At 41.3% G+C, this 40,614-nt stretch carries 42 protein-coding genes and 7 pseudogenes; 36 read left to right on the forward strand and 13 right to left on the reverse strand.

Features of this window, described 5'->3' with window-relative positions; all coding sequences use genetic code 11:
• Nucleotides 1–940 precede the first annotated feature (940 nt).
• From pdhA to lpdA, 4 genes and pseudogenes are all read left to right on the forward strand, one after another.
• Nucleotides 941–2,056, forward strand: coding sequence for a pyruvate dehydrogenase (acetyl-transferring) E1 component subunit alpha (gene pdhA, locus JCM21738_RS10435; protein WP_023615076.1), 1,116 nt, complete (start codon nt 941–943; stop codon nt 2,054–2,056).
• Nucleotides 2,057–2,059: 3 nt separating this feature from the next.
• Nucleotides 2,060–3,037: an alpha-ketoacid dehydrogenase subunit beta gene (locus JCM21738_RS10440; RefSeq protein ID WP_035209342.1), complete on the forward strand. Its 978-nt coding sequence runs from the start codon at nt 2,060–2,062 to the stop codon at nt 3,035–3,037.
• A 50-nt stretch (nt 3,038–3,087) separates the two neighbouring features.
• A pseudogene (locus JCM21738_RS10445) lies at nt 3,088–4,456 on the forward strand (dihydrolipoamide acetyltransferase family protein).
• A gap of 3 nt (nt 4,457–4,459) precedes the next feature.
• The gene (lpdA, locus tag JCM21738_RS10450; protein WP_023615073.1) at nt 4,460–5,869 is read left to right on the forward strand and encodes a dihydrolipoyl dehydrogenase; all 1,410 of its coding nucleotides are present in this window, start codon (nt 4,460–4,462) and stop codon (nt 5,867–5,869) included.
• A 156-nt stretch (nt 5,870–6,025) separates the two neighbouring features.
• On the opposite strand, the gene JCM21738_RS10455 is transcribed toward lpdA, so the two are convergent.
• Nucleotides 6,026–6,403, reverse strand: coding sequence for a hypothetical protein (locus JCM21738_RS10455; protein ID WP_023615072.1), 378 nt, complete (start codon nt 6,401–6,403; stop codon nt 6,026–6,028).
• Nucleotides 6,404–6,927: 524 nt separating this feature from the next.
• On the opposite strand from JCM21738_RS10455, the gene JCM21738_RS10460 reads away from it, so the two are divergent.
• The gene (locus JCM21738_RS10460; RefSeq protein WP_023615070.1) at nt 6,928–7,800 is read left to right on the forward strand and encodes a polysaccharide deacetylase family protein; all 873 of its coding nucleotides are present in this window, start codon (nt 6,928–6,930) and stop codon (nt 7,798–7,800) included.
• Between the two features lie 86 nt (nt 7,801–7,886).
• On the opposite strand, the gene JCM21738_RS10465 is transcribed toward JCM21738_RS10460, so the two are convergent.
• Nucleotides 7,887–8,321 carry a DUF1885 family protein gene (locus tag JCM21738_RS10465; RefSeq protein WP_023615069.1) on the reverse strand — a complete coding sequence of 145 codons (435 nt, stop codon included), beginning with the start codon at nt 8,319–8,321 and terminating at the stop codon, nt 7,887–7,889.
• A 159-nt stretch (nt 8,322–8,480) separates the two neighbouring features.
• On the opposite strand from JCM21738_RS10465, the gene JCM21738_RS10470 reads away from it, so the two are divergent.
• Together JCM21738_RS10470 and JCM21738_RS10475 are read left to right on the forward strand one after the other, a co-directional pair.
• A complete protein-coding gene (locus JCM21738_RS10470; protein ID WP_023615068.1) occupies nt 8,481–8,780 on the forward strand; it encodes a DUF3055 domain-containing protein in 300 nt (99 codons plus the stop codon).
• Between the two features lie 269 nt (nt 8,781–9,049).
• Entirely contained in the window at nt 9,050–9,172 is a 123-nt protein-coding gene (locus tag JCM21738_RS10475) for a GapA-binding peptide SR1P (protein ID WP_023615067.1), read from the forward strand.
• Nucleotides 9,173–9,212: 40 nt separating this feature from the next.
• Here the strand turns inward: JCM21738_RS10475 and JCM21738_RS10480 are convergent, their stop codons facing one another.
• Nucleotides 9,213–10,682: an aminotransferase class I/II-fold pyridoxal phosphate-dependent enzyme gene (locus tag JCM21738_RS10480; RefSeq protein WP_023615066.1), complete on the reverse strand. Its 1,470-nt coding sequence runs from the start codon at nt 10,680–10,682 to the stop codon at nt 9,213–9,215.
• Between the two features lie 217 nt (nt 10,683–10,899).
• Here JCM21738_RS10480 and JCM21738_RS10485 point away from each other — a divergent pair.
• Together JCM21738_RS10485 and JCM21738_RS10490 are read left to right on the forward strand one after the other, a co-directional pair.
• Nucleotides 10,900–11,858: pseudogene (locus JCM21738_RS10485) on the forward strand (NAD(P)H-dependent flavin oxidoreductase).
• A gap of 109 nt (nt 11,859–11,967) precedes the next feature.
• On the forward strand, nt 11,968–12,240 hold the full coding sequence (locus JCM21738_RS10490) for a UPF0223 family protein (RefSeq protein ID WP_023615064.1): 273 nt from the start codon (nt 11,968–11,970) through the stop codon (nt 12,238–12,240).
• Nucleotides 12,241–12,458: 218 nt separating this feature from the next.
• On the opposite strand, the gene JCM21738_RS10495 is transcribed toward JCM21738_RS10490, so the two are convergent.
• A complete protein-coding gene (locus tag JCM21738_RS10495) occupies nt 12,459–13,079 on the reverse strand; it encodes a YktB family protein (RefSeq protein WP_023615063.1) in 621 nt (206 codons plus the stop codon).
• 168 nt (nt 13,080–13,247) lie between these two features.
• Between JCM21738_RS10495 and JCM21738_RS10500 the strand changes: the two genes are divergently transcribed.
• From JCM21738_RS10500 to JCM21738_RS10510, 3 genes are all read left to right on the forward strand, one after another.
• On the forward strand, nt 13,248–13,442 hold the full coding sequence (locus tag JCM21738_RS10500; protein ID WP_023615062.1) for a YkzI domain-containing protein: 195 nt from the start codon (nt 13,248–13,250) through the stop codon (nt 13,440–13,442).
• 296 nt (nt 13,443–13,738) lie between these two features.
• Nucleotides 13,739–14,542 (forward strand): inositol monophosphatase family protein, encoded by an 804-nt coding sequence (locus JCM21738_RS10505; protein WP_023615061.1) that lies wholly within the window; start codon nt 13,739–13,741, stop codon nt 14,540–14,542.
• Nucleotides 14,536–14,997, forward strand: a complete 462-nt coding sequence (locus JCM21738_RS10510) for a GNAT family N-acetyltransferase (RefSeq protein WP_232215868.1) — start codon at nt 14,536–14,538, stop codon at nt 14,995–14,997. Before JCM21738_RS10505 ends, JCM21738_RS10510 begins: the two co-directional genes overlap by 7 nt.
• A gap of 40 nt (nt 14,998–15,037) precedes the next feature.
• Here JCM21738_RS10510 and JCM21738_RS10515 read toward each other — a convergent pair whose 3' ends face one another.
• On the reverse strand, nt 15,038–15,223 hold the full coding sequence (locus JCM21738_RS10515; RefSeq protein WP_023615059.1) for a YlaF family protein: 186 nt from the start codon (nt 15,221–15,223) through the stop codon (nt 15,038–15,040).
• A gap of 152 nt (nt 15,224–15,375) precedes the next feature.
• Here JCM21738_RS10515 and typA point away from each other — a divergent pair.
• The 3 genes and pseudogenes from typA to JCM21738_RS10530 all read left to right on the forward strand — a co-directional run bounded on the left by typA (nt 15,376) and on the right by JCM21738_RS10530 (nt 17,847).
• Nucleotides 15,376–17,209 (forward strand): annotated as a pseudogene (gene typA, locus JCM21738_RS10520) (translational GTPase TypA).
• Nucleotides 17,210–17,228: 19 nt separating this feature from the next.
• Complete coding sequence (locus tag JCM21738_RS10525) at nt 17,229–17,543, forward strand: YlaH-like family protein (protein WP_023615057.1); 315 nt, start codon at nt 17,229–17,231, stop codon at nt 17,541–17,543.
• Nucleotides 17,544–17,553: 10 nt separating this feature from the next.
• Nucleotides 17,554–17,847 carry a hypothetical protein gene (locus JCM21738_RS10530; protein ID WP_023615056.1) on the forward strand — a complete coding sequence of 98 codons (294 nt, stop codon included), beginning with the start codon at nt 17,554–17,556 and terminating at the stop codon, nt 17,845–17,847.
• A 472-nt stretch (nt 17,848–18,319) separates the two neighbouring features.
• On the opposite strand, the gene JCM21738_RS23270 is transcribed toward JCM21738_RS10530, so the two are convergent.
• Entirely contained in the window at nt 18,320–18,520 is a 201-nt protein-coding gene (locus JCM21738_RS23270; RefSeq protein ID WP_023615055.1) for a YlaI family protein, read from the reverse strand.
• 156 nt (nt 18,521–18,676) lie between these two features.
• On the opposite strand from JCM21738_RS23270, the gene JCM21738_RS10535 reads away from it, so the two are divergent.
• A complete protein-coding gene (locus JCM21738_RS10535; protein WP_023615054.1) occupies nt 18,677–19,132 on the forward strand; it encodes a pyridoxamine 5'-phosphate oxidase family protein in 456 nt (151 codons plus the stop codon).
• 66 nt (nt 19,133–19,198) lie between these two features.
• Here JCM21738_RS10535 and JCM21738_RS10540 read toward each other — a convergent pair whose 3' ends face one another.
• Nucleotides 19,199–19,783 carry a YhcN/YlaJ family sporulation lipoprotein gene (locus JCM21738_RS10540; protein WP_321172026.1) on the reverse strand — a complete coding sequence of 195 codons (585 nt, stop codon included), beginning with the start codon at nt 19,781–19,783 and terminating at the stop codon, nt 19,199–19,201.
• Nucleotides 19,784–19,974: 191 nt separating this feature from the next.
• Here JCM21738_RS10540 and JCM21738_RS10545 point away from each other — a divergent pair.
• Nucleotides 19,975–21,314 (forward strand): annotated as a pseudogene (locus JCM21738_RS10545) (PhoH family protein).
• Between the two features lie 111 nt (nt 21,315–21,425).
• On the opposite strand, the gene JCM21738_RS10550 reads toward JCM21738_RS10545, so the two are convergent.
• The gene (locus JCM21738_RS10550) at nt 21,426–21,926 is read right to left on the reverse strand and encodes a hypothetical protein (protein ID WP_023615051.1); all 501 of its coding nucleotides are present in this window, start codon (nt 21,924–21,926) and stop codon (nt 21,426–21,428) included.
• Between the two features lie 185 nt (nt 21,927–22,111).
• Between JCM21738_RS10550 and JCM21738_RS10555 the strand changes: the two genes are divergently transcribed.
• Together JCM21738_RS10555 and JCM21738_RS10560 are read left to right on the forward strand one after the other, a co-directional pair.
• Nucleotides 22,112–22,393 (forward strand): Fpa/YlaN family protein, encoded by a 282-nt coding sequence (locus JCM21738_RS10555; RefSeq protein WP_023615050.1) that lies wholly within the window; start codon nt 22,112–22,114, stop codon nt 22,391–22,393.
• Nucleotides 22,394–22,612: 219 nt separating this feature from the next.
• On the forward strand, nt 22,613–23,812 hold the full coding sequence (locus JCM21738_RS10560; protein ID WP_023615049.1) for an FtsW/RodA/SpoVE family cell cycle protein: 1,200 nt from the start codon (nt 22,613–22,615) through the stop codon (nt 23,810–23,812).
• A 40-nt stretch (nt 23,813–23,852) separates the two neighbouring features.
• Here the strand turns inward: JCM21738_RS10560 and JCM21738_RS10565 are convergent, their stop codons facing one another.
• A complete protein-coding gene (locus JCM21738_RS10565; protein WP_023615048.1) occupies nt 23,853–24,809 on the reverse strand; it encodes a COX15/CtaA family protein in 957 nt (318 codons plus the stop codon).
• A 615-nt stretch (nt 24,810–25,424) separates the two neighbouring features.
• Here JCM21738_RS10565 and cyoE point away from each other — a divergent pair.
• The 9 genes and pseudogenes from cyoE (at nt 25,425) to JCM21738_RS25740 (ending at nt 33,365) form a co-directional block, all read left to right on the forward strand.
• Entirely contained in the window at nt 25,425–26,351 is a 927-nt protein-coding gene (cyoE, locus tag JCM21738_RS10575; RefSeq protein ID WP_023615046.1) for a heme o synthase, read from the forward strand.
• Between the two features lie 102 nt (nt 26,352–26,453).
• Entirely contained in the window at nt 26,454–27,527 is a 1,074-nt protein-coding gene (gene coxB / locus JCM21738_RS10580) for a cytochrome c oxidase subunit II (RefSeq protein WP_023615045.1), read from the forward strand.
• A gap of 31 nt (nt 27,528–27,558) precedes the next feature.
• A pseudogene (gene ctaD / locus JCM21738_RS10585) lies at nt 27,559–29,428 on the forward strand (cytochrome c oxidase subunit I).
• On the forward strand, nt 29,428–30,057 hold the full coding sequence (locus JCM21738_RS10590; protein WP_023615043.1) for a cytochrome (ubi)quinol oxidase subunit III: 630 nt from the start codon (nt 29,428–29,430) through the stop codon (nt 30,055–30,057). The pseudogene ctaD and the gene JCM21738_RS10590 overlap by 1 nt, the downstream one beginning before the upstream one ends.
• Nucleotides 30,058–30,061: 4 nt before the next feature.
• Nucleotides 30,062–30,397, forward strand: coding sequence for a cytochrome c oxidase subunit IVB (gene ctaF, locus JCM21738_RS10595; protein WP_023615042.1), 336 nt, complete (start codon nt 30,062–30,064; stop codon nt 30,395–30,397).
• 147 nt (nt 30,398–30,544) lie between these two features.
• The gene (gene ctaG, locus JCM21738_RS10600; protein ID WP_031307903.1) at nt 30,545–31,456 is read left to right on the forward strand and encodes a cytochrome c oxidase assembly factor CtaG; all 912 of its coding nucleotides are present in this window, start codon (nt 30,545–30,547) and stop codon (nt 31,454–31,456) included.
• 164 nt (nt 31,457–31,620) lie between these two features.
• A complete protein-coding gene (locus tag JCM21738_RS10605; RefSeq protein WP_023615040.1) occupies nt 31,621–32,085 on the forward strand; it encodes a DUF420 domain-containing protein in 465 nt (154 codons plus the stop codon).
• A 33-nt stretch (nt 32,086–32,118) separates the two neighbouring features.
• Nucleotides 32,119–32,838: a GNAT family N-acetyltransferase gene (locus JCM21738_RS25735; protein ID WP_243462979.1), complete on the forward strand. Its 720-nt coding sequence runs from the start codon at nt 32,119–32,121 to the stop codon at nt 32,836–32,838.
• Nucleotides 32,808–33,365, forward strand: coding sequence for a GNAT family N-acetyltransferase (locus JCM21738_RS25740; RefSeq protein ID WP_243462980.1), 558 nt, complete (start codon nt 32,808–32,810; stop codon nt 33,363–33,365). Before JCM21738_RS25735 ends, JCM21738_RS25740 begins: the two co-directional genes overlap by 31 nt.
• Before the next feature lie 55 nt (nt 33,366–33,420).
• Here the strand turns inward: JCM21738_RS25740 and ytvI are convergent.
• Nucleotides 33,421–34,478 (reverse strand): annotated as a pseudogene (ytvI, locus tag JCM21738_RS10615) (sporulation integral membrane protein YtvI).
• 287 nt (nt 34,479–34,765) lie between these two features.
• Here ytvI and JCM21738_RS10620 point away from each other — a divergent pair.
• Nucleotides 34,766–35,122: an Asp23/Gls24 family envelope stress response protein gene (locus tag JCM21738_RS10620; RefSeq protein ID WP_023615037.1), complete on the forward strand. Its 357-nt coding sequence runs from the start codon at nt 34,766–34,768 to the stop codon at nt 35,120–35,122.
• Nucleotides 35,123–35,146: 24 nt separating this feature from the next.
• Here JCM21738_RS10620 and JCM21738_RS10625 read toward each other — a convergent pair.
• A pseudogene (locus tag JCM21738_RS10625) lies at nt 35,147–35,505 on the reverse strand (YugN family protein).
• A 248-nt stretch (nt 35,506–35,753) separates the two neighbouring features.
• On the opposite strand from JCM21738_RS10625, the gene JCM21738_RS10630 reads away from it, so the two are divergent.
• The 3 genes from JCM21738_RS10630 to JCM21738_RS27335 all read left to right on the forward strand — a co-directional run bounded on the left by JCM21738_RS10630 (nt 35,754) and on the right by JCM21738_RS27335 (nt 37,567).
• On the forward strand, nt 35,754–36,182 hold the full coding sequence (locus JCM21738_RS10630; RefSeq protein WP_023615035.1) for a CBS domain-containing protein: 429 nt from the start codon (nt 35,754–35,756) through the stop codon (nt 36,180–36,182).
• 369 nt (nt 36,183–36,551) lie between these two features.
• Nucleotides 36,552–36,917 (forward strand): CAP-associated domain-containing protein, encoded by a 366-nt coding sequence (locus tag JCM21738_RS27330; protein ID WP_369385712.1) that lies wholly within the window; start codon nt 36,552–36,554, stop codon nt 36,915–36,917.
• On the forward strand, nt 36,914–37,567 hold the full coding sequence (locus tag JCM21738_RS27335) for a CAP domain-containing protein (RefSeq protein WP_369385713.1): 654 nt from the start codon (nt 36,914–36,916) through the stop codon (nt 37,565–37,567). Before JCM21738_RS27330 ends, JCM21738_RS27335 begins: the two co-directional genes overlap by 4 nt.
• A gap of 53 nt (nt 37,568–37,620) precedes the next feature.
• On the opposite strand, the gene JCM21738_RS10645 is transcribed toward JCM21738_RS27335, so the two are convergent.
• Nucleotides 37,621–37,986 carry a hypothetical protein gene (locus tag JCM21738_RS10645; protein ID WP_023615033.1) on the reverse strand — a complete coding sequence of 122 codons (366 nt, stop codon included), beginning with the start codon at nt 37,984–37,986 and terminating at the stop codon, nt 37,621–37,623.
• Nucleotides 37,987–37,997: 11 nt separating this feature from the next.
• Nucleotides 37,998–38,489 carry a PaaI family thioesterase gene (locus tag JCM21738_RS10650; protein ID WP_023615032.1) on the reverse strand — a complete coding sequence of 164 codons (492 nt, stop codon included), beginning with the start codon at nt 38,487–38,489 and terminating at the stop codon, nt 37,998–38,000.
• A 204-nt stretch (nt 38,490–38,693) separates the two neighbouring features.
• On the opposite strand from JCM21738_RS10650, the gene JCM21738_RS10655 reads away from it, so the two are divergent.
• The 4 genes from JCM21738_RS10655 (at nt 38,694) to JCM21738_RS10670 (ending at nt 40,375) form a co-directional block, all read left to right on the forward strand.
• Nucleotides 38,694–39,089 carry a YlbD family protein gene (locus tag JCM21738_RS10655; protein WP_023615031.1) on the forward strand — a complete coding sequence of 132 codons (396 nt, stop codon included), beginning with the start codon at nt 38,694–38,696 and terminating at the stop codon, nt 39,087–39,089.
• A gap of 13 nt (nt 39,090–39,102) precedes the next feature.
• Complete coding sequence (locus tag JCM21738_RS10660) at nt 39,103–39,342, forward strand: YlbE-like family protein (protein ID WP_023615030.1); 240 nt, start codon at nt 39,103–39,105, stop codon at nt 39,340–39,342.
• 122 nt (nt 39,343–39,464) lie between these two features.
• Nucleotides 39,465–39,932 carry a YlbF/YmcA family competence regulator gene (locus JCM21738_RS10665; protein ID WP_023615029.1) on the forward strand — a complete coding sequence of 156 codons (468 nt, stop codon included), beginning with the start codon at nt 39,465–39,467 and terminating at the stop codon, nt 39,930–39,932.
• 167 nt (nt 39,933–40,099) lie between these two features.
• Nucleotides 40,100–40,375 (forward strand): YlbG family protein, encoded by a 276-nt coding sequence (locus JCM21738_RS10670; RefSeq protein ID WP_023615028.1) that lies wholly within the window; start codon nt 40,100–40,102, stop codon nt 40,373–40,375.
• Nucleotides 40,376–40,614: the final 239 nt, after the last annotated feature.

Consider the following 40,614-nt stretch of genomic DNA (forward strand, 5'->3'; position numbering starts at 1 on the left):
GATTCGCCCGATGAAGTCAAAGAGCGACTTCACCGGTCGGCCCTCCAACGCTTGTCGGGGCTGACCAAGCGCTTGCGCTTTTTGTTCATTTTTATAAGATAGGCTCTGTTAAAGCCCAAGGTGTTATAAAGCAACGTTGATTGTAGTTGAAAGCGCGAAGACTCCTCCGAAAATGCTAACGCATTTTCATCGTGCGTGGGCAGTTTCGGGGAAGCTCATTCAATGTCCTGCGGAATGAGCAAGTCATGGGGAGACCCCGCAGGCGCATTAAGCGCCGAGGAGGCTCCCCGACTGCAAGGAAGAATTTGATCTTTGAAAAAGCCGGCAGTTGGGCTTTTTCATAATTCTTCCCCGGAAAGTGAAGCGCCTGGAACGAAAATCAACAGCCGACTTTAAAAGAGCCATAAGATAAAAAAACACAAGTAAAGAACCTGGGGAATATTCATGCCTGCAATTGGCCTTTGAACCCAATATACAGCACTAATACAGTTTGCATTAAAAGTGAATTATTATAGTACAGTAAATAATAAACGGTAATACAGTTACTTTATTGTGATAATAACATACCGATAGTGAATAAAATTTAAAAAGATGAAACATAGTATTTGACGGACTTATTTTCGTATTGTAAACTAAAAAACGAATGAGCGGATTGTATTAATCAATTTTTATTTTTCACTAATACAGTATTTGTGGAATAAGAATGGACAAATAAAAGTTTTTTTATAGTGAATCTGTGGAAAACTATAGAATGGTGTGTTCAATCGGTGTTCCAGGGGAGTTTTTTTAAAAAACTTCTTGTTTCATTATTAATCGGCCAAAAAACAATTCAGCTCTGACATGTATTTAGAAACCCGGGGAAGTTTATCCTGATATTGGGTAACCTATTTTTGTATATTCAATTAAAATTCATGAAGTATGAAAGGAAGAGGTGGCTCTGATGGCATCTAAAACGAAAAACAAAACTTTTGATGCAGTGAAGCAGCTCGAAAATGTTGAAAGCCAATTTGAAATGTTCCAGATTTTGAATGAAGAGGGCGAAGTTGTAAATGAAGCGGCAATGCCTGAGCTTTCGGACGAGCAATTACAGGAATTAATGAAGCGTATGGTTTATACAAGGATTCTCGATCAGCGTTCAATTTCATTGAACCGCCAGGGACGACTGGGATTCTATGCTCCTACAGCAGGACAGGAAGCTTCCCAGCTTGCATCGCAATTTGCACTTGAAAAAGAAGACTTTATCCTTCCTGGGTATCGCGATGTTCCCCAAATGATCTGGCATGGCCTTCCGTTAACACAGGCTTTCTTGTTTTCACGCGGACACTTCAAGGGTAATCAAATCCCAGAAGGAGTAAATGTCATTTCACCACAAATCATCATTGGAGCTCAATACGTCCAGGCAGCTGGTGTTGCTCTTGGAATGAAGAAGCGTGGAGCACAAGCAGTTGCTGTAACTTACACAGGTGATGGCGGATCATCTCAAGGTGATTTCTACGAGGGAATCAACTTTGCAGGTGCATACAAAGCACCAGCTATCTTCTTCGTTCAAAACAACCGTTTCGCGATTTCTACACCAGTTGAAAAGCAGACTGCTTCACTGACAATTGCTCAAAAAGCTGTTGCTGCTGGTATCCCTGGTATTCAGGTTGACGGAATGGACCCGCTTGCAGTTTACGCAGTTACTCTTGAAGCACGTAAACGTGCAGTTAACGGTGAAGGCCCTACATTGATCGAAACAATGACTTACCGTTACGGTCCACATACAATGGCTGGTGATGATCCTACTCGTTACCGTACAGCTGATTTGGACAATGAATGGGAAAAGAAAGATCCATTAGTTCGTTTCCGTAAGTTCTTGGAAAAGAAAAACCTGTGGACTGAAGATATGGAAAACGAAACAATCGAAAAAGCAAAAGAAGAAATCAAAAACGCTATCAAAGAAGCGGATGATACTCCTAAGCAAAAAGTAACTGACCTTATGGAAATCATGTATGAAGAAATGCCAGACTACTTAAAAGAACAGTATGAAATATATAAAGAGAAGGAGTCGAAGTAAGCCATGGCTCAAATGACAATGATTCAAGCAATTACAGACGCTCTTCGCGTTGAGATGAAGAACGATCCAAACGTACTTGTATTCGGGGAAGACGTAGGCGTCAACGGCGGTGTATTCCGTGCGACTGAAGGTCTTCAAAATGAATTTGGAGAAGATCGTGTATTTGATACACCGCTAGCAGAATCCGGTATCGGCGGATTGGCGATTGGTCTTGCGCTTCAAGGTTACCGTCCTGTTCCTGAAATCCAATTCTTCGGCTTTGTTTTCGAAGTTATGGATTCCATTGCAGGGCAAATGGCTCGTATGCGTTACCGTTCGGGCGGCCGCTACAGCTCACCAGTAACTATCCGTTCACCATTTGGCGGTGGCGTACATACTCCAGAGATGCACGCTGACAGCCTTGAAGGAATGGTTGCACAGCAGCCTGGCCTAAAGGTTGTAATCCCATCAACTCCATATGATGCAAAAGGTTTGTTGATTTCATCCATCCGTGATAACGATCCAGTCATATTCCTAGAGCACATGAAGCTTTACCGCTCTTTCCGTCAAGAAGTACCGGAAGAAGAGTACACAATTCCACTAGGAAAAGCAGATGTAAAGCGTGAAGGAAAAGATCTTTCAATTATCACTTATGGTGCAATGGTCCACGAATCACTAAAGGCAGCTGAAGAGCTTGAAAAAGAGGGTTACTCTGTAGAAGTCATCGACTTAAGAACAGTAATGCCTTTCGACATTGAAACAATCATCGCTTCTGTTGAAAAAACAGGAAGAGCGATTGTAGTTCAGGAAGCACAAAAACAGGCTGGCATGGCTGGACAGATTGTTGCAGAAATCAATGATCGTGCAATCCTTAGCCTCGAAGCACCTGTGTTGCGCGTAGCAGCTCCAGATACAGTATTCGCATTCTCTCAAGCAGAATCTGTTTGGCTGCCAAACTACAAAGATGTAATCGAAACAGCTAAAAAAGTACTTACTTTCTAAAATTCGGAGAAATTATAAAGGTTTGAAAAAACTTAGGAGGGTGAATTCCATTGGCATTCCAATTTAAGCTGCCAGACATCGGCGAAGGCATTCACGAGGGTGAAATCGTCAAATGGTTCGTAAAACCTGGAGATAAAGTTCAGGAAGACGATGTACTTTGTGAAGTACAGAATGATAAAGCAGTAGTAGAAATTCCTTCACCAGTTGCAGGCACAGTAGAAGAAGTATTAGTTGATGAAGGAACAGTTGCAACAGTTGGACAGGTACTTGTAACTTTTGATGCACCAGGATATGAAGACCTTAAGTTTAAAGGTGACGAGGAACATGCACCTGCTGAACAGCCTAAACAGGAAAAGACGGAAGCTCAGGTTCAGTCTACATTAGAAGCTGGTCAAAAGATTGAAAAAGAAGCAACAGAAGCTCCTGCTCCTGCAGCTGAAACAGGTGCTGGCGCAGCGGCTGCTCCGCAAGCGGAGGTTGATCCAAACCGTCGAATCGTGGCAATGCATCTGTCCGTAAATATGCTCGTGAAAAAGGCGTGGATATTCGTCAGGTTGCCGGTTCAGGCAAGAACGGCCGAATCGTAAAAGATGATATCGACAGCTTCTTAAGTGGAGGGGCTTCGGCAGCAGCTGCACCGCAAGCAGAACAAGTACAGGAAACACAAGCAGAAGAGGCGCCAAAAGCTGTAACGGCTCAGGCAATTCCAGAAGGACAATACCCTGAGACACGCGAAAAAATGAGCGGAATCAGAAAAGCGATCGCTAAAGCAATGGTTAACTCCAAGCATACAGCACCGCATGTTACTTTGATGGACGAAGTGGATGTAGCAAAGCTCGTAGCACATCGCAAAAAGTTCAAAGAAGTGGCTGCAGAAAAAGGAATCAAGCTTACATTCCTTCCATATGTGGTAAAAGCATTAACAAGTGCATTGCGTGAATATCCAGCATTGAACACATCATTAGATGATGCGACAAGCGAAATCGTTCACAAGCACTACTATAATATTGGTATTGCAGCAGACACGGATAAAGGCTTGCTTGTTCCAGTCGTGAAAGACACTGATCGTAAATCTGTATTCACTATTTCCAATGAAATCAATGAACTTGCCGGAAAAGCTCGTGATGGCAAGCTTGCTCCAGATGAAATGAAAGGTGCTTCTTGCACAATCACGAACATCGGATCTGCTGGTGGACAATGGTTCACACCAGTTATCAACCATCCGGAAGTTGCAATCCTTGGAATCGGCCGTATTGCAGAAAAGCCAGTAGTCAAGGATGGAGAAATTGTGGCTGCTCCTGTACTGGCGCTTTCCCTAAGCTTTGACCACCGTATGATTGACGGCGCTACTGCACAGCACGCTTTGAATCACATCAAGCGCCTATTGAACGATCCAGACTATTGTTAATGGAGGGGTAAAAAATGGTAGTAGGAGATTTTCCAATTGAAACTGACACTCTTGTCATTGGTGCCGGTCCTGGCGGATATGTGGCAGCGATTCGCGCTGCCCAGCTGGGCCAAAAAGTAACAATTGTAGAAAAAGCAACTCTTGGCGGAGTGTGCTTGAATGTAGGATGTATTCCTTCAAAAGCTTTGATCTCTGCAGGACATAGATACGAAAACGCTTTGCATTCTGAAGACATGGGTATCAAAGCTGTAAACGTAACGCTTGATTTCTCTAAAGTTCAGGAGTTTAAGGCTGGAGTAGTCAAAAAACTAACTAGCGGAGTCGAAGGTCTATTGAAGGGCAACAAAGTCGATATCGTAAATGGAGAAGCTTATTTTGTTGATTCCAATACGATTCGTGTAATGGATGAAAATTCAGCCCAGACATATACTTTCAAAAATGCAATCATCGCTACTGGATCTCGGCCAATCGAAATTCCAGCTTTCAAATACTCTAAGCGCGTCCTTGATTCAACTGGAGCACTTAATCTTCAGGAGCTTCCAGAAAGCATCGTTGTTATCGGCGGAGGCTACATTGGAACTGAGCTTGGCGGAGCATACGCAAGCTTTGGCACTAAGGTGACAATCCTTGAAGGCGCAGACGAAATCCTTAATGGATTTGAAAAGCAAATGTCAGGTCTAGTAAAACGCAACCTGAAGAAGAAGGGTGCAGAAATCATCACTAAGGCACTTGCAAAGGGTGTCGAAGAGACTGATTCTGGTGTAACAGTTTCGTATGAAGCAAACGGTGAAGAGAAGAAAATTGAAGCAGACTATGTGTTTGTCATGGTAGGAAGAAAGCCTAACACTGACGAGCTAGGCCTTGAACAGGTTGGCATCGAGATGTCTGACCGTGGTGTTATCAAGATCGACAAACAGTGCCGCACAAGTGTGAGCAACATCTATGCGATTGGTGACATTGTCGAAGGACCGCCACTAGCACACAAAGCATCTTACGAAGGTAAAATTGCTGCTGAAGCCATCGCTGGACATCCATCAGAAATCGACTACCTGGCAATCCCAGCAGTTGTATTTTCTGATCCAGAATTAGCATCCGTTGGTTATTCCGAACAGGAAGCGAAAGATGCAGGCATCAATATTACAGCATCTAAATTTCCATTTGCAGCTAATGGACGTGCCCTGTCCCTTAATCAGACTGACGGCTTCCTGAAGCTAATCACACGCAAAGAAGATGATATCGTTATCGGCGCGCAAATCGCTGGCTCGAATGCTTCTGACATGATCGCAGAGCTTGGTCTAGCAATTGAAGCAGGCATGACTGCTGAAGACCTGGCAATGACAATCCATGCTCACCCAACACTCGGTGAGATTACAATGGAAGCTGCAGAGGTAGCACTTGGAAATCCAATTCATATCATAAAATAAACATAAAAATCCTTTCCTGATTAGATGGAAAGATTTTATTTATGGCTGTTTTCGCATTGATTATTGCTCATTGAAACTATTGGCAACATTTTGATTCGGGGCTTTTATGCTTACTACTCCCGCTTCTTAACGGGAAATACATCAGAAACAAAAGCTTTAATCATTATTCAGGACAGCTGATAGAGGTTCGATGATTTGATCTTTTGAGACAATGCCATTCACATTGGCAAGGACCTGTTCCTGGTGGACAATCAGGATTGCCGGGAATTTATTCACCTTAAAAAGATCATAGTATTTATTGGCGTTAGCTGCGGAAATGACAACAATATTCTCAAATTCGGCAGGATATTCTTTCTTTAATTCTATTATGGCATCATAGTAGGATGCTTCTTGTTTATAGTTCTCATCATCGGAAAAGAAAACGATTTGTTTTATATCTTCATTAAGCTCCAATTGATCTGAATCGTTGACTGGGTTGCATGAAGCCGTAAGAAATAGGAACGTAGCGACAAAAACAAAAGACAAACTTTTCATTTATCTTTGCCTCACTTTTTTCGGATTATTGTTTCAGACGAGTTACTGGTTGTCCATATTCTATCACAGCAATTTCCAAAAGAATGGAATGTTATTGATTTGTTACATAAATGAAAAATATCCACACCAACCGGACATATACTAGTAAAAAAATCTGTATGTTTATCTTAAAGAGACTGGGGAAAAAGATAATTTAGACATGGTGGTGGAAGGTTTGAAGGTGTATGCAGTATTGCTGCTTCAATTAATTATCTGGAGTGGATATACCTTAATAGAATGGCTATCCAAACACGATCATCCAATTTATAATGGTATTATGTTCTTGGTGTTTTTCTATTTAGCTATAATAATAGGCAATAATATAGTGAAATCGGCGAGACAAACTTTTTTTATAACGGTCTTAAGCCTTGCCATTTATGTATCACTTCATATGACAATGTCTTTTATTTCTTCTTTATGGATTTCCTAAAAAAAATAAAGCCATCAGCTTGTCAGCAAAGATACACCAGCAGGAGGGGAAAATCTTGAAAAGAACGTTATTATTTGCAATATCAGCTTCAATTATTTTAGCTGGATGTGGAGCCGCAGAAGAAGCACAGAAACCAATTGGTACAAGTGAAGAAGATAAAGAACAAGTCCAAAAAGAGGAAAAAGCCGCTGAAGAAAAGCAGGAAACAGAAGGTCCAGTAGCAGCTGAGGGTTTTTCTGGAGATGTTGCAGAGAGCCAAGAAGTTGTACTAGCAGCACCTCAGTATGAAATGAAAGACGATTTTTCTATCCAAAATATCAACAACCCTGATGAAAAAATAGTTTTATTGACAATTGATGATGCGCCGGACAAAAATGCTCTCGAGATGGCCAAAACGTTAAAAGGTTTGAATGTAAAAGCCATCTTTTTTGTGAATGGCCATTTCCTTGACACTCCTCAAGAAGGGGAAGTTCTTAAACAGATTCATCAAATGGGCTTTCCGATTGGAAACCATACATATAACCATAAATCGTTGAGAGAATTATCTGAGGAACAACAAAGGAAAGAGATAGTAGACCTTAATGACATGATTGAGGAACTTATTGGACAAAGACCACAATTTTTCAGGGCTCCGTTTGGAATGAACACTGATTATAGCAAGCAGGTAGCCGCTGATGAAAAATTGCTGCTTATGAATTGGACCTACGGATATGACTGGGAAAAGGATTATCAATCAAAGGAAGCTCTTGCGGATATTATGGTAAATACACCACTGCTCCGGAATGGCGCCAATTTGCTGATGCATGACAGGCAGTGGACAAGCGCAGCCCTTAGTGATATCGTAAAAGGCCTGCAAAATAAAGGGTTTAAAATCGTTGATCCAACTCAAATCGAAACTCCGGCAAATAAAGAAACGGCTGCTCAATAGCAGCCGTTTTTGATGTTTTAAACAGTCCCTTGGTGCGAACTATTTAAGATTTTTATTATGGAGATACCATGAAAGCGAAAGTATCTTTATTTGCGTGGATAGAAGTACATAACTCTTCCATTGAATAAATGTAGCTCACCCTGCAATTTTTTACCGATAAATTTACTGAATTCGTTCGCTTTTCCCTTATCCCCAGCTGTCGCTGTTGGAGGCAGGGTAATTTGTATGTATGATTGCTCGCGTTCTGTCCCGTCTTCGTCGACAACTGTCTCTTTGTCAACGCCAATTAGAATTGCATTATAACGGTCCTGGGATGATTGCAGATAAAACCATGTGCCCTTACCATCCTCTTTTTCCTTCAGGTCATAAGGAAATGCGGAATTTTCATAATTCCAATCCACCTGGTCGCCGGTTTTAGCGGTTATTTCCTTATAGTAATTAAATAAATCCTTCAGATCATCGGTGGAAATGGCTTGCTGAGATGATGATGGTACAAGTTTGATATAAGCATTACTAGACATCGTCCAATCCCCTTTTCCTTTCTATTCTCCATCATTTTATCACTCCTGAAAAAGCATTGACAATAGAATAAAAGGATTTTAGCTTCCTTAGCACTTGCCTTTTGGTCAAAAATGAATTATAATAATATTCTAAATAATTAATTAAAAAGGAGGAGGCAAATGGAACTATTCGATAAGCTTTATGATGAGCACGAAAAGGTTCACGTCAGGTTTGTGGGGTTTACTACTTATGATACCCGTTATGATTTTGGAATCGTGTATACCAATATGTTTTTCGGGAAACCTCTTGTAGTTTGCATGCAGACGGGGCGTTCAGCACTCCTCGACCCTATGGACATTGAAGACGTAGAATATTTGCAAAAAGCATTCCATATTACTGAAGTCCGGCAGGCTGAGGACCTTGCATTATTTTTCAATGAAGAATTGCCAACAGCACCGTTCCAGACTCAGTACGAATAAGCTGGAGAGAAGAGCAGGCCAAGTAGGCCTGTTTTTAGTTTGCTGTATTTAATTGAGGAAAGTGAAATCAATAATTTCACTTTTTTGTAAAAGTGTCATACTAATTATTAGTGATACATATATTATGTGTACAAATAACAAAAAATACCCAATAAAAAATAAAAGTGTTATACAATTTAGACTTGAAATCTTAATAGTGTTATATTATTATATAATTAGAAATTATTAAAAGCGCTTTCAAAATTCAATACGAAAAGGAGTTTGAAAATATGGGAACAATCGTTTGTCAAACTTGCAATGCAACAATTGACCATTTCGAAGATGAGAAAGTAACGGTTTTATATTCAAAAAAATGTAACTGCTGCGACCATGAAGGTGCAGAGGAAAGATAAAAATAGATAAAAGGGCATGCATACTGCATGCCCTTCTTTTTTATCTAATTGCTTTGTGTTCCTTGATTACCCGGAATGATTTAAGTTCATCATCTTCCGGGCCTTGTACTGGAAGGCCGGCTTCCATATTGGTCTTGATGTATATAAGGTTTTCTTCGGTAATGATTTCTCCTGGTATGAAAATTGGAATCCCAGGTGGATACACCATAACGAATTCCGCAATTATTCGTCCTTCCGATTCTTCTACAGGCACCACTTCGGTATCCGCGTAGAACGCGTCCCGAGGTGTCAACGCCAATAACGGAATGTCAGGAAGCATAACTTCTGCATGCACTTTTTCAGCAAGGTGGTGGAATTCTTTTGAAAGCTCACGTAATGACTGAACAAGAATCTCAGCTTCTTTTTGAGTGTCACCAGGGGTGATGATGCAAAGGATATTGTATAAGTCTGAAAGTTCAACTTCGATATTGTATTTTTCACGAAGCCATTTTTCGACCTCATATCCTGTAATGTTTAAATCCTTTATGCTGATTAGTACTTTTGTTGGATCAAAGTCATACGTAGCGTTCGTACCCAGCAAATCTTCTCCTGGGCAGTAAAGGTGCTCGATGTCATTAACCTGTTCCCGGATCCACTGTGCTAATTTAATCGTGCGGCCAATGATTTCTCTTCCTTCAATAGAAAGCCTTCTTCTCGCCGTATCCAATGATGCAAGCAAGAGGTAAGAAGTAGATGTAGTCGTCAGCATGCTGATTATAGATTGAACACGCTTTGACGATACCAAACCTTCTTTTACATTCAAGATCGAGCTTTGCGTCATTGATCCGCCAAGCTTATGGACGCTCGTTGCTGCCATGTCCGCGCCAGCTTGCATAGCTGAAAGTGGCAGGTCTTCGTGGAAGTGGATATGGACGCCATGGGCTTCATCCACGAGAACTGGGACATCGTATGAATGGGCAATCTCAACAATTTTTTTCAGGTCAGCTGCAAAGCCGAAATATGTTGGGTTGATCACAAGCAGACCCTTTGCATCTGGGTGTTGTTCGAACGCCTTCTCGACTGAATCAGTGGAGATTCCGTGAGAGATTCCGAGCTTCATATCTATCTCAGGATGGATGAAGATTGGAATGGCACCGGAAAAAACGATAGCTGACATAATCGATTTATGCACGTTTCTCGGTACGATGATTTTATCACCAGGTCCGCAAACTGTCATGATCATGGTCATGATTGCGCCGCTTGTTCCCTGTACTGAAAAGAAAGTATGATCAGCACCAAATGCTTCAGCGGCCAGCTCCTGAGCCTGTTTGATGATGCCTTTAGGAGAATGCAGGTCATCAAGGGGCCCGATATTGATCAAATCGATGGAAAGTGCATTATCACCAATGAATTCTCTGAACTCCGGGTCAATACCCCTTCCTTTTTTATGACCGGGAATATGGAACTGAATCGGATTCTTTTCTGCGTGTTTTAATAGGCTGGTAAACAACGGTGTCTCTTTTTGTGACAATTGATGATCACACCTCTTTATTGTATTGGATTTACTTATTTATAGGTTATGATTAGGTTTTGCTTTTAAAAAAATAAAACACATGCATTATAGCACTAATCAAGGTGTTTGCAAAGAAATTCAGAATATCAAAAGAGACCAAAATATTAAAGAAACAGGAAAAAGAGCTATGAAAATAGAAGTTATGATTGAAACAAGGTTGAGAGGGAGAGAGAGTATGAACTGGAATACTGAAGTAACGAACCTATTAAGTATTCAATACCCAATTGTCCAGGGAGGTCTTGCTTATCTGGCCTATTCAGAATTGGCCGCAGCTGTATCCAATACTGGAGGATTAGGACAGATAACTGCAATGTCCCTTCCCGATCCAGACGCGTTAAGGAATGAAATACATCAAGTGAGAAAGCTGACTGACAAGCCGTTCGGAGTTAATTTTGCGATTGGCCAGCATGGCAGGCCGTTTTCGCATTATCTGGATGTAGCTATTGAAGAAGGTGTTCCTGTTATCTCGATGACAGGGGGTAACCCGGCACCAATTTTTGAACAGTTAAAAGGAACAAATATTAAAAAGCTCGTGCTTGTCGCCGCGAAAAGACAGGCACAGAAAGCAGAGGAGCTGGGAGCGGACGCAGTCATGGTTGTCGGCCAGGAAGGCGGCGGACATCTAGGAAAGAGCGATATCGGAACGTTGGTGCTCATTCCTTCCGTTGTTGATGCAGTCAACATACCTGTAATTGCTTCAGGAGGAATTGGAGATGGACGAGGACTAATGGCGGCATTGAGCTGGGCGCACAGGGCATTGAAATGGGAACCCGCTTCATAGCTACTAAAGAATGTGTCCATGCGAACGAGCTGTACAAGCAGAAACTGGTTGAAGGTACCGAAAATGATACCACAGTAATAAAGAGAACGTTGGGGATGCCAGCAAGAGCGATTGCCAATCCATTGACAGAAAAAATTCTTGAAATAGAGAAACAAGGTGGCGGTTATGAGGATTTAAAAACCTTGATAAGCGGAAGTGCAAACCGCAAGTATATATATGAAGGTGATGATGAAAACGGGTTCGGCTGGGCAGGCCAGGTGATGGGATTAATTAAGGATTCTCCTACAGTAGCTGAGCTATTTGGCAGAATTATCAACGAAGCTGAAGAAATAAGAACGAAATGGGGAAGATGAACCTGCGATTTCCTTGCGCTCTAAAATAAATAACGGTAAAATCGATTAACATAAAAGGAATGCACTGGAGCAGAAGGTTCCTATCATTGCACAAAAAGCAGGTGAAATAATGGAATACCAATATCCAATTGATTACACATGGTCCACAGATGAAATTGTTGATGTCATCCACTTTTACGAATGTATTGAAAAAGTATATGAAAAAGGAATCGATCGGGATGCATTGCTGGACGCTTACAGGCGTTTTAAAGAAATTGTCCCAGGAAAGGCCGAGGAAAAAACTCTATTCAATGAATTTGAAGAAGTAAGCGGCTACGTACCATACCAGGCAGTAAAAGCAATTAAAGAAACCGGGTCAGGCGAAAAGATAAAAATCAGATAAATGTGGAGGAAGAGCCCATGCAAAATGGGCTCTTTCTTTTGTCCAGCTCCGGCTCCTATTTCCTCGATTCGCTTCGATCCTGTCAATGAAGTCAAAGACCGACTTCACTGTCAGGCCCTCCGGGGCACACGATGTGCTAGACCCGCCAGCCACACGATGTGGCGTTTTAGGCGGGCAGCGCTTGTCGGAGTTGGGCAGTCGCCTGCGCATTTCATGGTTTATGCCAATTTATATAGGGGTAATGTTTCTTTAAATACAAACTCAATATTAGAAAGCAATTCTTTACCGCTTAGTTTGACGGCTTCCTCACGAGGAATATTCAGACCGCAGAGGATTTCAGCTTTTTTAACGCTTTGAAGGCGCTTGAACATTGAGCGAAGGTCCTCCTTGGAAAGCTCACTGTGTATCATGGCTTCAGGCTTCATATGATCGATTGACCAATAGAAATCCTTAGGAGTGCGTGTGTAGATGGAATCAATGTTCACTTCAAGTTTTTTACCGATTGCCTCTTTCTCAGGTGCTTCGTAAATAACAGCAAACCAGATGAAGACATGGGTCTCCCACAATCCAATCTGGAAATGAGGCAGCATCTTATAGCCTCTTGGATTGCTGGCGAAAGCTACCCACGTATCTTTAGGCGGATTCTTCGTTCTTCGGGCATGTTTTGCAACATGGTAATGCATCTCATCACCGGCAATGCCTGAAAGCGTGGGAGCGAAGTGCTGGCCGAGTTCCTCTAGCTTAGGGCGGATCTGGGATTTCAAGGCATCCATTCTTTCGTCGAGACCGTCTATTTTAAAAACATCGAAATCTGATTGTTCAAAACCTGAAAATGGCAATATAAAAACCTCCTAGTACTTTGTCAAATATTGTAGCAAAATCTTTTTAAAAAAAGAAGCGACAGGCATTTTTCCGAGTTCTGGGTATACGCACAAATTTGTACCACTGCCATCTGAAAATTCATACAATAAATAAAAAATCAGAAATTAAAAGAGGAGTGTAAATTCATGAAACAACTTATAAATTCAACAAGGAAGAAAAATGGTGAGGTCCAGAGAACAGCTGTACTACGATTGGAAATGGATTACGAATTAGCCACCCTTTTTAACGCCATGACAGATTCTGATAAATCGAAAATGAAAGAATGTAAACAGAAACTCGAACGAATTCGACAAGAATTATTACGTTTAAAAGCTCTATAATAGCTATGTTGTTTTACGAAAGAATAAGGTAATATATGATGGTGAGAAAAATGGAAAACTGCAGCAACCGAGACACTTGACGAACTCCTGTAAAGTTGATGGAGTTCGTTTCTTATGTCCTAGTGATAAATGGTGTGACAAGCTTCTATAGGGTCATTAACTTTTTAGAAGTTTTGCATGTTATGAAGATGGGAAGGGGAATCCTAATACTTGATGAAAACGAAGATAATCCGATAAGCTAAAATAGATTCCAAAAGCTTGAGTGTACGTAAAATATATGAACGGGGGGAAGCTGAATGGAATATAATCTGGAGGAAATTGATACATATGCTAAGAGATGGATTAAAGAGGCTGGTGAAAATATCAGGGCATCTTTTCCGAAGATATTGAATGTCACATCGAAATCAAATCCGAATGATCTGGTTACAGATATAGATAAAGGGACAGAGCAATATTTTACCGAAAAAATTAAAGGTACTTTTCCGGGCCATCGCATCATGGGGGAGGAAGGGTACGGAGATGAAGTGAAATCTCTAACAGGGGTTGTGTGGATTATCGACCCAATCGATGGAACCATGAACTTTGTCCACCAACAGCGGAATTTCGCAATTTCAATCGGCATTTATGTTGACGGGGAAGGAATGATTGGTCTTATTTATGATGTCGTCCATGACGAACTCTATCATTGTGTAAAAGGCCAAGGAGCTTATTTAAACGAAAAATCTATTCCGAAACTTACAAAAGCAAAGGTGAGTGAAGCAGTTATTGCTCTCAATGCAACCTGGGTAGCCCCGAACGAACAGATAGATCACGAATTGCTTATACCCATTGTTAAAGATGTGAGAGGGACTCGTTCCTACGGTTCAGCGGCCATGGAAATGGTGTATGTCGCAACGGGAAGAATAGATGCTTATCTGACTCCAAGGCTAGCACCATGGGATATTGCGGCTGGGATCATCATTATAAAGGAACTTGGTGGAGAAACTACTGACCTGAGAGGTGATGATCTGGATATGCTCAACCAGAATTCCTTATTTGTGTCAAAGCCAGGCCTGCACGGTGATATCCTGAAGCATTACTTGAAGGGTGGAAATTGGTAATTTCAACATGGCGGCGATTTAAATACTCAGATCTGCCGTTTTTTGAGGATCTTATATCTGCGAGTTCTAAGTGGAGTAAAAATGAGTTGCAGGGTTTGTCCATTGAGAAATACATTGGGCAATATGATGACTTGTCTGGCGAATGGAGAGTTTGGGAAACGACAGGAAATCCTGTGGCAATTTCTTTTCATGTAGAATCCTCTCCTTCCAACCAAAAGCCATGGCTTGGCACAATATTGGTAAAAGCGGAGGAGAGACGGCGAGGAATCGCATCAGCGATTATGGACTATCTCTCCAATGAATTTAAATTGAATGGGCAAAATGCACTTTTCGCCGCTGTTCCAATCGATGAATATGAGTGGTCCAACTTCCTTACAGACTGCGGCTTTGAACAATTCAAAACAGAAGAAAACAAGGGCGAAATCTATTTGATTATGGTCCGCCCCCTAGACTGACCGGCTGGAAATTCAGCCGGTAGTTGCACTTTAAGTCTGATTAGAGTTCTCCTGCTTCTCTCATCTTCTTTTTCTTCTTAAAACCGAATCCCATTACGAAAACCAATGCGATAATACATGCGAACGTACCGGCAACGCTTCTTTCACCAATGGCGATTCCAATACCAATCATGCATGAAGCTGCTGCAAATGCGAAAAATAATAATGGCCATTTTATCTGATTCAAGGTGAATCCCCCATTCGACATTTGATGCAAATAATAATATATTTAATTGTACATTAAATTGCCTATAGGTTTCCACTCTTATTGTGTTATAATATATAAGTTGTGTAAAAAGCCAAAAGATAAATTATGAATTTAAAGGCAGGGTGACTTTTTTGAAATTACGAGAAGATATTAGAAATATAGCGATCATTGCCCACGTTGACCACGGTAAAACGACATTGGTCGACCAGCTTCTGAAGCAATCAGGCACATTCCGTATAAATGAGCATGTGGAAGAGCGTGCAATGGATTCGAACGATTTGGAAAGAGAACGAGGAATAACGATCCTCGCGAAAAATACAGCTATTTCTTATAATGATACACGTATCAACATTCTTGATACTCCGGGACACGCTGATTTTGGCGGCGAAGTTGAGCGTATCATGAAAATGGTTGACGGCGTATTGCTCGTTGTCGATGCATATGAAGGCTGCATGCCGCAAACACGCTTTGTTTTGAAGAAAGCTCTTGAACAGCATTTAACACCAATTGTTGTTGTTAATAAGATTGACCGTGATTTTGCTCGTCCTTCTGAGGTTGTTGATGAAGTCCTAGACTTGTTCATCGAATTAGGAGCAGATGAGGACCAGCTTGAGTTCCCGGTTGTTTATGCATCTGCAATCAACGGCACAGCAAGCACGGACCCTGAAAAACAGGATGAAAACATGCAGGCATTGTATGACTCCATTATCGACATATCCCTGCTCCTGTTGATAACCGTGAAGAGCCTCTTCAATTCCAGGTAGCCCTTCTTGACTATAATGACTACGTAGGCAGAATTGGTATCGGCCGCATATTCCGAGGAACGATGAAAGTTGGCCAGCAGGTAGCATTAATGAAGCTTGACGGTTCAGTGAAACAGTTCCGCGTAACGAAAATCTTTGGTTTCTTCGGATTAAAGCGTCAGGAAGTACAGGAAGCATATGCAGGTGATTTGATTGCCGTTTCGGGAATGGAAGATATCAATGTTGGTGAAACAGTTTGTCCGTTTGACCAGCAGGATGCACTGCCAGTTCTAAGGATCGATGAGCCTACGCTTCAAATGACGTTTCTTGTAAACAACAGTCCATTTGCCGGAAGAGAGGGCAAATACTTAACTTCAAGGAAAATTGAAGAAAGACTTCGTGCCCAGCTTCAGACTGATGTAAGCTTGAGAGTTGATAATACAGATTCACCAGACGCATGGATCGTGTCAGGACGCGGTGAGCTTCACTTATCAATCCTGATTGAAAACATGCGTCGTGAAGGTTATGAGCTTCAAGTGTCAAAACCTGAAGTTATCGTAAGGGAAATTGATGGTGTAAGATGTGAGCCAGTTGAACGCGTTCAGATTGATGTTCCTGAAGAACATACAGGATCTATCATGGAATCAATCGGTGCACGTAAAGGCGAAATGCTCGACATGATCAACAATGGAAGCGGCCAGGTTCGATTGATTTTCAATGTACCAGCACGCGGACTTATCGGTTACACAACAGAATTTTTAACATTGACTCGCGGATATGGTATCATTAACCATACATTCGACAGCTATCAGCCGATGCTTCAAGGCCAGGTTGCGGACGCCGCCAGGGTGTTCTTGTTTCAATGGAATCAGGAAAATCATCAACTTATGGAATCATGCAGGTAGAAGACCGCGGAACAATTTTCGTTGAGCCAGGAACTGAAATTTATGAGGGCATGATTGTTGGTGAGCATACACGTGAAAATGATATTACTGTTAATATCACGAAGGTAAAGGCAGCAACTAATATTCGTTCTGCTAATAAGGACCAGACATCTGTCATCAAGAAGCCAAGAATCATGACTCTGGAAGAATCATTAGAATACTTGAACGATGACGAGTATTGCGAAGTAACTCCAGAATCAATCAGACTTCGTAAAAAGATTCTTGATAAGAACGAGCGTGAAAGACAGGCGAAAAAGAAAAAATTCGCTGAAGCTTAATTAAATAGGGGGAAGAAGTATGGATGTAAGCCAGAGATTATCATTTTTTGCAGCATTATTCAGGGTAGATGACAACCCTACGGTAGGTATGTGGATCCTTTACCTGACGATTGCCGCTCTGAGCATCCTTGTTTATAAACTTGGGTTTGCACAGAAGCTGCCATTGCTGAAAAGTATTATCATCTATGTATTTCTATTGCTTGGCTCTACAGTCCTAACCTTCCTTGCTATCTTCCTTCCAATCACGGAAGGACTTGTGGTCGCTGCACTCATCCTGATCATCTACAAGCTCAGGCTGCGACAGCATAAAAAAGCAGAAGCAAATGTCAAATAGGAGTTGCGATATGAAATCACTCCAGGATGCAATTTATAATTGGCTGACAATCAAAATTGTCAGCGATGCTCGGCCAGAAGATACAGCTGCTCAAGCAACAACACAGTTATTCGAACAAATTCTTGCCGAAGAACATAATGTCGATTCAAAAGAATTAAAACGGGACGCACTAATGTATTATGTCACTGTCGTCCAGGAAGGTAATTCTAAAGAATACCGATTCCCACGCGATCTAATCGAAGTCATGCTTGACCAAATCAGGCAAGAACCAGACAAATACGTAAACTATCCTGAAGAAGACTGAAAAAATCCGCCCGTAAGTGGGCGGATTTTGTTGTAGATTTGGTGCTTTTGCTTGTCAAACGGATAGTTGAATTCAGTTTGAGCTGAAAGCACATAAAGCTGTCAAGAAAAGCACGGAATTATGACAGGTTTGAAGTGGAAAGCGGAAAAGCTGTCAAGAAAAGCACGGAATTGTGACAGGTTTGAAGCGGAAAGCGGAAAAGCTGTCAAGAAAAGCACGTTATTATGACAGGTTTGAGGTGCAAAGCAGAAAAGCTGTCAAGAAAAGCACGGAATTGTGACAGGTTTGAAGTAGAAAGCGGAAAAGCTGTCAAGAAAAGCACGTTATTATGACAGGTTTGAGGTGCAAAGCAGAAAAGCTGTCAAGAAAAGCACTGAACTCAGACAGCTTTGAGTCACCAGACTCATAAACTGCCTGAATCAGCCTAAGATCTCGCACAAAATTGTTCGGAATTACAAATAATCAATCACAATCACCAATCATCCTTCGTCACCCGGGAACGGTATAGCCTGAAATTACCCGTTGCGATACGGTTGTTGGTTTTATCAGCAATTCGTTCATTACATGTTTCGCACATATATGTATGGATCGGCCGGTTTCGAAGCCGCTTAGCCTGAAGGGTATCGCTGTTAATATTCTCGATTTTGTCGCACAGTACACATTTGACTCTCATGCTTACACCTCTTATTAATAATTATCATACATAGCCTGATTGAGTTTTGATTATATTATAGTATATCATTGATTGGAGCCTTAGCAGAGAAAATCATTTGATTTGCTCTGCTTAAAGAGTTCGTAGTACTATTATGATAGTTTAAGGAGGGTGAATATGGCAAATCAAGTAGAACCTAAACTAATCAAACCGTTGTTTGATGAATTGCAAAAAGAGCGTTTTGTCACCTTGGCGACAGTGGACCACGAAACAGGAGGCCCAAATGTCAGCGCGATTTCCTGGGTGCTTGCAAAGGATGAGGGTACCGTTTATTTTGCGGTGGATAACCGCTCTCGAATCATCGATAATATCAAGAGTAATGACAAAGCAGTAATCAACCTAATCGCAAATGAATCTACATATTCAATCAGCGGAACGGCCAGCGTCCAGCAAGAAAAACTTGAAGGTGTACCTTTAAAGCTGGCGTTAGTCGAAATCAATATCAGCGAAGTAAGGGACGTTATGTTCTATGGATCAAAAATCGTCGCTGAACCTCAATATGACAAGACATACGATAAAGATGCAGCAGCGCGTCTTGATAAGCAGGTAATGGATGCAATGAGAAAAGCTTAGTCAATTGACTAAGCTTTTTTGTTATTTTATAACCACTTAGATTAGTGTCCAGCCCAGCACTTTTTGTCATTTATGGTAGTTGGATTGTTGCTGCTGATCCTTCTCTAATTGTTTTTGTTCTTCTTTGTTGAGATTCTTCTTTGGATCTTCAGTCGGGCTGTTAGTCTGCGGTTCTATCATATCTGCAGGAACCTCTGGCATGACTCTTCCGGTTATATCTGAAAGTTCGTTCATAATTCCCTGGATTGGCTGGCCGTTTTGTATATCCTCAGATATCTCCCTTAACCTCGCTGTGATATCAGGATCTGCAACCACTACTGCACGTGCACCATGAGGGTCCTTTTTTAGGGCTTCCGCAACCGTATATTTAACAGTGTCTACCTCAGATCGCTCCATCTTATCATTTACGTCGATACCCACAATAGCATAGCGACCAACCACTACAGCAGCAGCATCATCAACATTCGGGATATGTGTGGTCAAGTCCACAAGGTGGCGGGAAATCTGCTGCCCAGACTGACGGTCAACTTTCTCAATCGCACTATTCTGGACCTTGACCTTGTGATCTTCGTCATTCTTTGCGTTGTTTTGCCCGTTGCACGCAGCTAAAAGCAACGTAAACGAAATTACAGCAACCAATCTTATCATCATAGACCCCTCCGGTTATTTATTCGTTAAAAATCCTTTGAACAACTAGGAATGTTATATAAAAAAGAAATGCTCAAAGGTTATTGTGCAAAATATCTTCTATCTTTATTCAAAAAGTCATATATTTTACCAAAGTCCCGGTCAAGGCTGCCAAGTTAGCCAGAGTCGAGATCAATAAGGCGGGAGGCATCAATTTGAGTAAAATATACGTACTGGATACAAACGTCTTACTACAGGATCCGCACGCGATTTTTTCCTTTCAAGACAATGAAGTTGTCATACCTGCTGTAGTTCTGGAGGAAGTGGATTCAAAGAAAAGATATATGGATGAGATTGGACGCAATGCGCGCCAGGTTTCAAGGCTCATAGATGGAATGAGGGAGACGGGGAAGCTTCATGAGAAAATCAATCTTGAAGGTGGAGGGACGCTCAGGATCGAGCTGAACCATCGATCCTTTCATCAACTTCAGGAAATATTTGTTGAAAAAACAAATGATAATCGTATATTGGCTGTTGCTAAAAACTTAAGTCTTGAAGAAGAAACGAAGGAAGCTGGGCGTCCGGTAATACTGGTCAGTAAGGACGCGCTTGTCCGAGTAAAGGCAGATGCAATAGGGTTGATTGCCGAAGACTTTTTAAGCGACAGGGTCGTGGAAATTAATCATCTGTATTCGGGCTACGCAGAAGTGTATATACAGATAGAAGAACTAAATCATTTTTATGAAAAAGGGGAACTTAACATCTCTGATTTAAAGGGGCAAAACTTTTTTTTACCCAAATCAGTTCGTGATCATGAAGGACATTCTCGCAGCTCTGCATCCGCAATAGGCATGGTAGATACAAAAAATAAAAAAGTAAAAAAGCTTGTTTTTGAACATGAAGGTAAGCACACTTGGGGAATCAAACCAAGAAATGTACAGCAAATCATGGCTATGGAACTCCTCTTACGACAAGACATGCCTTTGATCACATTGATAGGGCGTGCAGGTACTGGAAAAACATTGCTCGCTTTGGCATCAGGTCTGCTTCAGACTGAGGACTTGGGAATTTTTAAAAAGCTGCTTGTAGCAAGGCCGATTGTGCCAGTAGGTAAAGATCTGGCTTTTTGCCTGGTGAAAAGCAAGAAAAGCTCAGACCATGGATGCAGCCTATATATGACAACCTTGAATTCCTTTTCAATACAAAGAAACCGGGCGAACTTGATGCCATACTGGCAGGGATGGGTTCAATCGAGGTAGAGGCATTAACATATATAAGGGGTAGGAGCATTCCGGACCAATTCATCATCATTGATGAAGCACAGAACCTGACAAAGCATGAGATTAAAACAATTCTGACCAGGGTGGGGGAGCGCAGTAAAATTGTCTTGATGGGGGACCCTGACCAGATTGATCACCCATATCTGGATGCCTATAATAATGGTTTGACTTATGTGGTTGAAAAGTTCAAAGACCAGCAAATCGCAGGTCATGTCCAGCTCGTAAAGGGAGAAAGGTCATCTCTTGCCCAGCTCGCAGCAGATCTTTTAAATTAACTATTTGCGCATACTGGTATCCGGGATGTCAGATATAAAACAAAAAACGGGTCGAGGGACAATTAAATAACGGGCACCCTCCTGGGATGCCCGTTGGCAGTACCTTACATATTATTCTACGGTAAACCCGGTAACATTCTTGATTGGGTTCTCCTTATTGGAACCATCCTCGTAATATGCATGCAGCGGCCCGTCCTCTTTTAAAGGTTTACCGTCCTTCGAAAAACCGAGGATGAGGCCAGAAGCCTTTTCGAGTGAAAGTGATACCTGGTCATTTTCACCATATTCGATCACTACATTTTTCGCTGTCTGCTCTGGTTCTGCATTAACAAGAAATGGCTTGAATGGTATGCCGAAAGTGCCTGTCAGGACTTTTTCTTTTTCGAACTTCACTTCTGTTTTAAGGGTTGGTGGATAGACTGCACCCTCCATAATTTCACGATCCCAATGTTTTGAGATTGACTTCGTATACTCTTCAAGGGCATCTCTGCTCTTCTGATCTTCACTGAAATATGTATTCAAGTCTACTTTACGATCGTCGAAAATCCATACACCCGGATCCAAAGTGATCTTGTATTTGACTTTTCCTTTGATTGGGATAATTGTTTCCATAATTCCCTCCTGAATCTTTGCATATTATTAATTCAGTATAGCGGTAATTTTGTGAGTTGTCATTTCAACCCATCCAAGCACGCTAATCATTAATATCTGACTCCTTAATATTCTTGCTTTTTTGCCCACTTAAGAGTAAAATTTAAAGATAGGATTGGGTAATCGCTCGGAAACGGGGGATCAAGTTGGCGTCTGATATGATAATCAACCATCAGGAAAAAGCCCATGCCTTGTTAAAGGCTGACGCTGATAAAATATTAAAGCTGATCAAAGTGCAAATGGATAACCTGACAATGCCTCAATGCCCTCTTTATGAAGAGGTTTTAGATACGCAAATGTTTGGATTATCAAGAGAGATAGATTTTGCAGTAAGACTCGGCTTAATCGAAGAATCAGATGGGAAAGTAATTCTCGAACAATTGGAGCAAGAGCTTTCCATCTTGCATGAAGCTTCGTTAAAAAAATAAATCCTAAAAACTCAAACAGTCCTAATCGATTGTTTGAGTTTTTTGTGAAGCACTTTTCGTAAACAGTAAGTCTTTTTTCAGTTCAGGTGTCTCCTCGAAAACTGCATTACACTTCCGTGACAATATATTAAGAATTCCATAACTTTTCCTTAAACAAAGGCAGGATATTTCAACTTATAGTAGAATAGATTAAACAACTTAGAAGATGGGGAAGAGACGATGTTAAAAAAAATCCTGAAATCCTATGACTATTCATTGATCATTGTTGTTGCGCTCTTGTGCTTGTTTGGCCTTGTCATGGTCTACAGTGCCAGCATGGTTACCTGGCATGGAGTAGATAGCGATTTCTTTTATAACAAACAAAAATTCAATTTAGTAGCAGCTATGTTTGTATTTATTTTAGCGGCATTATTTCCATACAAAGCAATGAAAAGCACCAAAATCTTACTTCCTATGGTGATATTGACCCTTTCAGGCTTACTGATATTATTCGTCGTCGGTAAAGTAGCGGGTAATGCCCTTAGCTGGATAGAAGTAGGAGCTAGGAGCATTCAGCCTTCAGAGCTTGCAAAACTGAGCGTCATTATCTATTTATCAGCAGTGTATGCAAAGAAACAGTCATACATAAATGAATTCAATAAAGGTGTCTTGCCGCCTCTGCTATTCCTGGTAATGGTGTTTTTCCTTATCGCAGTTCAGCCGGACTTCGGCACAGCGGGAATTATCATGCTCATTGCTGCAGCTATAATTTTATCTTCAGGTATGAACTTTAAAAATATCATGAAACTGGTAATGATTGTTACGATTTTGTTAGTGCCTGTATCGCTCATACTGAAAGACGAAGTATTTTCAGAAAGGCGCCTGGAGCGTCTTACGTCATATAGCAATCCTTTTGATGATGAACAAAAATCTGGATATCAATTAGCGAATGCCTATTATGCAATTGGATCAGGAGGACTGACAGGGCTGGGTTTGGGACAAAGTAATCAAAAACTTGGGTACTTGCCTGAAGCTCACACGGACTTCATCATCGCAGTCATATCCGAGGAGTTGGGGATCTTTGGTGTAGGATTTGTATTGTTGAGTCTGGCGTTCATCGTCTTAAAAGGAATTCATATCGGGTTAAAGTGCAAGGATCCTTTTGGCAGCTTGTTAGCAATAGGGATTGCCAGTATGATTGGCATTCAGTCGTTTGTCAATCTTGGCGGAGCTTCAGGGGTTATTCCTCTGACAGGTGTTCCATTGCCCTTTGTGAGTTATGGAGGCTCATCATTGCTGCAGCTGGCGATTGCTACCGGAATACTGGTGAATGTTTCGATGTTTGTAAAGTATGAAGAGAAGTATAAGAAGGACAAAACAGCCCAGCCTAAGCCTGCAAAAGCTGTTGTAAACCAAAATTCAGTCAAGTTCAGATTGTAATCATATTCAGAAAAAAAGCTGCAGCGTCTGCTGCAGCTTTTTATTTTACCGTTGCCTGAGAAAGCTCAACTGGTTTTGGATTTTGTACTCTTGCAGCATTCTTTTTGCTCCTGGAAACCAGAAGGATAAAGTAGCTGAATACACCAAACAGAACCGAAATGAAGAAAGCGTGCCCCAGGGCAATGTAAAGATTCAATCTAGTGAAGATGATCAATGCGCCGGCAATGACTTGCAGTGACACAAGGACCATTGCGATGATCCAACCCCAGTAAAGGACTCTCTCATGCTTGTAGTGTTTGACGGCAATGTAGGTGACATATGCGATCCAAATAAAAATGAAACCTGCCGCAGCCCTGTGTCCCATTTGTACCCACTCGTAAATGTTGGCAGGCAGGAAGGAACCGCCATTTGTACATAATGGCCAGTCTTTACAAACAAGGCTGGCATTCATATGCCTGACAAGAGCACCACTATAAACCACCATGTAGCTGTAAACGGAAAGTCCGATAATATGGAACTTCATTCTTTTATCAATCACTAATTTTTCAGCCTGGAATTTTTTATCCACTTCAAAAATAAGCATGGTCAATAAAAGTACAGCGGCAAAAGAGATGAGCGAAATGCCGAAGTGAAGTGCCAGGACAAAATCAGATTGTCCCCAAACAACAGCGGCAGCTCCTATCAATGCCTGTAGAACAAGGAAGAAAAAAGATAAAACAGACAGAAACTTCGTTTCGCGAATATGCCCAATAGCCTTCCATGTCCCAATAGATAAGATTAGTACCATGATGCCTACGCTGCCCGACACTAACCTGTGGGCAAGCTCTATTACCAATTCGGGAGTAATATCCGTAGGAACAAATTCTCCGTTACAAAGGGGCCAGGACTTGCCGCAGCCCATTCCGGAGTCGGTTTTTGTAACCAACGCTCCTCCGAGCAAAACAAAAAGCATCCCAATCGTGGTTAAAACAGCCAGCCACTTAAGGGAACGATTCATGATCATCACCTGCTTATTCAAAGTTCGATAAGTTGTCAAATAATAAACTTGACATGTATAATAGAAGAAGCTTGTAGAAAAGAAAAAATTCTATCCCTATAATAACGAATTTTGACGAAAAAGAATAGAAAACAATACTTAAGATACTACACAATAATAACCAATATTTCAATACTTACTATTATAGTTGGACAACAACTGGTTTTATAGGTAAAATGCTCATGGCAGCAATAAGGCATGAAAATAACGAGTTTACATACCGGAAATTTTACAGACATGAAAATATTATCCAAGAATATGTATATTCGTAAAAAGAAGACATCCAAAGATTCTGCTAATATCAAGTCAAAATTCCTTGCAATAAAAATAAACTTTATGGATAATGGCGGTAAGACACAAATTAGTCAAATTTTGTTCAAAAAAAATTCACAAAAAAGTTGTGAAGTGTGATTTAATATACAACGTAGGCTTTATTTTTCTACACAAACATTTAACAGCCTTTACACGTTGAGAATAGTGAAAACTATCCGGAATATAAAGTACAAATACTCTTCTTTTTTTTGTAAAAATTTCGTCTCTGGAATTTTGAAGGAAAAGGGATGAAGGAGGATATGGATGTCTAATTCAAAAGCTTTATCAGAAGCTGTATTAGAGGACGGACAGCCTGCAGTAGTGGAGAAGACGATGATCAAAGATTTTCTTGCCCTCATTAAAGTAGGAATTGTAAATTCCAATGCTATGACGACTTTTACTGGATTATGGCTAGCTCTTCATTTTAGCGGAGCGCGCTTTCTGGATAATATTGATTTAATACTTGCGACATTGATAGGTTCATCTTTGATTGTTGCTGGTTCATGCAGCTTGAATAACTACATCGATCGGGATATCGACCATTTAATGGAGCGAACAAAAGACAGGCCGACTGTAACTGGAAAAGTCCAGCCGGGTAAAGTTGCCTTGATGAGCTTCTTGCTGATAGGGATTGGTACCGCGTTTTTGCTTACAACTACCATCACAGCTGCTGTAATCGGGTTGTTTGGAGTTTTTAGTTATGTGGTTCTCTACACATTGTGGTCAAAACGACAATATGTTTCTAATACAATTGTCGGCAGTATTTCAGGAGCAGTTCCACCACTAATCGGCTGGGCTGCAGTGGATGCTAACCTTGATGTAATGGCGTGGATGCTGTTTGCCATCGTTTTTGTATGGCAGCCGCCTCACTTTTATGCTCTGGCAATGAGAAGGGTAGAGGAATACCGGGCAGCTGGTATACCGATGCTTCCAGTGGTGAAAGGATTCAAAGCAACCAAGAGATCTATTTTCCTATGGATAACAGCCTTGCTGCCGTTGCCATTCTTCCTTCATGAACTTGGAATTCCATTCATGATTCTTGCAACGATCCTGAATATTGGCTGGCTTGTATTGGGAATCTACCTTGAAAAGCTTAAAGATGATATGAAATGGGCAAAACTGATGTTTGTATATTCATTACAATACTTAACTGTCATGTTTGTTGCTATGGTAATTGTCACACTTATCTAACCTTCGTTAGGAGATTCGCTCTTTGTTGAGAGAGGATTTTTCCATATATTTTTTACAACCAAATTTATAAGATTTTTTACGAAAGAGGGGTTTAATTAAGCTATGAAGATGCTTGCTAAATGGCGTCTGCTGTCATTGTTCACATTGATGGCATTAGTCTTGTCCGGCTGTGGTGAGCCATACCTGTCTACGTTAAGACCTGCAGGTGAAGTTGCTCAATCCCAGTATGAACTTATGTTGTTGAGCACGGCGATTATGGTGGGAGTAATTGCTGTCGTCACAATCATTTTTATTTATGTCATTATGAAGTTCCGCAGGAAGAATGACAACGAAATTCCAAAGCAGGTCGAGGGAAGTCACAAGCTTGAGATCCTTTGGACTGTTATTCCGATCTTATTGCTTCTAATTCTTGCTGTTCCTACAGTTGCTGCAACGTTTAAGTTGGCGGATGTTTCCCCAATGGAAAAGAAAAACGCTGAAGGAAAGACTGATGCGCTTGTAGTTAACGTGCGCGCGAATCTTTACTGGTGGGAATTTGAGTATCCAAATGAAGCGATCGTCACTAGCCAGGATTTAGTAGTCCCTACTGATGAAAAAGTTTACTTTAATCTTAAGGCTTCTGATGTAAAGCACTCTTTCTGGATTCCTTCTGTTGGAGGAAAGATGGATACAAATACCGATAACATCAATAAATTCTGGCTTGAGTTTGACAGTAAAGGTGCTGATGAAGCTGGCGGTCTTTTCTACGGAAAATGTGCTGAGCTCTGCGGGCCTTCACACGCATTGATGGATTTCAAAGTAAAAGCTTTGCCGCGTGATGAATTCGATCAATGGGTAGCAGATATGCAAGGAGTTAAAGAACCTGCTAAGGCAGAAACTGCAACCGCTCAGCAAGGACAGGAAATCTTCAATAACAGCTGTATCGGATGCCACGCCGTAACTCCGGCAAACACGGCTCCTGAAGCAGCTCGTGTTGGTCCTAACTTGACAAACTTCGGCGATCGTTCACGCGTTGCTGGTGTCTTGGACATGTCAGAAGAAAATATCAAGAAATGGTTGGAAGATCCAGAAGCCTACAAGCCGGCAAACAAAATGACTGGCAAGTATCCTGAGCTTAAACCAGAAGAACTTGATGCATTAACAGAATATCTGCTGGGCTTGAAAGTCCAGAAATAACAGGGGATTTGTTTGAAAGGGAGGTAAAACTGTGAGTACCTATGCTCAGAAAAAGGGATTCGGCGCAACGTTATGGGATTACCTGACAACGGTTGACCATAAAAAAATCGCAATCCTTTATCTAATTGCTGGCGGATTCTTCTTCATCCTAGGCGGACTTGAAGCTTTGTTCATCCGTATTCAGCTAGCTGTACCTAACAATGATTTTGTAAGCGCGGGATTCTATAATGAAATCCTGACGATGCACGGAACCACCATGATATTCCTTGCAGCGATGCCGCTTGTCTTTGCATTCATGAATGCTGTTATGCCGCTCCAGATTGGTGCACGTGACGTAGCGTTCCCATTCTTGAACTCTTTAGGATTTTGGTTATTCTTCTTTGGTGGAGTATTCCTTAACCTTTCATGGTTCCTGGGTGGAGCTCCAGATGCTGGTTGGACTTCTTACGCTTCTCTTGCAATGGCGTCTGAAACACATGGTATTGACTTTTATGCACTTGGATTACAGATTTCGGGTGCGGGTACACTAATCGGGGGATTAACTTCCTCGTAACGATCATTAACATGCGTGCCCCGGGAATGACTTATATGAGAATGCCGATGTTCACTTGGGCAACATTCGTAACATCAGCTCTTATCCTGTTCGCGTTCCCTCCACTGACAGTTGGTCTTTTCTTATTGATTTTTGACCGGATGTTTGGTTCTAATTTCTTTGATGTAGCAGATGGCGGTAACACAATTATCTGGGAACACCTTTTCTGGATCTTTGGTCACCCGGAAGTTTATATCTTGATTTTGCCGGCTTTCGGTATTTTCTCAGAGATCTTTGCGATTTTCTCTAGAAAACGTCTTTTTGGTTACTCATCCATGGTATTCGCGACTGTATTGATCGGTTTCCTTGGATTCATGGTATGGGCTCACCATATGTTCACAACTGGTCTTGGACCGATCGCAAACGCGATTTTCGCAGTAGCTACAATGGCAATCGCCGTTCCTACGGGTATCAAGATTTTCAACTGGATGTTCACGATGTGGGGTGGAAGCATCAAGTTCACAACTCCGATGCTTTGGGCAGTAGCTTCATTCCATCATTCGTTGCCGGTGGTGTAACAGGTGTCATGCTGGCGTCCGCTGCGGCTGACTATCAGTACCATGACAGCTATTTCGTAGTAGCTCACTTCCATTACGTTATCGTTGGTGGTGTAGTATTCGCACTATTTGCTGGTGCGCACCTTTACTGGCCAAAAATGTTCGGCACAATGCTAAATGAAACTCTTGGTAAAGTAACGTTCTGGTTATTCCTGATTGGTTTCCACCTGACATTCTTCATCCAGCACTTCCTTGGATTGATGGGGATGCCTCGTCGTATCTTCACATTCCTGCCTGGACAGGGACTTGAAACTGGAAACTTGATCAGTTCAATCGGTGCGATTTTCATGGCAATTGCTACAATCGTGCTATTAATTAACGTAATCATGACACAAGTTAAAAACGAAAAAGTCGGAAATGATCCATGGGGCGACGGCCGTACACTAGAGTGGTCGATTGCATCTCCGCCGCCATTCTACAACTTCAAGCAGCTTCCTCTTGTACGCGGTCTGGATGCTTACTGGTTGGAGAAAATGGAAGGCAAGAAGGAAATGACACCTGCAGAACCGCTTGGTGATATCCATATGCCGAATAACTCTTTCATTCCTTTCGTTATCTCACTTGGTCTTTTCATCGCAGCGTTTGGTGCAATGTACCGTGCCGATACAAGCTGGGGACTGCTAGTCTTGATCCTCGGTATGGCAGTAACATTAGGAGCGATGTTCCTACGTTCAATTAAAGATGATCATGGATTCCATATTCATAAAGAAGACTTAATGGACGATGATAATGATAAGGGGGCAAAGGCATAATGCAAGCTGAAGAAAAATTCACTTATGAAACATGGCCTGCGGAGCCTGAAAAAGCAACCCTCGAAGCAAAGAACAAGTTTTTGGGCTTCTGGTTCTTCCTTGGCGGAGAGACAGTATTGTTTGCGACTCTGTTCGCTACTTATCTCGCATTGAAAGATAAGGTTCCTAGTGCTGATCATGCACTTGCCAAGGATATCTTTGAAATACCGCTAGCTTTTGCAGCGACTATGCTTCTTTTAACAAGTTCTTTGACAAGTGTATATGCTATGTACCATATGAAGAACTTCAACTTCAAGAAAATGCAGCTTTGGCTTGGATTGACAGTAGCTCTTGGTGCTGCGTTCCTTATCCTTGAGATTTATGAGTTCTACCACTATGTACATGCGTTTGGACATACTTTCACAAGTAGTGCGTTTGGGTCTGCATTTTATACACTTGTAGGCTTCCACGGAGGCCACGTTGCATTCGGTCTTGCTTGGATCATCACACTGATGGTCCGCAACTCCAAGCGTGGATTGAACCTTTACAACGCTCCTAAATTTTATGTGGCCAGCCTTTACTGGCACTTCATCGACGTTGTATGGGTATTCATCTTCACGGTTGTATATCTAATGGGAATGGTGGGATAAACTGATGGCTAATCAACAACCAAGTTCAGGGAACCCAAGAGTAGACGTCGAATATCGTCGCAAGAAAAGCGCCGAAGAGATGAGATACCAAATCGTTTCCTTTGCATTGATGATTTTCTTGACACTTGTTGCTTTTGTTGCAGTTGGATATGAAGGATTCTCAGGCTGGTTCACAGTTCCGTTCATCCTTCTGCTTGCTGTGATTCAGGTAATCTTCCAGCTATACTATTTCATGCACATGAGCCACAAAGGGCATGAAGCACCTGCACTGTTCCTTTATTCGGGAGTAGTTGTAGGGGCTGTGACGATCCTTGCTTTCACAACAATTATCTGGTGGTAATATGACTTAAAGAAAAAATCGGCTTATAGCCGATTTTCTATGTAAGCGAGTATACTAACATTTAATGGCAGTGCCGTTTTATTGAAGTACCATACCTTTGCAAGTATAATGAAAGTAAAGTTCTTAAACAGGACGGGGTGAAATATGATGCTTACTTTAGATATATTTGGATTCAGAGCTCTATGGAGTCCAGTATATTTTCTGATGATGGCAGCTGTATTAGTTGTTTTTTATCTAATTGTCTTTAAGTACTATCATCGTTTCAAGGAAGGTGTACCAGCCACACGAAAGCAGGCTGTTTATTTTACGACTGCTATCATTGTGCTGTATATCATTAAAGGTTCGCCTGTGGATCTGATGGCTCATATAACCTTTTATATGCATATGATCCAAATGGCCGTACTGTATCTTGTGGTACCTCCATTATTGATTTTCGGCTTGCCTGATTGGCTTTGGAGATCGTTTTTATCACTTCGGATAGTCGATCCGCTATTTCGCTTTTTCACGAAGCCGCTTATTGCCTTGATCATGTTTAATGGAATATTCTCTATTTACCATATTCCGCTGATTTTTGATTTTGTTAAAACAGATATGTGGCTGCATGCAGGTTACACATCGGTGCTATTTATACTCGCGATGTTCATGTGGTGGCCTCTTGTCAATAAATTGGAAGAGTATCAGACATTGTCCGGTGTTAAAAAGATGGGGTATATCTTTGCTGACGGTGTGCTAATCACCCCAGCGTGCGCTTTGATCATCTTTGCCGATACACCAATGTACGCAACTTTTTCCGACCCAAATGCATGGGGCGAAGCTTTAAAATTATGTGTACCGCCTACGATGCTCTCTAGCCTGGATCTCAGCGGTCCGGAAACCTTCAGTTCTATTTCGCTTCTCCATGATCAGCAGCTTGGTGGAGTAATCATGAAGGTCATTCAGGAAATCGTTTATGGTATCTTCCTGGGATATGCGTTCTTCCAATGGTTCCGAAATGAAGAAGATCATCAGGCTGAACAGGATGCGATCAATCTTGCGAGCGCTCCACAGCCAGTAAAGTAATAATGATTTCAAAAGCTTCCTTATTGGGGAGCTTTTATTGTTGTATAATGTGCTTACACTCTATCAAAAAAATTATTAGTTAACAGCAATCAAAGATTGAAAAAAAGAGACAGGTCACCTACAATTAACTTTATGGAGAAATAATGATTGAGAGGTATATATCTATGTCAAACTTACCGATCCTGCCGACAATCAGCACCACATTTATTGTTTTAAGTGCGATAACCGTAGCAATTGGCTGGGCACAAATCAAACAAAGAAAGATTGAAAAGCATCGCAAGACTATGACGCTGGCTGGTATATTCGCCATCATATTCTTTGTGATTTATGCATCAAGGACGATTTTCATTGGAAATACATCATTTGGTGGACCTGATGATATCAAGATTTACTATACGATGTTCTTAATTTTCCATATCACACTTGCTACTATTGGAGCTGTCCTTGGAATTACCTCGCTTTACACAGGATATAAGAACAGATTAGAGCGCCATCGCAAACTTGGGCCTGTCACCAGTGTTATCTGGTTCTTTACTGGTATCACGGGGGTTGCAGTTTACCTGCTTCTATATGTGTTCTATAAAGGCGGGGAAACAACTTCAGTCATCAAAGCCATACTCGGAACATAGCAGACTTTGAAACATTGCTTATAGCAATGTTTTTTGTTTTTAGAAGGTATTCTTGCTTCAACAGGCGAATTTATTAGGTTGTATAAAGGGGGTTGGATTTACTTGGATATAAAAGTTTTATCAGAAGAACATTTTCTCGAGTCAATGAATTTATCAATGTATGCTTTTCAATATAAAGTGCCGGAAAGTGATATTCCTAAAAGGTTGGAAACACTAAAGAAACATCGCTTGCTTGGGATTTTTGAAGGAGAAGAGCTTGCATCCAAATTGCATATTCTTTCTTTGAATGTAAAGCTAGGGCAACAGGATTGGAAAATGGGTGGTATTGCAGGAGTCGCTACCTATCCTGAGCACAGACGGAAAGGGCATGTAAATGCCTTAATGAGGAGAGCACTGGAGGATATGAACCAAAGTGGGAATATTGTTTCATTCCTTCACCCATTCCAGATCGATTTCTATAGAAGGTTTGGCTGGGAGATCATTTCAGACAACAGAAAGATCACTATCGAAAAAATAGATCTAAAACCTGTAGAAAGACAATCGGGAACTATTAAAAGACATACAGAGAAGAATCACTCATTGGATATCGAGAGGGTCTATGAGGGATATGCAGCAATGCATAGCGCGATGTTAGCAAGAGATTCAGAATGGTGGCGTACAAGTATATACGGTGAGCAAACAGCTGCTGTTTTTATGATTCGAAAAATGAAGCGTCAGGATACTTGTTATATGAGATTAAAGATAATGTTATGAAGGTAGAGGAATACGTTTCTCTAACCCATGAAGCGAGAAAAGCACTATGGAATTTCATTTGCCAGCATGATTCAATGGTAGAACGAGTGGAAGTGCTGTTATCAGTCTATGACCCACTCCCGTACTTTTTAAAGGAGCCTAAGCTCAAAACTGAAATTTTTCCATATTTTATGGGCAGGATTGTGAATGCTGAAAAAGCATTAGCTAGCTATCCTTTCATCACCAGCACTGCTGGGAAAAATGTGTTCCTTCATCTGGATGACACTGCTGCTCCGTGGAACGCTGGGACCTATATATTAGGGCAGGAAGGGGTTAAGTTTCACCCTGTGAAAGAGGGGTGTGGATGTGTGACTGCACCAAAGCGGGGACTGCATTTGAACATAAACACTTTAACGGCCATGTTATTCGGCTATAAGCGTCCTCTTGAATTATTTGAGCTAGAACTGCTCAGGGGAGACATCGATGAAGTCAAGGAGCTGGAACAGACATTACCCACATTTAAGCCATTCTTTTATGATTTCTTTTAATTTTATACAAATTCAAAAAACCCCGGGTGTCAAGCCACCCGGGGTTTTTCCATGCTTAAATCTTGAATTTAAATTTAATGATGCCAGCTTCTTTAGCTGAATTGAACCCAATCAAGAGCAATGGGCCGATGACAAAGCCCATGAAGCCGAAAAGCTTCAGTCCAAGATACATGGCAATCAGTGTAGATAGCGGAGAAAGACCTATATGGCTTCCCATTACCTTAGCTCCACTGTACGCCTGATAATCAGCAAAATAACTGCCAGGACCGCCAGCTGGGTTCCTAGGGCCACATTACCTGTTGCCAGGTGAAAGATTGACCATGGCGCCAATATGACGATTGATCCGATCAGCGGGATAAAATCAATCAACCAAATGATTGCTGCCATGACAATTGCATATTCCGGGGTGATGAAGAGCAACCCAATCAGGGCGACGATGAAAATAATAACACTCACCAAAAATTGGGCTTTCAAGAATCCGAATACAACATAAGAAAGTCGGGATGTCATGAAATGTACTTTGTCTGCTGTTCTTTCTGTTAAATGGCTGTACACACCTTGCCTCAATGATGGCAACTCCAGCAAGAAAAGAAACAGGGCAATCAAATAGACAAGGAAGCTGATCAGGAAATTCGGGATGTAGGTCAGCAGTGCCTTCAAATTATCTATATTGATAAATGCAATCATGTCATTCTTAAGTTTATTGAGAAAATCCTCTGCCCTGTTGCTGATTTCGGTAACAACTTCCCTCGGAAGGTCATTGGCAGCTTCAACAAAACTATTTTCTGCCTTATACCAGGCATTTGTAATTTCATTTATATAGACTGGAGTATTATCAATCAAGTCAATTGCCTCGGTGACTGCTGTTGTAGTCAGGAAATAACCTGCAACTATTATGAGCAATACAAACAGGAGGAAAACGGCCAATACTGCCAGGCGACGCCCACTCTTGAATCTTTTTTGGAAGTAAACCACTGCAGGCTCCAGAAAAAGGGCAGTAATCAAAGCAGCAATCAACGGGATGGACACCGGAAGGATAATATAAAGAATTGCTGCAACGGCGATGGTGATTAATGCAATAAGAATAGTTCGTTTAGAAAAAATACCGGACAAGTGAAACTCCTTTCTATACTCATGAAGAGTATATACCTCTAAAAAGCATTTATTAAGGGCACTTAAGCCTTATATTTCAAAAAGCGCAAAAAATTCCTTAACAATTAAATTATAGTACGCATTTAATATAAGAAACAACAAAAATCAGCTATATCCTATGTCTTTTTGTAAACTTTGCTTATTTTTATGCTCACGGATTCATTTTAATAACTTTAGTTCTCGCTATTTCATCTCTATGTATGCTTATGAACATCAGGTTTCGAACCTTAACTCTAAGGGGTGAGACAATGAATAAGTCAGGACAAATCATGCCTCAGCAAAATAGAGAGGTATGCCGTGCAGTCTGTGCAATTGTTCATGCCATCATTAATGAAAACGGCTTTTTTCAACAGTCGGGGTTTAAAACCAGGATCTCACGATTGAGAAGAAATGCATTTGCTGACAATGGAGTTATTGTTGAACTTGATCAGGATAAAGTAAAAATAAAAGTATACGTTGACACTATTGTTGGAGAGTACACTATCCTTCTAAATGCCACGGAGCTGCAGAAAAACATAGAAGAGGAGATTGTGCTGCTTACTTCCTTTTTACCGAATGAGATTGATGTCATCGTAACGGGCATTAATGTAAAAAAGACGCATTGAACGCGTCTTTTTTACATCAAAATATTATATTGCGAATTTCTCTACTTCTGCTTTAACATCGTTTAAAAGCTTTTCGCACTGGCTGACAAGAGCTTTCGGGAACTGCTCACCGTCACCATATTCAACTCCGTGCGGATAGTAGTGTTTGCCTAACAAAGGAGTCATCAGCTGAATGATCGCTTTGTGTGAGCCGATATCACCTTCATGGGCATAGCCCTGGACACGCAAATAAAATGTGCCTTCTTTTACTACAATCTTTTTGTCATAGGTTACTCGCTCATAGTCCCATTGACCCTCACGCACTAGACCATGCTCTAACATAACCTCATCAAGCGGTTCAAGTCCGCCTTCAGGTTTTCAATACCTGTATTTTCGAATTTCATCCTATTCCCTCCTAAAAACACACTGCAGTAATATCGCCTAAAATAGATTATATCTCAAATTTAATAATAGTAAAAATAGGCTTAAGTTGCAATGAATATAAAAGCAAATTTCCCTGCTTTCACTCTTTCTGTTTGCATGGGGAAACTGAAGACTAAATAAGAATTAATTATTTGATGGCATAATTAGCATAATCCGGGCAACCCTAACTGTGAGCAGGAAAGCTTTGATTCATAAGGAGGAGATGAAAGTGCGTAAAATCCGTGAAATCATGACTAGCGATGTGGAAACATGTACTTTGTTGGATAATGTATTTGAAGTTGCGGTCAAAATGAAAGAATGGAATGTCGGATCAATCCCTATCGTCGACAAAGATCAGCTCGTAGGCATGATCACCGACCGGGATATTGTCATTAGAGGGATAGCAGAAAAACATCCACCGTCTTCTAAGGTTGAGACGGTAATGAGTGATCACCTCGTTACAGCGACACCGGATATGTCCACTAAAGATGCAACTAGGCTTATGGCGGAACATCAAATAAGAAGGCTGCCAGTAGTTGAAGGTGATAAATTAGTAGGAATCGTAGCGCTTGGTGACTTTGCTGTAAATGAAATGACAGACGAACAAGCACAACATGCTCTATCAGAAATCTCAGAGCCTGGAAGCCATATGCAATAGATTAAGGCACTCATATTGGGTGCCTTTTGTCATCATTCTTACTACAATTGTTCAAACATTTTGTAATGTTGTTGATTTTACAATAAGCAGGCCTTATGTTAAAAGTAAGTTAATCAAGGAACGCAAGAGATATGGCAATCGTGTTAATAATCATGATTTTTTTAAAGTCGGAAAGAACACTTCTATTAAAAAGAACCCTATAAATGATATAATAATTTCAAAAATCACTCATATAGTGATAGAGAGAATAGTGTCTTTTTGACTCACATAAGTGTGGCTTGCCATATTCAAAAGAAGGGGGGGATCTACCTGCGAACGATTATTAGGATTTTAATTTTTGCCGCAATCTTTTTATTTATTGGTTTATACATGGGATTTAACAAGGAAGATACTGAGGAATTGGTAATTGAACAGAAATCTGCCCCTAAAGAAGATGAAACTCTCGACAAGGATGTCGATCAACAAATAATTAGTGAGGGCATTGACCAGCCTGCACAGGGCGTTGGTTCCCTATTAGGTAAGGATATTGATTCTCTTAAGGCTACATTAGGTGAACCATCCAGGGTTGACCTTTCAGCCTATGGCTTCCATTGGTGGATTTTTAATAACAACCTTGACCAATATATCCAGGCTGGTGTCCTGAACGGCAAGGTTGTGACTGCTTACGGAACTGGGCCTTCGGTAAATGTTCAGCCATTTGAAATTGGACAGCCAATCGAAGAAATTTTTCGATGAACGTGATTGAGCCTGATGTCACATTTGAATACAATGGAAGTTCCTACAAATTCGAGCTTTCTGAGCAGGATATGAACACACGTCCCATTATTAAAATGGGTAAATACTTTGCTCAGCTTTATATTGACAAGTTCACTAGTTCCGTCTCAAGCATCCGCTATATGGATAAGGAAACAATCGTCAAGCAGCGTCCCTATGAAATGGTCTACAGGGGAACTCTGATAGAACCTCCTGTATTATCTGAAGGGGATTGGATCAGGATTGAGGCTGGTCTTGAGAAACAAATCCTTGATATTACAAATGCAATTCGATTAAGGGATGAACTGCCGACTCTGGAGTGGGATGAGAAGACGGCAGAAGTCGCATATGCCCATAGCAAGGATATGGCAATTGAAGACTATTTTTCTCATGAATCTGAAAAATTCGGGGATTTATCGGAAAGGTTAAATGCAGCGGAGATCCTGTACCAAGTGGCTGGGGAAAACATCGCAGCTAATTATACAGATGGACCAGCCGTTGTCGAGGGCTGGCTGAATAGTGAATCCCACCGTGAGGCGTTATTGAATGAGGAATTTTCGCATCTTGGAGTAGGTGTGTATCAAATGCATTATACCCAGAACTTCTTGAAAATGTGGGAGCAACAACAGTAATTGCTATTTTAAATTTATACATTATGCAGAGCGAAGGAGCATGGACCAAGAGGTCATGCTCCTTCGCTCTGCTTGATTGCTCTGTTAATTGAAAAGAATCCTTGCTTCCAGTTACCATATAGATGTACGATTTCCCCTTCATGGAATCGAAGTGGAACTGCCCCTTTCATCAAAGGAGTGACTTTTTTTACGGTTATCTCTTTTAAGCCAGTGTTAACCCTCAACACTGTTATATGATTATACCGATGGTAATAAAACCGCTCTCTGTATTCATTAACCTCTATGATTTTTCCGCTCACGATCGCTTCCTCAGGAATATTCTCCAGTTCGATCCATTCCTGAAAATTCGTCTGCATTTCTTTTTTCGTCAGCCAATAAAAATAGGCAAGGACAATCGGAATCGCAATTGCTGTAACCATTCATGATCACCTTATTTATGCTGTTTTTTTACAACGAAGAAGCTTCCGGAAGAGTGAGCAATCTTTCTGCCATCGGACCTGAAAACATCCGCTTCAAGGACAACAGTGCTTCTTCCTTTATGAATCAGCTTAGCTTTACACTGAAGATTGTCGCCGATCCCTGGCGCAAGATAATGGATGTTAATCTGTGACGTGACAGCAGCATAACCTTCTGGCAGCAGCTTATTCGCAAGTGTTCCCATCGCGGTGTCGAGTATCGTGGCAGTAAATCCGCCATGGACTATGCCCAGGGTATTGTCGAGAACCTTTGTGATTGGAATATCGATTTCGCAAGTTTCATGGTCGAGTCTCCTATCCATATGGAGAAGGCCGTCGATATAGGTACTGTTTTTCCCGCTCAGTTTATTTTTAACCCCTGATAGCACCGTTTTGAGGTCTTCAAGTTCCTGCTCGCCTGATAACGAGATGCATTCATCTAAAAGCTGTTGTAATTCTTTTTCCACTATACTATTACCTCTTTCTGAATGGCTCTGTTCTTATAATTTCAAATCAATATCATTATTGTAAAAAAGCCATCTAATAATCTGTTTTTTATTTTAACACTTCGGCTCTTTAAAAGCACAAGGTTGACTTCTGAAACCCTTCACCAATAATGATGATTTTCATATGCTATTATAGGCATTTGTTACACTGTGAGGTGAAAAGCTATGGCTAAAAAGAAACTTCATCCCTCTGTTGAAAAGTTCAAGGAGTTCGTGAAAGCCCACCCTGAGCTCGTGCAGGAAGTCAGGAAGGGGAATACAACCTGGCAGGAAATGTACGAAGATTGGTACCTGCTTGGTGAGGATGATCCAAAATGGACGAACAAAAGCAATAATGACAAGGAAGAAAAAAGTGAAGAAAAGAAAACTGATTGGATAGGGACGATTATGGGTGCTGTTAAAAATATGGATCCCGAACAGGTTCAAGGACAAATCCATAACATAAGCCAGGCACTCGGGGCGATTCAGGGAGTTCTTTCCCAGTTCCAGGGAAGCAAAGGGGGACAGCAGGCATCTAATAATTCAGGACCTGCACATCCTTTCTCATTCAGGCAGGATTAGATGGAGGCAAACAATGCGTAAAGATGTGATGGAGCAATTACGAACAAATAAAGAGTTGTTAGAGTTCGTGCGAGCCCAGCCTCATTGGTACAGGAAGCTGAGCAGGGACCCAAGGGACATTTATTCTGCGCAGATCGCTGCGTTGCACCATTTTGAAAAAACGATTCCGCATAAGGTTCAGAAGTTTTCCAACAATGTCCAGATGGCATCGATGATGATGCATATGTTCTCAAGCATGAATTCCCAATCATGACAAAGCTTTCTTCTGAATGAGGAAAGCTTTGTCAGCTTTTAGAAGTGGACTAAGCAGGCATGCCAGGACCTTCAGATGACGCTGGCTGGAAAGTTTAGCTTTTCTGGCAGTTTCATGGTAAAATGGGGTTCGGAGGTGAGCCAGCATTGCTTGCTGTTACATCAGAAAGAGTATTATTGTTGGAAGAAGCTGAACAGCTAGTCAGCATGATCTTACAATCTGATATTGCCGAGTATTATCGGGAATGTTTATATAATGTTAAAAATAATCCGGAGACACAAAGGAAGGTTCGTGAATTTGTGGACATGAAGGAACGCTATGAAGAGGTTCAGCGTTTCGGAAAGTACCATCCTGACTATAAAGAAGTCATGGGCAAGATCCGGATTGTAAAAAGAGAGCTGGACATGGATGAGGTTATTGCCGAATTCAAGAAAGCGGAAAATGACTTACAGAGCCTGCTTGATGAGGTTAGTGTCATCATCGGCAGATCCGTTTCAGAGAGTGTGAAGGTTCCTACCGGAAATCCATTCTTCGAAAGCTCTTGCGGAGGCGGCTGCGGCAGCGGAGGAAGCTGTGGGTGCTCAGCTTAGATTAATGACAAAAAGCATGGGAGTCCCATGCTTTTTTCTTTTGATTTTAGCTTTGTTTGAGACCATAGTTGATTTTAGACTGCTTTAAATGGGATTGATTATTGAAAAAACTGGTTTTTGTGTGCTAGACTAGTACAAAGCAAACGTTTACCGAAGGGGAAAAGAATATGATAGGACAGAGGCAGGGAATCATCGTCTGGCTGTATTCATTAAAGCAGGCCAAGATGCTCAGAAGATTTGGAAATGTTCATTTTGTCTCGAAGAAAATGAAATATGCAGTGATTTACTGCAATCTCGATGAGGCAAAGGGACTGATGGAAAAAATCAGTTCATATTCGTTTGTTAAAAAGGTGGAACCTTCCTATAAACCATTCTTGAAGATGGAATTTGAAAACTCTTCCCCTGATAAGGCAAAAGAATATGATTATAAAATGGGAATATAGAGACCATGCTGGAAGAATAGCATGATCATCAGAAAAGGTGAGGGGAATCCTCACCTTTTTTATTGGTTAGGAAACTATAAAATTTATTTAGTTGTGGATAACTACATGTAGTATTCTTAATCTAGCTCCAGCGCCTAGCCCCTCGAGTCGCTTCGGTCCGCCCAATGAAGTCCAAAGAACGACTTCACTGGTCAGCCCTCCAGCGCTTGTCGGGGCTGAACAAGGCGCTTGCGCTTTTT

It is taken from the genome of Mesobacillus boroniphilus JCM 21738 (assembly GCF_000517385.1).
Lineage (GTDB): Bacteria > Bacillota > Bacilli > Bacillales > Cytobacillaceae > Mesobacillus > Mesobacillus boroniphilus.

Bases quoted from the DNA above. Each gene is read 5' to 3' on its own strand.
- pdhA (WP_023615076.1), top strand. From the start codon at position 941: ATGGCATCTAAAACGAAAAACAAAACTTTTGATGCAGTGAAGCAGCTC.
- JCM21738_RS10440 (WP_035209342.1), top strand. From the start codon at position 2,060: ATGGCTCAAATGACAATGATTCAAGCAATTACAGACGCTCTTCGCGTT.
- lpdA (WP_023615073.1), top strand. From the start codon at position 4,460: ATGGTAGTAGGAGATTTTCCAATTGAAACTGACACTCTTGTCATTGGT.
- JCM21738_RS10455 (WP_023615072.1), bottom strand. From the start codon at position 6,403: ATGAAAAGTTTGTCTTTTGTTTTTGTCGCTACGTTCCTATTTCTTACG.
- JCM21738_RS10465 (WP_023615069.1), bottom strand. From the start codon at position 8,321: ATGTCTAGTAATGCTTATATCAAACTTGTACCATCATCATCTCAGCAA.
- JCM21738_RS10470 (WP_023615068.1), top strand. From the start codon at position 8,481: ATGGAACTATTCGATAAGCTTTATGATGAGCACGAAAAGGTTCACGTC.
- JCM21738_RS10475 (WP_023615067.1), top strand. From the start codon at position 9,050: ATGGGAACAATCGTTTGTCAAACTTGCAATGCAACAATTGACCATTTC.
- JCM21738_RS10490 (WP_023615064.1), top strand. From the start codon at position 11,968: ATGGAATACCAATATCCAATTGATTACACATGGTCCACAGATGAAATT.
- JCM21738_RS10500 (WP_023615062.1), top strand. From the start codon at position 13,248: ATGAAACAACTTATAAATTCAACAAGGAAGAAAAATGGTGAGGTCCAG.
- JCM21738_RS10505 (WP_023615061.1), top strand. From the start codon at position 13,739: ATGGAATATAATCTGGAGGAAATTGATACATATGCTAAGAGATGGATT.
- JCM21738_RS10525 (WP_023615057.1), top strand. From the start codon at position 17,229: ATGGATGTAAGCCAGAGATTATCATTTTTTGCAGCATTATTCAGGGTA.
- JCM21738_RS10530 (WP_023615056.1), top strand. From the start codon at position 17,554: ATGAAATCACTCCAGGATGCAATTTATAATTGGCTGACAATCAAAATT.
- JCM21738_RS23270 (WP_023615055.1), bottom strand. From the start codon at position 18,520: ATGAGAGTCAAATGTGTACTGTGCGACAAAATCGAGAATATTAACAGC.
- JCM21738_RS10535 (WP_023615054.1), top strand. From the start codon at position 18,677: ATGGCAAATCAAGTAGAACCTAAACTAATCAAACCGTTGTTTGATGAA.
- JCM21738_RS10540 (WP_321172026.1), bottom strand. From the start codon at position 19,783: ATGATGATAAGATTGGTTGCTGTAATTTCGTTTACGTTGCTTTTAGCT.
- JCM21738_RS10550 (WP_023615051.1), bottom strand. From the start codon at position 21,926: ATGGAAACAATTATCCCAATCAAAGGAAAAGTCAAATACAAGATCACT.
- JCM21738_RS10560 (WP_023615049.1), top strand. From the start codon at position 22,613: ATGTTAAAAAAAATCCTGAAATCCTATGACTATTCATTGATCATTGTT.
- JCM21738_RS10565 (WP_023615048.1), bottom strand. From the start codon at position 24,809: ATGAATCGTTCCCTTAAGTGGCTGGCTGTTTTAACCACGATTGGGATG.
- cyoE (WP_023615046.1), top strand. From the start codon at position 25,425: ATGTCTAATTCAAAAGCTTTATCAGAAGCTGTATTAGAGGACGGACAG.
- coxB (WP_023615045.1), top strand. From the start codon at position 26,454: ATGAAGATGCTTGCTAAATGGCGTCTGCTGTCATTGTTCACATTGATG.
- JCM21738_RS10590 (WP_023615043.1), top strand. From the start codon at position 29,428: ATGCAAGCTGAAGAAAAATTCACTTATGAAACATGGCCTGCGGAGCCT.
- ctaF (WP_023615042.1), top strand. From the start codon at position 30,062: ATGGCTAATCAACAACCAAGTTCAGGGAACCCAAGAGTAGACGTCGAA.
- ctaG (WP_031307903.1), top strand. From the start codon at position 30,545: ATGCTTACTTTAGATATATTTGGATTCAGAGCTCTATGGAGTCCAGTA.
- JCM21738_RS10605 (WP_023615040.1), top strand. From the start codon at position 31,621: ATGTCAAACTTACCGATCCTGCCGACAATCAGCACCACATTTATTGTT.
- JCM21738_RS10620 (WP_023615037.1), top strand. From the start codon at position 34,766: ATGAATAAGTCAGGACAAATCATGCCTCAGCAAAATAGAGAGGTATGC.
- JCM21738_RS27330 (WP_369385712.1), top strand. From the start codon at position 36,552: ATGGGATTTAACAAGGAAGATACTGAGGAATTGGTAATTGAACAGAAA.
- JCM21738_RS27335 (WP_369385713.1), top strand. From the start codon at position 36,914: ATGAACGTGATTGAGCCTGATGTCACATTTGAATACAATGGAAGTTCC.
- JCM21738_RS10645 (WP_023615033.1), bottom strand. From the start codon at position 37,986: ATGGTTACAGCAATTGCGATTCCGATTGTCCTTGCCTATTTTTATTGG.
- JCM21738_RS10655 (WP_023615031.1), top strand. From the start codon at position 38,694: ATGGCTAAAAAGAAACTTCATCCCTCTGTTGAAAAGTTCAAGGAGTTC.
- JCM21738_RS10660 (WP_023615030.1), top strand. From the start codon at position 39,103: ATGCGTAAAGATGTGATGGAGCAATTACGAACAAATAAAGAGTTGTTA.
- JCM21738_RS10665 (WP_023615029.1), top strand. From the start codon at position 39,465: ATGGGGTTCGGAGGTGAGCCAGCATTGCTTGCTGTTACATCAGAAAGA.
- JCM21738_RS10670 (WP_023615028.1), top strand. From the start codon at position 40,100: ATGATAGGACAGAGGCAGGGAATCATCGTCTGGCTGTATTCATTAAAG.